The 57671-nt window shown below is 44.2% G+C and carries 45 protein-coding genes and 1 pseudogene (2 of these 46 running past the window's edge); 32 read left to right on the forward strand and 14 right to left on the reverse strand.

Annotated features, from left to right (window positions below; translation table 11 throughout):
- The 18 genes and pseudogenes from JCM16456_RS16255 to JCM16456_RS16330 all read left to right on the forward strand — a co-directional run.
- Positions 1–3567, forward strand: partial view of a non-ribosomal peptide synthetase gene (locus JCM16456_RS16255; RefSeq protein ID WP_162266548.1) — the 3' portion only. Its footprint begins 453 nt before the window's first position; the window shows 3567 of its 4020 coding nt (coding positions 454–4020); the start codon falls outside the window, past its left edge; the stop codon is at positions 3565–3567.
- Positions 3568–3583: 16 nt separating this feature from the next.
- The gene (locus JCM16456_RS16260; RefSeq protein WP_068716447.1) at positions 3584–4102 is read left to right on the forward strand and encodes a sterol desaturase family protein; all 519 of its coding nucleotides are present in this window, start codon (positions 3584–3586) and stop codon (positions 4100–4102) included.
- 27 nt (positions 4103–4129) lie between these two features.
- Complete coding sequence (locus tag JCM16456_RS16265; RefSeq protein ID WP_068716449.1) at positions 4130–5338, forward strand: MupA/Atu3671 family FMN-dependent luciferase-like monooxygenase; 1209 nt, start codon at positions 4130–4132, stop codon at positions 5336–5338.
- Positions 5339–5442: 104 nt separating this feature from the next.
- The gene (locus tag JCM16456_RS16270; protein WP_068716450.1) at positions 5443–6603 is read left to right on the forward strand and encodes an MFS transporter; all 1161 of its coding nucleotides are present in this window, start codon (positions 5443–5445) and stop codon (positions 6601–6603) included.
- Between the two features lie 98 nt (positions 6604–6701).
- Positions 6702–16205: a non-ribosomal peptide synthetase gene (locus JCM16456_RS16275; RefSeq protein WP_068716452.1), complete on the forward strand. Its 9504-nt coding sequence runs from the start codon at positions 6702–6704 to the stop codon at positions 16203–16205.
- A gap of 19 nt (positions 16206–16224) precedes the next feature.
- On the forward strand, positions 16225–17088 hold the full coding sequence (locus tag JCM16456_RS16280; protein ID WP_068716454.1) for an alpha/beta hydrolase: 864 nt from the start codon (positions 16225–16227) through the stop codon (positions 17086–17088).
- Position 17089: 1 nt separating this feature from the next.
- A complete protein-coding gene (locus tag JCM16456_RS16285) occupies positions 17090–17854 on the forward strand; it encodes a thioesterase II family protein (RefSeq protein WP_068716456.1) in 765 nt (254 codons plus the stop codon).
- 10 nt (positions 17855–17864) lie between these two features.
- On the forward strand, positions 17865–18404 hold the full coding sequence (locus JCM16456_RS16290) for a GNAT family N-acetyltransferase (RefSeq protein WP_068716458.1): 540 nt from the start codon (positions 17865–17867) through the stop codon (positions 18402–18404).
- 130 nt (positions 18405–18534) lie between these two features.
- Complete coding sequence (locus JCM16456_RS16295) at positions 18535–19248, forward strand: 4'-phosphopantetheinyl transferase family protein (protein ID WP_068716461.1); 714 nt, start codon at positions 18535–18537, stop codon at positions 19246–19248.
- Positions 19249–19256: 8 nt separating this feature from the next.
- A complete protein-coding gene (locus JCM16456_RS23790) occupies positions 19257–19433 on the forward strand; it encodes an aminotransferase class I/II-fold pyridoxal phosphate-dependent enzyme (RefSeq protein WP_162266549.1) in 177 nt (58 codons plus the stop codon).
- A gap of 76 nt (positions 19434–19509) precedes the next feature.
- Positions 19510–19830, forward strand: a complete 321-nt coding sequence (gene tnpA / locus JCM16456_RS16300) for an IS66 family insertion sequence element accessory protein TnpA (protein WP_068716463.1) — start codon at positions 19510–19512, stop codon at positions 19828–19830.
- Positions 19827–20180: an IS66 family insertion sequence element accessory protein TnpB gene (tnpB, locus tag JCM16456_RS16305; protein WP_068716465.1), complete on the forward strand. Its 354-nt coding sequence runs from the start codon at positions 19827–19829 to the stop codon at positions 20178–20180. The genes tnpA and tnpB overlap by 4 nt, the downstream gene beginning before the upstream one ends.
- Positions 20181–20239: 59 nt before the next feature.
- Entirely contained in the window at positions 20240–20395 is a 156-nt protein-coding gene (locus JCM16456_RS23370) for a hypothetical protein (RefSeq protein ID WP_156430574.1), read from the forward strand.
- 33 nt (positions 20396–20428) lie between these two features.
- Positions 20429–21962, forward strand: a pseudogene (locus JCM16456_RS16315) (IS3 family transposase).
- 11 nt (positions 21963–21973) lie between these two features.
- A complete protein-coding gene (locus JCM16456_RS16320; protein WP_068716467.1) occupies positions 21974–22516 on the forward strand; it encodes a response regulator in 543 nt (180 codons plus the stop codon).
- The gene (locus JCM16456_RS24495) at positions 22476–22643 is read left to right on the forward strand and encodes a hypothetical protein (protein WP_408068391.1); all 168 of its coding nucleotides are present in this window, start codon (positions 22476–22478) and stop codon (positions 22641–22643) included. Before JCM16456_RS16320 ends, JCM16456_RS24495 begins: the two co-directional genes overlap by 41 nt.
- A 259-nt stretch (positions 22644–22902) precedes the next feature.
- The gene (locus JCM16456_RS16325; RefSeq protein ID WP_068716469.1) at positions 22903–23127 is read left to right on the forward strand and encodes a hypothetical protein; all 225 of its coding nucleotides are present in this window, start codon (positions 22903–22905) and stop codon (positions 23125–23127) included.
- A 178-nt stretch (positions 23128–23305) separates the two neighbouring features.
- Positions 23306–23716 (forward strand): hypothetical protein, encoded by a 411-nt coding sequence (locus JCM16456_RS16330; RefSeq protein ID WP_156430575.1) that lies wholly within the window; start codon positions 23306–23308, stop codon positions 23714–23716.
- Between the two features lie 68 nt (positions 23717–23784).
- Here the strand turns inward: JCM16456_RS16330 and JCM16456_RS16335 are convergent, their stop codons facing one another.
- Positions 23785–25878: a TonB-dependent siderophore receptor gene (locus tag JCM16456_RS16335; protein WP_068716473.1), complete on the reverse strand. Its 2094-nt coding sequence runs from the start codon at positions 25876–25878 to the stop codon at positions 23785–23787.
- A 227-nt stretch (positions 25879–26105) separates the two neighbouring features.
- On the opposite strand from JCM16456_RS16335, the gene JCM16456_RS16340 reads away from it, so the two are divergent.
- Positions 26106–26828, forward strand: coding sequence for an AraC family transcriptional regulator (locus JCM16456_RS16340; protein ID WP_331710540.1), 723 nt, complete (start codon positions 26106–26108; stop codon positions 26826–26828).
- Positions 26829–26861: 33 nt separating this feature from the next.
- Here the strand turns inward: JCM16456_RS16340 and JCM16456_RS16345 are convergent, their stop codons facing one another.
- Entirely contained in the window at positions 26862–28385 is a 1524-nt protein-coding gene (locus tag JCM16456_RS16345) for an alpha/beta hydrolase-fold protein (protein WP_068716477.1), read from the reverse strand.
- 133 nt (positions 28386–28518) lie between these two features.
- Here JCM16456_RS16345 and JCM16456_RS16350 point away from each other — a divergent pair, with 133 nt between their 5' ends.
- A complete protein-coding gene (locus JCM16456_RS16350) occupies positions 28519–29805 on the forward strand; it encodes an iron-containing alcohol dehydrogenase family protein (protein ID WP_197655233.1) in 1287 nt (428 codons plus the stop codon).
- 130 nt (positions 29806–29935) lie between these two features.
- On the opposite strand, the gene JCM16456_RS16355 is transcribed toward JCM16456_RS16350, so the two are convergent.
- Both JCM16456_RS16355 and JCM16456_RS16360 read right to left on the reverse strand, forming a co-directional pair.
- The gene (locus JCM16456_RS16355; RefSeq protein ID WP_082712344.1) at positions 29936–30556 is read right to left on the reverse strand and encodes a HutD/Ves family protein; all 621 of its coding nucleotides are present in this window, start codon (positions 30554–30556) and stop codon (positions 29936–29938) included.
- Entirely contained in the window at positions 30546–31967 is a 1422-nt protein-coding gene (locus JCM16456_RS16360; RefSeq protein WP_068716483.1) for a formimidoylglutamate deiminase, read from the reverse strand. The genes JCM16456_RS16355 and JCM16456_RS16360 overlap by 11 nt, the downstream gene beginning before the upstream one ends.
- A 157-nt stretch (positions 31968–32124) precedes the next feature.
- Between JCM16456_RS16360 and hutC the strand changes: the two genes are divergently transcribed.
- The 5 genes from hutC to JCM16456_RS16385 all read left to right on the forward strand — a co-directional run bounded on the left by hutC (position 32125) and on the right by JCM16456_RS16385 (position 38857).
- The gene (hutC, locus tag JCM16456_RS16365) at positions 32125–32880 is read left to right on the forward strand and encodes a histidine utilization repressor (RefSeq protein ID WP_068716486.1); all 756 of its coding nucleotides are present in this window, start codon (positions 32125–32127) and stop codon (positions 32878–32880) included.
- A gap of 345 nt (positions 32881–33225) precedes the next feature.
- Positions 33226–34758, forward strand: coding sequence for a histidine ammonia-lyase (hutH, locus tag JCM16456_RS16370; RefSeq protein WP_068716488.1), 1533 nt, complete (start codon positions 33226–33228; stop codon positions 34756–34758).
- Between the two features lie 12 nt (positions 34759–34770).
- On the forward strand, positions 34771–35997 hold the full coding sequence (gene hutI, locus JCM16456_RS16375; protein ID WP_068716491.1) for an imidazolonepropionase: 1227 nt from the start codon (positions 34771–34773) through the stop codon (positions 35995–35997).
- Positions 35987–36811, forward strand: coding sequence for an N-formylglutamate deformylase (gene hutG, locus JCM16456_RS16380; protein ID WP_068716493.1), 825 nt, complete (start codon positions 35987–35989; stop codon positions 36809–36811). The genes hutI and hutG overlap by 11 nt, the downstream gene beginning before the upstream one ends.
- 48 nt (positions 36812–36859) lie before the next feature.
- Positions 36860–38857, forward strand: a complete 1998-nt coding sequence (locus JCM16456_RS16385) for a urocanate hydratase (protein WP_068716495.1) — start codon at positions 36860–36862, stop codon at positions 38855–38857.
- Positions 38858–38944: 87 nt separating this feature from the next.
- On the opposite strand, the gene JCM16456_RS16390 is transcribed toward JCM16456_RS16385, so the two are convergent.
- The 3 genes from JCM16456_RS16390 to JCM16456_RS23795 all read right to left on the reverse strand — a co-directional run bounded on the left by JCM16456_RS16390 (position 38945) and on the right by JCM16456_RS23795 (position 42503).
- Positions 38945–40114 carry an MBL fold metallo-hydrolase gene (locus tag JCM16456_RS16390; RefSeq protein ID WP_082712345.1) on the reverse strand — a complete coding sequence of 390 codons (1170 nt, stop codon included), beginning with the start codon at positions 40112–40114 and terminating at the stop codon, positions 38945–38947.
- A 401-nt stretch (positions 40115–40515) separates the two neighbouring features.
- The gene (locus JCM16456_RS16395) at positions 40516–41919 is read right to left on the reverse strand and encodes an MFS transporter (protein WP_162266550.1); all 1404 of its coding nucleotides are present in this window, start codon (positions 41917–41919) and stop codon (positions 40516–40518) included.
- A 416-nt stretch (positions 41920–42335) separates the two neighbouring features.
- Positions 42336–42503, reverse strand: coding sequence for a hypothetical protein (locus JCM16456_RS23795; protein ID WP_156430428.1), 168 nt, complete (start codon positions 42501–42503; stop codon positions 42336–42338).
- Positions 42504–42567: 64 nt separating this feature from the next.
- On the opposite strand from JCM16456_RS23795, the gene JCM16456_RS16400 reads away from it, so the two are divergent.
- On the forward strand, positions 42568–43461 hold the full coding sequence (locus JCM16456_RS16400; RefSeq protein ID WP_068716497.1) for a LysR family transcriptional regulator: 894 nt from the start codon (positions 42568–42570) through the stop codon (positions 43459–43461).
- Between the two features lie 72 nt (positions 43462–43533).
- Here JCM16456_RS16400 and JCM16456_RS16405 read toward each other — a convergent pair whose 3' ends face one another.
- The 4 genes from JCM16456_RS16405 to JCM16456_RS16420 all read right to left on the reverse strand — a co-directional run bounded on the left by JCM16456_RS16405 (position 43534) and on the right by JCM16456_RS16420 (position 48719).
- The gene (locus tag JCM16456_RS16405) at positions 43534–44568 is read right to left on the reverse strand and encodes an ABC transporter ATP-binding protein (RefSeq protein WP_068716499.1); all 1035 of its coding nucleotides are present in this window, start codon (positions 44566–44568) and stop codon (positions 43534–43536) included.
- Positions 44568–46193 (reverse strand): ABC transporter permease, encoded by a 1626-nt coding sequence (locus tag JCM16456_RS16410; protein ID WP_068716501.1) that lies wholly within the window; start codon positions 46191–46193, stop codon positions 44568–44570. The genes JCM16456_RS16405 and JCM16456_RS16410 overlap by 1 nt, the downstream gene beginning before the upstream one ends.
- Positions 46194–46232: 39 nt before the next feature.
- Positions 46233–47246 (reverse strand): Fe(3+) ABC transporter substrate-binding protein, encoded by a 1014-nt coding sequence (locus JCM16456_RS16415; protein WP_068716503.1) that lies wholly within the window; start codon positions 47244–47246, stop codon positions 46233–46235.
- Between the two features lie 273 nt (positions 47247–47519).
- Complete coding sequence (locus JCM16456_RS16420; RefSeq protein WP_068716505.1) at positions 47520–48719, reverse strand: MFS transporter; 1200 nt, start codon at positions 48717–48719, stop codon at positions 47520–47522.
- Positions 48720–48817: 98 nt separating this feature from the next.
- On the opposite strand from JCM16456_RS16420, the gene JCM16456_RS16425 reads away from it, so the two are divergent.
- Complete coding sequence (locus JCM16456_RS16425) at positions 48818–49627, forward strand: AraC family transcriptional regulator (RefSeq protein ID WP_068716507.1); 810 nt, start codon at positions 48818–48820, stop codon at positions 49625–49627.
- 7 nt (positions 49628–49634) lie between these two features.
- Here JCM16456_RS16425 and JCM16456_RS16430 read toward each other — a convergent pair whose 3' ends face one another.
- Together JCM16456_RS16430 and JCM16456_RS16435 are read right to left on the reverse strand one after the other, a co-directional pair.
- On the reverse strand, positions 49635–50843 hold the full coding sequence (locus tag JCM16456_RS16430) for an MFS transporter (protein WP_068716509.1): 1209 nt from the start codon (positions 50841–50843) through the stop codon (positions 49635–49637).
- Positions 50844–50917: 74 nt separating this feature from the next.
- Positions 50918–51100, reverse strand: a complete 183-nt coding sequence (locus JCM16456_RS16435) for a hypothetical protein (RefSeq protein WP_068716511.1) — start codon at positions 51098–51100, stop codon at positions 50918–50920.
- 132 nt (positions 51101–51232) lie between these two features.
- Between JCM16456_RS16435 and soxR the strand changes: the two genes are divergently transcribed.
- Both soxR and JCM16456_RS16445 read left to right on the forward strand, forming a co-directional pair.
- Positions 51233–51673 (forward strand): redox-sensitive transcriptional activator SoxR, encoded by a 441-nt coding sequence (soxR, locus tag JCM16456_RS16440; protein ID WP_068716513.1) that lies wholly within the window; start codon positions 51233–51235, stop codon positions 51671–51673.
- 160 nt (positions 51674–51833) lie between these two features.
- Complete coding sequence (locus JCM16456_RS16445) at positions 51834–52496, forward strand: tetratricopeptide repeat protein (RefSeq protein WP_162266551.1); 663 nt, start codon at positions 51834–51836, stop codon at positions 52494–52496.
- A 78-nt stretch (positions 52497–52574) separates the two neighbouring features.
- Here the strand turns inward: JCM16456_RS16445 and JCM16456_RS16450 are convergent, their stop codons facing one another.
- A complete protein-coding gene (locus JCM16456_RS16450; protein ID WP_068716517.1) occupies positions 52575–54608 on the reverse strand; it encodes a bifunctional metallophosphatase/5'-nucleotidase in 2034 nt (677 codons plus the stop codon).
- A 599-nt stretch (positions 54609–55207) separates the two neighbouring features.
- Here JCM16456_RS16450 and JCM16456_RS16455 point away from each other — a divergent pair.
- From JCM16456_RS16455 to JCM16456_RS16465, 3 genes are all read left to right on the forward strand, one after another.
- Positions 55208–56002, forward strand: a complete 795-nt coding sequence (locus JCM16456_RS16455) for an NPP1 family protein (RefSeq protein ID WP_068716519.1) — start codon at positions 55208–55210, stop codon at positions 56000–56002.
- Between the two features lie 173 nt (positions 56003–56175).
- Positions 56176–57147 carry an aldo/keto reductase gene (locus JCM16456_RS16460; RefSeq protein ID WP_068716521.1) on the forward strand — a complete coding sequence of 324 codons (972 nt, stop codon included), beginning with the start codon at positions 56176–56178 and terminating at the stop codon, positions 57145–57147.
- Positions 57148–57334: 187 nt separating this feature from the next.
- On the forward strand, positions 57335–57671 hold the start of the coding sequence (locus tag JCM16456_RS16465) for a methyl-accepting chemotaxis protein (RefSeq protein WP_068716523.1). Its footprint extends 1625 nt past the window's final position; only the first 337 of its 1962 coding nucleotides appear in the window; the start codon lies at positions 57335–57337; its stop codon lies beyond the right edge, outside the window.

Below are 57671 nucleotides of genomic sequence, written 5' to 3' on the forward strand. Positions count from 1 at the left end.
CATCATATTATTGCTGACTTTGATTCTCTGAAGCTCCTTTTAAAAGAGCTATTTCATTGTTACAGAGTTAGAGTTAAAGGTGATGTAGAGCCTTTGATGCCTCTAACTGTGCAGTATTCTGACTATGCTTTTTGGCAAAATGAAAGGTTACGCAGTGGAAAGCTTGATGGGCAACTGAAGTATTGGCAGGAAGAGTTATCAGGTGAACTGCCTGTCCTGCGAATGCCAATGGATCGCCCTCGTGGAGTAATGGCTACCAATAATGGTGCGACAAAGCGTATAACTTTTAGTCAAACGTTAACAGATAAGTTAACAGAATTGAGTAAACAGAATTCTGTCACGTTGTTTATTACACTTATTTCGGCGTATCAAGTACTGCTGCATAAATACACGAAACAAGAAGACATTAACATTGGTACACCAATCACAACCCGTAACCAGGAAGAACTAAAAGATTTAGTTGGTTTGTTTATTAACACCCTAGTATTGAAGTCTGATCTTACAGGTGACCCCAGTTTTCTCGAGCTGTTACAGCGAAACCGGAAAATAGCGTTCAGTGCGTTTTCTCGTCAAGATATTCCTTATGAAAAGTTGGTATCCGAGCTTAATCCTGATCGTAACCTAAATTACAACCTATTTTTTCAAACCATGGTGATGTTTCTCGAGCCGGATAATCACGATATGGAGATGGTTCCTGGTGTGTCTGTATCGCCGTTTGAAATAGACAAAAAGACGACAACTTTTGAACTTACTCTGTCTTTCTCATATGTCGGTACGGCTTTGACACTGTTGGTTGACTACAACACAGACCTTTACAATGAATCGACAATTGCTTACCTGTTGACTCGCTTTGAATACTTGCTCGATGAGCTGACGAATTCGCCAAGTAAACCTATCAAATCTGTCAATTTACTTAAGCCGAGCGAAAGAGAAGAAATGCTTGCAGCCTATTCTGGGACTCAAACAGAACGGCTTGGGTGCGAAACGTTTAATACTATCTGGGCGAAGCGTGTAGAAGATACACCCGACTTAGTTGCAATTGTTGAGGGTAATACATCACTGACATATCGTCAGGTCGATGACAAGGTTTCTTTGCTGGCGAGAAAACTTGTGGGGCAGGGAGTGAGCGCAGGTTCTCTGATTCCCGTTGTAGCCAATAGAAACATTGATATGGTTGTCGCGTTTTTGGCTGTTCTCAAGTGCGGTGCTGCTTACGTTCCTTTGAATCCTTCTCACCCAGTTGAGAGACTTGCCAATATTGTTGCTCAAACCAAATCCAGACTTGTGATCTTGACGCAAGAGAATAGTGAGATTACGTCAGCAGTAGCGTGTCCTACAGTAAGTGTGAAAACACTCATGGAAGCGCCGATGGGTACGGCTGAAGTTGTGGATTCGATTCAGCATCCTCTTGATTTAGCTTATGTAATTTTTACCTCGGGTTCTACTGGTAGCCCTAAAGGGGTAATGGTCAGCCATGATAGTATAGTTAACCATTGTGAAAACATGGTGGAACGATTTGAATTAAACTCCTTTGACAGAGTGCTCCAATTTACTGCACCAAGTTTCGATGTATCTGTTCAAGAAATTTTTCCAACTCTCATGCAGGGTGCGGCGCTTGTTCTATGGGATCAGGACGGTATTGAAGGTACAGAGACCTTCTTTAGCTGGCTGGAAGACAAAAAAGTAAGTGTTCTTAATTTAACTACTGCACATTGGCATAACCTAGTCGCAGATGCCACCCATGACAATTTGAATTTTCCTGAATCGCTCAAGCTTGTCATCGTTGGCGGTGAAAAAGCTTCCGTTGCAACGTTGCGAGATTGGTCGTCAATGGTGGAAGGTAAAATTCGTTGGATTAATGACTATGGTCTGACCGAAACAACAGTTACAGCAACCATGTATGAGCATTCAAATTCGACGTTTGAAGCGGATTCAGTGCCTATTGGTACCCCGCTTAACAACGTATCTATCTACGTACTGGATGAGCAAATGAATCCTGTCCCAAGAGGAATTTACGGTGATATATACATTGGAGGGCGTGGTGTTGCGATGGGTTATTATGGTAATCCTGAGCTTACTAAAGAGAAATTTACAAAAAATCCATTTTCAAGCGGGCGCATCTTCAATACAGGCGATGTAGGTCGCATTAATTTGGATGGTTCACTGGAATTCGATAGTCGTAATGATCTTCAAGTCAAAATTCGAGGGAATAGAGTAGAACTAGAAGAGATTGAGAAGCACCTAATGATGTTAGACAACGTCAAAAAGGTTTTCCTTCGAGTATGTAGCGCGAAAAATAATGGGCAGAAATCAATTGCAGCCTACCTAGTGCTAAGTACGCAAACTGTTGGAGCTTCTGAAATCAAGGAGAGATTGAGTCAAATCTTACCTGATTATATGGTGCCTTCTAGTTTTGTGGTGATGGACGACTTTCCACTAACCTCACATGGTAAAGTTGACCAAAAACAGCTACCAGAGCCGAATATGTTGGAGGTTCGTACTACTGAGCAATATATAGCCCCTGTAACCGAAACAGAGCAAAAAATCGCTTTGTTATGGGCTGATCTATTAGGTAGAGAACAGATCGGTAGAGCTTCATCCTTTTTTGATATCGGTGGTGATTCTCTGATTGCTACAACATTGATCAGTCGATTGAAATCAGAGTGCGGCATTAATATTCCACTTCGGCTGCTATTTGAGCATCCCAAGCTTCAAGATTTAGCAGGCTATTTAGACCAACATACTCTCCCTACTAATAGTGAAAAGCAGAACTTAATCAAGCTTCAAACAGCTGGAGAAGGAACGCCTTTATTTTATGTTCATCCGGTTGGGGGCACCGTGAGTTGTTACTTCGGGCTTAGTCGTCGTTTAGGTCAGTCTCACCCATTCTATGCTTTGCAGGCACATGCAATGACCTATGAGGATTATAGCTTTAAAACCGTTGAGCATATGGCCGAACTGTACCTAGAGGAGATTCGTGCTGTTCAGCCTCATGGTCCTTACCGGTTAGGTGGATGGTCAATGGGTGGTTTTATTGCCTATGAGATTGCTTGCTTATTAAAGGCTCAGGGAGAAGAAGTTATTGAGCTATCAATGATTGACACTTACTTAACTAAAACGCGTGTCGCTGATGAAAAAATAGTGATGTTCAACTTTGTTCTCCAGTTGGCCGCATTGCCGGGCAAATCGGTCAGTGAAGAATACTTACTTAGCTGGCAAGACAAAACGTTCGAATTTGAAGACGTTTGTACAGAGCTACGCAAGCTCAACCTAATTCCGGAAGAGACTCCAGATGATTACATTCTTCATCTATTTAATGTGTATATGGCCACCGTTGAAGCATTCAAGAAGTACGATCCTAACCCAGAAGCGCCAATTGACGTTAATCAAGCCGTACTGTTTAGGGCGCATGATTCTCATGAGGAGCAAGGGATCTGGCCCAAGCTAGTCAACAATGTAGAACTACATCATATTAATGCTGACCACTTTGGAATTGTTCATCACCCTGAGGTTTCAGAGGTTATTAGCAGAATTAGTCGTGTATCAAATATGGAAGTTACAAAATAAATCCACGGAGTAACAAATGGAAATTGTATTAAAAGTAATAGGGTATTTTTTTCTATGGACCTTATATTCATATATATGTCACGTGATAGCTCATGTCCGTTTCAAATATAACTTCTTACAGTATTTTCACATGAAGCATCACGCTTACAATTATGACGATACATTTTGGCCACCTTGGCATGACTATTTTTTTTGGTTCGGTGATTTTCGTTCATCTATGGATGTATATTTTACCTTCACTTTGCCATTAATTGTACTGACATTCTTTGATCCAGTCCCAGGAGCAATCCTTTTGGCATTTCACTATGTTTATGAAGTATTCCTCAGCCGAACGGTATTAGATCATAATCCTAAAATTACTGGAAAAATAACGCGCTTTATACCTATTGGTTCATTTCACTTGAAGCACCATACCAATGTTCGTTGTAATTTTTCTTTCTACATAACGTTGTGGGACTACTTATTTAAAACGGATGAAAAGGCAGTAAAGGTGAAACGTCAGAACCGTCGCCTGAAAGCATCACAAGCATCGTAATGGAAATCAATATTGTAGAGAAATAAAATGCCAAGTATACAAGACAAACTGAATAGCCTAACGCCTGAACAGCGCGAAAAGTTACTACAAAAAGCAAGAAACAAAAGGGCATCAGAGCAAGCTGAAGACAAAGCACAGCCCACGATAAATGCCTGTGATATGGACTTTTCGCTTATTTTCTTTTCCGGGAACGGTTCAAGTAATGAACCCAACAAATATGAGCTGTTAATTAAAGCAGCAAAATTTGCCGATGTTAATGGTTTTAGTGCTGTTATTACACCGGAGCGTCATTTACAGCCTGTAGGTGGGTTATTTCCAAACCCTTCTGTATTGAGCTCAGCACTAGCAATGGTCACCGAACGAATACAGTTGCGTGCAGGTAGTGTAATTATTCCATTACATAACCCTATCAGAGTAGCCGAAGAGTGGTCTTTGGTTGATAATTTGTCTAATGGACGTGCCGCGATCTCTTTGGCGACTGGCTGGCACCCGGCAGATTACATTCTGGCCCCTGAATTATACGAAGATCGACGCCAGGTAACATTTGACAATGTGGATCTCATTCGTCGCCTATGGGAAGGAGAGAAAGTCTCAACTAAGGACATTACTGGGAATACCGTAGAGGTTCAAACCTTGCCACGTCCTATTCAGCCAACACTACCTATGTTCTTAACGTCCAGTGGTAACCCTGAAACTTGGAAAAAAGCTGGCGAAATGGGCATGAACGTACTGTGTTCATTGACTAACCATTCTTTTGAAAGCTTACAGGAAAATATCACCTTATATCGTGAAGCACGAGAGCAGAGTGGTCATGATCCTCAAACGGGTATTGTCTCAACAATGGTGCATACATTTGTGGGTAAAACGAATGAAGAAGTGAAAGGCAAAGTAAAAGAACCTCTTCGTGGATTTTTGAACGACTATATAAACCAAAACGATACGTTGAACCCATTTAAGGATAAGAACCAGGCTGTTAGAGATGTTATTGATAATGAGCGTGAGGCATTGATTAGTTACGCATTTGAAAAACATTTTTCGCAAACATCCATGATGGGTTCCAAGCAGAAATGCATTTCCATGGTTGAAAAGCTCCATGCATTAGGCGTTAACGAAATTGCGTGTTTGATCGATTTCGGTCTAGGTCAGGAAGATATTATGCAAGGGTTAGTTGAGTTAGCAGACATGAAGTCTGTATTTGCACCTGTTCAGGCCAGTTTGAGCGCTGAAATAGCATAAGTAAAGTAGTAGGAGAAGTGCCTACCATCAAAAGGGAAATTGTAGGAGATTCACCCGTGTTAAACAATCACCGTTTTATATACTTCGGAATAATGACAGCAACGATGTTGGATTCATTTGCTGTAGGAATCCTTTTGCCAGTATTGCCATTTATAGTATTGGACTTGGGGGAAAATGCTTTTTGGGTTGGTGCACTATTTAGTATTCAGTTTATTGGTGGAGCGCTAGGCTCACCAATTCTAGGTAAGCTGTCAGATAGCATCCCTCGGGTTGCGTTGTTGATATTGAGCTTAGCTTGTATCGCCTTGGGAAATTGGGCACTACTTTGGGCTTCCTCCGTGTTTGTGTTATTTGCTGTTCGAGCTGTTGTAGGATTTATGAGCTCGAATTTGGTGATTTTTGAGTCAATAATTTCAGAAATTTCATCTGATGATGACAGAAGTGCTGGATTAGCCAGACTACGTATCGGTTCTACAATTGGCCTTATCCTCGGGCCAGCATTTGCTGTAGTGGTAGGCCAAATGAGCTTCGTCGATCCTCATACGGATATGATTATTGTTGCTTCGGCAGTTAGTTCAGTTATTCCTTTTATTATCGCTCTTACTTTCAAAGGTGAAATAACCAAGCTTCACGCATCGCACAGTAGCCGTCTACCTTATTCTAAGGTGTTTAAAACTTTCCGCAGTAATGCACAAGTTCGAGATTTCTCGTTAATTAAAATGCTCGTAGCGGTCTGTTTTGGGTTGATTATGGCTGTTGTCCCCGTATGGTCAGAACAAGTTCTGGGATGGACGTCGACAGAAGTATCAAATTTGATGCTTACATTTGGTTTATCCCTATTGTCAGTGCAAATCTTTATCGCGTTTGGCAAAGCAAAATGGTTGAACAGTATGGCTGCATTGGTTATTGCATGTTTTATTGTAATTCCGGGGCTAGCATTGGCTATATTTTGGTCGAGCGGCTGGTCTTTAATCATTCTAAGTAGTGTGACTGGTCTTAGTTCAGCGGTGGTTAATATCACTGTACCTGCCACGATTAGCCGACTGAGTTACGGCAATGTTGGAGTCATGTTAGGCCTTATGTCTACAGTTGTGTTGATTGGTAGTACTGCAGGGCCAATGATATTTGGTTTGGTTTATGACTACTTTGGCTACGGATGGAGCCTGTTCTGTGGCCTGATTTCAGCAGCTTATGCTACTTGCCTTGCTATAAAGCATTCTCGCAGAGTTGAAGTCGCTCCAACTTTGTCGCAAGAGCAAGCTTAAATCGTTATAGGCTGGAGGCGTTCTTGCCTCCAGTCCCTCTTCTTATATTGGGTGAGCCTCTACATCACCCAACACCACCTAGTTGTGAGAAATGTGATATGAATGAACTTTCGACTCTGTCACCTATACAAAAAGATATTTACCTTGATGAAAAATCCGGTTCTAAGCAAAATTATAGCGTTGGTTTACATTGCCGGATTGATAAAGAATTCACACCTGAAGGAATCAATCAGGCTTTAGAAAAACTTGAATCAATTCTTGCGAGTTATTTTGAGCCTGTGTGGTGTGCAGAAAAACAAGACAAACCGCCTTTCCCTTGTTATGAGTATTTCATTCACACTGCTGACAGTGACAACTTTATTGATTCGTTGACAGAACCTCCTTTTGATTTTTCACAGCAGTTACTTCGCGTGTATTTCATCCATCAGCGAGACCATAATGAGTTAGTCGTGCTTAGTCACCATATCGTTATGGATGGTGAATCTATAGCTACATTGTGCGCTGAGATACTACGAATTGCAAAATCTCCTCAGACAGAAGCAAGCTCTATTACTTTGCATGAAAGTAGCGAAAGTGACTTGCTTTGTTCAGGTTTCGACAATCCAAAAGTGATTGATTATTGGAAAGAGAATGTTTGCGTATCTGAATCGATAGTTGATGAGCTTGATCATTCAAACGCATCTGACACTCAGTTGATTCGTTCTTCAATCCGTTCTGAACAGCAGGTATCTGCTCTTTGTCGTCAACTAAGAGTGACTGAACCATTTCTATTTAAATGTTTATTTGGTTTGGCTCTTTCGGAGCTTTACAGTATCGAAGGAAGCCTATTAATCAATGAAGTAGTTAACTATCGAACAAGCTCTATGAGGGGGAAGTTGGGTTGTTATTCAGGTATCACTCCTTTTATTTTGCCTCCTCCGATTCAAACACATTTGGCACTTGAATGGTTTAATCAGGCAAAGGATAGTCAGCGAAACCGAAAAGGAATGGAGAAAATATCCCAGTTTCAATCGTCACGCATAGGGCTCAACCAAAATGGCATTAGAGCGATATACAATTTCCATAGTTATTCCCAGCAGATCCTGTCTGGCGATGTTGCATTAATTGATTCGGTCACAAGTGAGAATCCTCGAGCAATTCAGTTTTACCTATATCATGACAACTCAACTCGTTATGTGTTGTGTTCCCACCCACAAGGGAAGGCGTTTGCCAAAAGTATAATTGAAACGGTGAACGTCTTATTGGAGCAACTGATTCATGATGTTAATCAGCCTCTTTGTAAGCTTAACATCATTGGTGCCCCTGATTGTCACACCCTAGATGCGCTAAACGAAACAGACAAAGATTTCGATGAAGTAAGCACGCTAACTCAGCTGTTTGATCTACAGGTTAAGAAAACACCACATTCAGTTGCTGTGGCTGATCATAATGCAGAATTTACTTTTACCGAGCTGAAACAACGTGTCGATGCTTTTGCCAGCTATCTGGTTCGTCAGGGTGTAAGGCCTGGCGACCGAGTGGGAATCTTTTTGGATCGCTCGGTGCATATGTTAATTGGCGTTTTGGGTATCGTTAAGAGCGGTGCGGCTTATGTACCACTAGACACAGATTATCCAGACTCTCGACTGACTTACATTATTGAAGATGCCGCGATTAGCAATCTTGTTGTTGATAAAAAGAACTGCGATACGGCCAAGTCGTGGGGTGCAGTATCTGACGATAAGCTGTTCATTATTGATGATGAAAGTATGCTTAAAGTTCTCGAAGAAGAGTTGGTACAAACTGAAGCATTGGATAGTCGTCAGGACTCAGATAACACAGCTTATGTTATCTACACCTCAGGTTCAACGGGTAACCCGAAAGGTGTAATGCTAGCACACAAGGGTGTTGTCAACCGATTAGCATGGATGCAGGATTATTTTAAACTCGATCCAAATGATACGATTTTACAAAAAACACCTTTTGGCTTTGATGTCTCTGTGTGGGAGCTATTCTGGGGTCCGATAGTAGGCGTTCGAACATTTTTCGCTAAATCGGGTGGTCATAAAGATCCTAACTATTTGGCTGAGGTGGTCGAACAGGAACAGGTGACAACGATACATTTTGTCCCCTCTATGCTGCAGTTGTTCTTACAGTGTGAAAACATCACAAGGTCTCATAGTTTACGTCATATCATATGTAGTGGTGAAGCTTTGGGGGCTGATACTTATAACCAAGCCATTCAACTTATCCCTCAGGCTAACGTCATTAACTTGTATGGCCCGACCGAAGCATCCATTGATGTTACGTGTTGGCAAGGAGAACCAGGTAAAGAATATACACGTATTCCCATTGGTCGAGCGATAGATAACACTCAATGCCATGTTCTCAGCCGGTACAAGAAGCGTCTGCCTTATGGATTTGCAGGCGAGCTCTATCTCGGAGGTGTGCAACTGGCCCAAGGTTACCTCGGGAAGCCCGATCTGACCGCTGACAAGTTTGTGTCTGATTTTATAAGGTGTGAGGGTGAGAATCGCCTTTACCGCACTGGCGACCTGGTGCGCTATGGTCTGGATGGAAATATTGACTACCTGGGTCGAATAGACGATCAAGTCAAAATTCGTGGTTTGCGAATCGAGTTAGGGGAAATTGAGCAACAGATAATTGGGCACTCAGATGTAAGTAATGCAGTCGTTGTTGCTAAGGATGATCATCATGGTCAAAAAATCTTGTTGGCCTATTTCACATCAAAAAATGACACGGATGAGGTTACGATTGTTAATGACGTCAAAGCTCATCTAAAACGGGTATTGCCCGATTATATGCTACCGTCCGGATATCTAAATGTTCCGGCCATTCCGTTGTCCCCAAATGGAAAGGTTAACCGTAGAGCTTTGCCAGATTTCGATCTAGCGTATGTTGAGGGGGAGTACCAATCACCCCAAACTGAAACTGAGACTGCACTGTGTGAGATCTGGGCTAGTTTGCTCGGTTTAGAACCTCAACAAGTTGGTCGAAATGCCAACTTCTTTGAGCTAGGTGGCCACTCATTATTGTTAATGCAGGTGCAAAATGAAGTACGCTCTCGATTAAATGCTGAACTTAGTATCATCGATGTCTTTAAGCATTCGACGTTGTCCGTGCTTGCCAAAAGGATCGACGAAAATACAAAGGCCGATAGTCAGCCTGTTATCACTTCTCGTTATAGCAATAAGGACGCCTATTCTTGTAAGGCTTCTTTTTCGCAAACTCGTTTATGGTTTTTAGATCAACTTGAGGGGAGTAATTCGCATTACAACATACCAGCGACATTAAAGGTTAAGGGTCGCTTCGATTTACTCCTAGCTCAGCAGATATTACAGCAATTGATTCACAGGCATGCCCCATTGCGAACAACTTTCTTCCTACGTGATGATGAAGTTTACCAGCAAGTAAATGCTTCCGCGGAAATTGAAATCCACACGGAAGATTTACGGAGTTTGTCTGCTGATGCACAAATGGATAGGCTGTCTGAACATATCGAAAGTGACGCGAAGGCCTCATTTAACTTGGCGAATGCGCCAATGCTGCGAGCTGCATTCTACCAGCACTCCAGTGACGAAGGGTGGTTATTGATTAATGTCCACCATATCGCTTCAGACGGTTGGTCTATGGGAATCTTACTTCGAGAGTTCATTGCTCTGTACGATTCAATGAACGAGCCTTTACCTCCTCTTCCTCTTTGTTACGGCGACTATGCTAATTGGCAGCACGATTGGGTAAACTCATCAGAGTTTGATTCTCAGGTGGATTATTGGACAAAGCAGTTAGAGGGAGCGCCACAGGTTCATCAATTGCCACTTGATTTCGAGCGGCCTGAAGCCCAAACATTTTCCGGGGCGGATGAGGTGTTCAGTATAGACCGGGCCTTGGTCGAAAGTTTGAGAGCGATTGGTAAACAGCATCAGGCCACGTTGTATATGGTGCTGCATGCCGCTTTTGTTTCTTTGTTAGAGCGTTACAGTGGTCAAGGTGACATTGTTGTGGGTACGCCCGTTGCTAACCGCACACAAAAAGAGTTAGAGCAATTAGTAGGATTTTTTGTCAATAGCTTGGCATTGCGTGTTAAGTGCAATAACAATGGTAACTTTGTTGACTTGCTTGCTCAAGTTCGCCAGGTCAATGTTGAAGCTCAGTCAAACAAAGACGTGCCATTTGAGCTACTGGTTAATCGTCTGAATCCGACTCGTTCGGCTCAGTACACGCCAGTCTTCCAAATTATGTTTAGTATGGATACCGAGGCATTTGAGGTTCAGTCCTCTTCTCAAACTGACTTTGAGCTGGTTAAGCAACCGAGTGTCTCGGCGAAATTTGACCTTCTTCTTAATGCGGTCGAAAAAGAAGACGGAATAACGTTTACCTTTGAATATAACCGCGACATTTTTAAGCAAGATACAGTAAGACTCATGAGTGAGTGCTTTACGCTTTTACTCGAGGAAGTTGCGGACAACCCATATCGTGCTTTGGGTAACATTGATTGCTTACCGAAACATGAAAAAAAGAGACAGATCGAGAGCTTAAACCAAACTGCGTCTACTGTTGAATTGAACAGTATCTATGGTGAAATTCTAAATCGCGTTGAGCGTTCGGGTGACAAGGTTGCAGTGGTTTGTGGTAGTCAGTCACTGACTTATCGCGAACTGGAAAGCCAAACAAATCGAATCGCAAGATTGATGTTGTCATTGGGTGTGAGATCTGGCGAATTAGTTGGGATTTGTTTGCCTCCCTCAGTACATCTGGCGTCAGGAATGTTAGCGACGATTAAATCTCTAGCTGGCTACGTTCCAATTGACCCAAATTATCCATCGGAGCGTATTGAATACATGCTGCGTGATAGTAAAGTTCGTACATTGATTGGCGATGAAAGTACCGTACCACTGCTTGCTGAACATGTTGATGAACTTGGGCTTAAACTGATCAACCTTTCCGATATGGATCAATTATTGGACTATGCCGAAGATAGTCTTGATTTTCCAAAGGAAGAGCAAAAGGATAGTGTTCTGTATACTATCTATACATCAGGTTCTACAGGCAGACCTAAGGCCGCCCAAGTCAACCACAAGGGAGCGCTAAATCTCCTTGAATGGTACATATCTCAATACGATAGGGATGAAAATAACTGTACTTTAGTTATGAGTTCAATTGCGTTCGACCTGACGCAAAAGAACATATGGTCAACATTAATGATGGGTGGCCGCCTGGTATTTAATGACCACAAACACTATGACGTGGGTGTATTGCAAACTATCATTGCGACCCAAAACGTTACGAGAGTGAACTGTGCACCAAGTGCCTTTTATCCACTGATTGACGAGCCGGAAACGTTTGGTCTACTTAACAGTCTGAAGCAGGTATACCTGGGAGGAGAGAGCGTTGTAGTGAAAAGGCTGAAGCCTTGGATGACGCAAACTGACTGTCAGGTCATAAACTCATACGGCCCCACAGAGTGTACAGATGTTGTATCAAGTAGTGTTATTCATCCTGAAGAGTTAAGCGCTCCGATTGGCCGTCCGATCCCCAATACGCAATTGTATATCTTGAGCCCGAACGGTCAGTTACTTCCGCCAGGATGTTTGGGAGAGCTTTACATTGGTGGGGTGGGTGTTGGTCCTGGTTATTTAGGTAACCCAGAACTGACAGAACAAAAGTTTGTCGATGATATTTTCTCTGCCGAACAAGGAAGGAAACTGTATCGAACAGGAGATTTGGTCCGATACCAGAATGATGGTCAAATTCAATATGTAGGTCGAACGGATGACCAAGTAAAAGTAAGGGGCTTCCGTGTGGAGCTAGGAGAAATTGAGCAGCAGCTTACCAGCCTTGATGATATAGAGTCTGCTGCGGTAATAGCTCGATATGATAATGAACACATTCAGCTGAGTGCTTACTTTACAACGAAGAAGCCATTGAAGTGCATGCAAACGTTCATCGTCAAGATTCAATCACACCTTAAAGGGGTGTTGCCAGAATATATGGTGCCGAGTTCATTCCTTGTGATGGAACAGTTGCCACTATCACCTAACGGTAAAATTGACAGAAAAGCGTTACAGGAGATAATGCCGGTCTTAAGTACTCCCGTCAGAAATCTACTTCCGGCAAGCGATACAGAAAAGCAGTTAGCCACTATCTGGTCTGAATTATTAGGCGTTGAGGTTCAGGCGATTGGCCAAAACTCTCAGTTCTTTGAGCTTGGAGGTAACTCGATTCTCATGACTCAACTTTTGGCGCGGATTCGTAAGCAATGGGGGGATGTTACGTGTTTATCTGAGTTGTTTGAACACTCTACACTGTCTGATATGGCAACATTGCTTGAAAGGTCTAGTTCACCAATCTCAGATAGTTCCTCGTTAGTGATACCTAAAAGAAGTGATACTAAAAGTTATCCTTTGACCGACGTACAGAAAAGAATTTGGTTTCTCTCTCAGTTAAATACAACCGATCCGTCTTTCAATATTTTTGGGAGTTATCGTATTGAGGGAAGCGTGGATAAAGTGCGGTTAGAGCGAGCTATTCGAACCGTCGTGAATAGCCATCCAGTGTTAACTACAAGGTTCATTGCTGGCGATGAACCCCAGCAGTATTTCAGCGAAAGTAGCTCCATTTCATTGAAATCCATCAAACTTCAGCCAGAAAATATTGATGCCTATAAAGCCAATGAGGCAAATCATCTGTTCAATTTAACGCAAGAGCCTCTAGTTCGCATTAGCTTGTTGAGCACGCCCAATGACGTGAGTTACTTGCTGGTCAACATACACCATATAATCAGTGATGGTTGGACGTTAAGGCTGTTTATTGACCAGCTTCGTAAGGCTTATGAAGGTGAAGCAGATGCTAGACAAGTTCGATTCGAAGACATTGATTATTGTGATTTTGCAGATTGGCAGTCTCAAAGGCTCAGTGGCGAGTACTACCAACAACTTGAAAATGCATGGCGAACAAGGTTTGACGTTCCTGTTACACCACTACATTTGCCTGCTTCTAAATTGGGACAAATTCAGAGCTCGACCAGTGAAGAGTTAACCTATCTGTTACCAGCTGAGAAATTTAAACAGTTGACTGACTTCGCTTCATCGCAGTCAGTAACACCATTCATCGCTATGCTAAGCGCTTATGCGACTTTACTTCATCGTCACTCAGCTCAGGATGATCTAGTCATCGGTATGCCTGTAGCTGGTCGTCAATATCAGCAAACAGAACAGATGATGGGTTGTTTCATTAATGTATTACCAATTAGGCTTAAATTTAAGGAAAATCAGTCATTTGATGAATTTTTGCAAGAAGTGAAAACGGTGTGTCTCGACGCTTTGGAACATCAAGATATGCCATTTGAGCGGATTGTTGAATTGGCCAACCCTGAGCGTCAGCTTCATCGTAGTCCTCTATTCGATGTTATGTTGAATTGGAATGAAGCCATTGAAGAAGAAATTCATGTCGGTGAAATGACGCTTAAGGAAGACAAAGTCCAGGTGGCGTCCGCTAAATACCCAATGACACTGTATGTTGATGAACTTAAAGATGCAGCAAACCTGCGTTGGCACTTTCAATCAGATGTCATACCTTCTGGGTATGTTACCGAGATGACCCATCAACTGGTCTCTATTCTGGATCAGGTCGTTGTTGACCCAATGACATCTTTGCAGGCTCTGAGCCTTACTACGGCGGCTGACAATGGGTGCGAACGCATTGAGCAAGCACCACTGCTTATCGAACAGTTTACAGATATAGTCAGTCGTTTACCTGAATCCCCTGCCGTAATGACAGTAGAACAAACGTTTAGCTATAAAGAGCTGTTTGATAATGCGAAAGGAATGGCTGTCGCGCTAGAGGAGGCCGGTATTTCTCAAGGGGACGTAGTAGCTATTGCAGGTGAACGCAGTTTTGGGTTTATCTCTGCTATGCTATCGGTGGCCTTACGAGGAGGTGTGATGATGCCCCTTGACTCGAGTATGGCGCAAGAGCGATTAGAGAACAATCTCACAATGGCGCAACCTAAGCTTTGCGTATGGGTAGGGAGTGAGAGAGCACCGAAAGCACTGACTGCCGTGAAAGGTATCCAGGTTAGTGCCAATGAAATCGCTGCTGAGAATAAAACACTAGGTCAACAACCTGGCCTGAATGTTCAGTTTGATGATAGTGCCTACATTTTCTTTACGTCAGGTACAACTGGACGGCCAAAAGGTATATTGGGTCGTCAGGGAAGTTTGGCAAATTTCCTTCGTTGGCAGAGAACCCAATTTAACGTTATGCCAGGTTCAAGGGCTGCACATTTAACTGGATATGGATTTGATGTCGTTCTTCGCGATATCTTTTTACCTCTGACAAGTGGGGGGGTGGTGTGTATTCCACCATCAGAAGTATTGTTGTCAGCGGAACCACTGTTTAAATGGATGCGTCAACAGAAAGTTGAATATTTTCATACGGTGCCTAGTATCGCTAAATACTGGCTGAGCCGTCAGAATACTGACCTCAACCTCCCTTCTTTACAAAGGGTTTTCTTTGCAGGGGAGCCTTTGACGGTGAAATTAATCGAGAGATGGCAGCAATGTGTTCACCCATCGGCCTCGATTACAAACCTATATGGCCCTACAGAAACGACGATGGCTAAATTCTCGTTTGATTATGTCAGTAAGCCGATGCATCCATCGATACTTCCTGTGGGTAAGCCTATTCCAGGAACGTCATATAAGATAGTGAATACAGCGGGGACACTCTGTGGCATTGGTGAAGTCGGTGAAGTTCAGATTGAGACTCCTGATGCATCTAAGGGCTATATTGGACAAGGCTACAGTCATCCGTTTGTTGATAAAACACCAGTGTTCGGAGAGAGGTGGATTCAATATAATACGGGCGATCTTGGTTACGTTGATTTTGATGGTCAGCTTAACTTGGTGGGGCGGAAAGATGATCAAATCAAGATACGCGGAGTTAGAATTGAGCTAGCTGAGGTGCAGAAAGTAATAGCTGAGTACCCTGAAGTTAGCGATGCTGTAGTGCTACCGTATGCAAACGGCAGTGAGGGAAAAGAACTTGTTGCTTATGTAGCTATCGCAGCAGGTCGAATGGATGCTACTTCAGTTCAAGAAAATATCCTTAATCATGCTCGATTAAAACTCGATCCAGCGATGCTACCGACCCAGGTTGTCCCTCTTACATCTCTTCCGTTAACGAGTAACGGAAAGGTCGATCGTAAAGCACTACCAGATCCATCTAAGTTTAAGCCAAAGACTACGCAACAGAGGTTAGTTCCACCAAAGCAAGGTATTGAAACTGAGCTTAAAAAAATCTGGGCAAAAGCATTAGGGCACGGAGAGTTTGGTAGGGAAGATCGCTTCTTTGATATTGGAGGACACTCTTTATTGCTAATGGAAGTAAAAAGTGATGTTGGAAGTACTCTGGGGTGCACTTTACCTTTGGTTGATTACTTCAAATACCCAACGATCGCGACTTTAGCTCAGATCATTGAAAAGGAAAGAGATCAGAGCAAGCGGTCAACCGATGAGAAAGTGTCAACAACTGCATCTTCAAGAGCTGAGCTTAGAAAGCTGATGATGAGAAGAAGGCGTCAGCCTGACCAGGCGATATAAATATAAGGATATACATAGGATGAGGGTACTGCACTTAAAGAAGTGGTTGTATGTTTTGGGCGCAACTATTGTAATTTTATTGGGTTTAAAAGTGGCGTTTTACGAACTTGTTAACCAAACGTTGTTACAGAATTCGCGTCAGGTCTCAACCACGCCTTTAGATAAGGGGCTTGAGTTCGAGTCGGGCTATGCGGTTGGTACTTCAGGAAATCGCGTCCACTATTGGTGGGTTCCAGCGCAGAATGATGGAGCGAGCAGCCAATCTAGTGTTTTGATTTTTCATGGACAAGGAGAAACAATTGATAATTGGCTTGGTACCATTGATGAGCTTGTCAAAAATCAGTTTAATGTGATGATTTTTGATTACTCGGGTTATGGAATGAGTGACCCTACCGATGACATTCGTTCATGGCCAACAGATGTGGCTGCAATTGCCAAAGAGTTCTCAAATAGAGCGCAAGGTTCACAGTTTGTTATTGGCTTTTCCTTGGGAGGAGCCGTTCTGCTGGATAACCTTAAGGTAATGCCGCCAAAGGTATGTTCGATGGCCATTGTGTCAACGTTTGCTTCATTGAAGAAAATGGTTATTGAAAAGTACGCTGTGTTGGAATATTTGAGTTTTTTATTGCCGGATGATTACTACTCTGTGGGAAAGGTTGGGGAACTTAACGTTCCGACCATGTTGTTACAAGTGTCTGGCGATGAAGTCGTGAGTGAACAGCATTATCATGCTCTGTCCGCAGCCGGCCAAAACTTACTTCATCCAGTTCTTCTAAAAGGCACGTTTAAACACAATGATTTTTGGCGATCACCAAAATCAGCTCCACTTCAAGAAGTGATTGGCTGGTTTTCTGAAAACCGTTGTAATGATATGAGGACATGAAATGGAAGTATTGAAAAGTAGCGCTGTTTGCTATGTTCGAAAAAACCCATCGGCAACGTTTCGCTTGATATGTTTTAGTTATGCAGGCGGAAGCGCTGGGGTTTACCAGCAATACCATAACCTGCTTCATCCATGTCTGGAAATTGTTGCTATTCAGTTGCCAGGGCGTGCTTCGCGATTGCGTGAGAAATTACTGGAAGACTGGTCTGAGATGAGAGCTCTTATTCAAAAAGAGTTGGCCTCATTGTCTAACATGCCTTACATCTTGTTTGGTCATAGTTTTGGCACTCGGTTGGTGGCTGAGTACGCAAAACATCAGTCAGAGCTGGGGAATCCTCCCCAGCATATTTTTTGTTCAGGTGCCAGAGCATTGCATATAAGAAACGGTTTACCTCCAATTCACCAGCTTTGTGATGATGAGTTTTTAGAAAAGCTGGTACAAATGGGGGGGACACCGCGTGAAGTGGTAGAAAACAAGCAACTTATGTCTTTATTGATTCCAATGCTTCGAGCTGATTTCGGTTTGTCACATTCACATAGCTTTCCTATAGCTAGTCACTTTGACTGCCCTGCGACAATTATTTATGGCGATAAGGACGAACGAACTACATATAAAACAGTTCAGGCTTGGCAGACGTACTTTTCCAAAGACATTAAAACTCAGTGTATAGAAGGAGAGCACTTTTACATAAACGAGAACAAGGAAGCAGTTGCCAGAGAAATAAATCAAGTTGTCGAAGGCTTGTTAATGGAAATAACAGAATAGAGAGAAAGTCATGATTGATATAAAAACGATTACAGCATCTGAAATAGACTCACGCTTTGGTGATTTATGCACCTTACTCATTGATTGTGTCGAGGATGGTGCATCTATAGGTTTTTTACCACCGTTATTGGAAAGTGATGCGAAGCAATATTGGAAAAAAGTTAAAGAGTGTGTGAAAAATAACACGGCCCATTTACATATTGCTCTTTTCAATGGTCAATTAGTTGGTTGTGTTTTACTGAGTTGTTCAGGGAAGGCAAATGGTCTTCATAGAGCAGAAATCGAAAAAATGATGGTGTCACCAACTGCAAGAAGGCGTGGTATAGCCTCAAGTTTACTGGATCAAGCTGAATCTTTGGCCTTAAATCTAGGCTTAAAACTTTTAGTGCTTGATACAAGAGAGAATGACGTCTCTGAAGCGTTGTATCAAAAGCATGCTTTTGTAAAGGTAGGCGTTATTCCTCAGTTTGCTTTGAGCTCACAAGGAGATCTTGCGGGTACAAGTATTTATTATAAGTTGATAGAAGCTCGCTCTTTATTTGTAGATTGATTATAGCTTACAGATGTAACTTGCTGTAAATATACACACAAGCCGAAGTATTGTTAGATATTTCTGTTAACAATGCTGATTAGCAGTGCTAAATCAATTAATAATTTCTTTGTGGATATTGGTATACAAAATGTTAAAAGTCAAAAATCGACCTTCTTGTCTTTTTTTGCCAATAAAATTTAAAAATATATATGGCTATGAGATGGACTTTGACTCATCCATAATAGATATGGAGGATATGTCAATAAAGTCAGTGTTATCAATTGGGGCTTCTTCTATGGGGAAGAAGCGTAAAACTGAATATATATCAGGTAGGGTGTGTGCTCAAAAATCTCTAGAAAGGTTAGGCGTATATGACGAATTTGTAGGCGTTAATTGTGATAGGAGTCCTTGTTGGCCAGAAAATGTTGTTGGTTCTATTACGCATAGTAACTCACGAGCAATTGCAATAGTTGCATCGAATTCTAATTATAGAAATCTAGGTGTTGATGTGGAAAATACTATTACAGAAGAGGTCAGTGATTTGATTTCTATAAATGTAATAGATGATGAAGAACACGATGTTATGGGGTCGCCAGCTATTAGCCAACTGACAAAAGAAGAATTTGTAACATTAGTTTTCTCAGCCAAGGAATCTATTTTTAAAGCGTTATATTGTGATGTGGGATATTTCTTCGGATTTGAAGTTGTAAAGTTGATCCAAGCTTCTAAGAATACTTTGACATTTGAGTTAAGGAGCAGTTTATGTGAAAAATGGGTTTTTGGTACGTGTGTTGAGGTGTATTTTCGTATTAATGATAAAGTGATTTTTACGATGGTTGCTATTTCAACTAATACTGCATAAGTACGATTGTGGCTGGCTGCGTCACCCAATACGACAAAGTGATCAGTTGTCGCACCTTGTCCAAAGCGTTCGGCCTCGCGTCTATTCGTTTCGGTTACAGTATCTGCCATCCCAGCCTAAATGACGTTCTTGCCTTAGTCCGGAATACAACGATGTTTGCTCAGGTTTCTGCGATTGCAGCGTAAGCGCACCATAAACACCACATTCTAATCAGGCTTTGCCCACTCTATGATCACATCTCCAATCCAAAGGAGATGTGATATGTACAAACGACGCACCGACCAAGAATGGCTTTCTCTGATTGAGCAATGCCAAGCCAGTTCGCTCACACAACAAGCTTTTTGCCAAAAGCACGACATTAGCGTATCGACATTTTACGCCAAGCGGCAAAAGCTGAGTGTTAACCATTCCGGGAATCAGAGTGGTTTCGTTAAGGCCGAAATTATTGAAAAGACTACGTGCCGCAAGGTGACCCAGACGTCGTTGGCGAACATGACTTTGATAGCAAATAACGTCGAATCGAGTATTCCTCAAGGCACGCCACCACACTATCTTGCTGAGTTGATTGGAGCCTTGTCATGAAACGCATGATGACCGCGCCAGTGGTGTATTTATACCGCGAGTTTGTCGATTTCAGAAAATCTATCAATGGTCTGGCGCTGTTGATTGAATCCGAAACCGATCTCGAATTGGGCTCAGGGGCTTTGTTCCTCTTCACCAATAAACAACGAGATAAAATCAAAGTTCTGTATTGGGAGCAAACGGGTTATGCGCTCTGGTATAAACTCCTCGAAAAAGCCAAGTTTAAGTGGCCAACACAAGAGAAAAACACGGTGTTTACCTTAACGCAATTTGACCTCGACAGGCTGCTTTCTGGCTTCACAATAATTGGCCATAAACCAATAAAAATCGACAGTTTTACAATGGGTTAATGGTAATAAAAGTCAGATAAACCAAGCCTTTTTTATCGGTATTAAGTACAATGAATACCATGGAAAAGACGACCCCCGACATCAATCCAGACAGCCAAAACATCGCGGAACTTCAAGCGATGGTGAAGGCGTTGATGTCTGAGCAAGAAGCTTGGCAGCAAAAAGAATCACAGTGGCAACAAGACCCCCTCTGGCAGGATAGTTGTCACTGTTAAAATTTAACCAGTTTGGGCGTTAAAGAGTGTATTTTGTCTCGTATTTCTGTTGAAAGAAAAGAAGCCATATTAAAAAAGTTACTGCCACCTTATTCCATGTCTGTCAGCCAATTGGCAAAAGAGGAAGGCATTAGCACGGCAACCCTGTATTATTGGCGTCAACAACTCAGAGAATCAGGAGCCGCCGTGCCTAATAGCCATACATCATCAGAGCAGTGGTCTGCCCAAACCAAGCTTGCTATCGTTGCTGAAACGTACTCGATGACAGAAAATGAACTTAGCAACTACTGTCGAGAAAAAGGGCTTTACCCCGAACAAGTCGAAGCTTGGCGCAGCGAGTGCATGCACGGTTTTATGTCGAATAAAGAACGTGAAGCGGACATTAAAAAACAAGCTAAAGCCGACAAAAATGAAATCAAAGCACTAAAGAAAGAACTACGAATCAAAGAGAAAGCCTTGGCCGAAACCGCTGCCTTATTGGTTCTTCGAAAAAAGCTGAGAGCCTTTTACGGGGAAGAGCCAGAGGACGATTGACCTCAACCGAAGAAAGGCAATGTCTAATCGAGCTCATTCATGAAGCGCAGAAAATGGTAGTCATTTAGTCCCGGCCTGCCATGAAGCTCTTATTGATTTACGGACGTATCGTCGTTGGTATCAACAAGGCGAGGTTCAATCCGACAAAAGGAAAACCTGCGCTCGACCACGGCCCGCTAATCAATTATCGCAGCAAGAACATGAAGCGATTATTGATGTTTGTAATCGCCCTGAGTATGCGAGTTTACCGCCGACTCAAATTGTTCCGAGCTTGCTGGATAAGGGCGAATATATTGCTTCAGAGTCGAGTTTTTATCGAGTTCTCAGCGCCCATGACCAACTGCATCACCGAGGTCGTCAGCGAAGAAGGCAGCCGCATGCTAAGCCTAGAAGCTATAAAGCAACAGGTCCAAATCAAGTGTATATATGGGACATTACCTATTTACCGTCAAAGGTAAAAGGACAGCATTATTATTTGTATGTTATCGAAGACATCTACAGTCGAAAAATCGTCGGTTACGACGTGTACGAGCGAGAGTGTGGTGAATTAGCGTCACAGCTATTACAAAGAACTCTGATACGAGAGCAGTGCTTTAATCAGCCTATCGTTCTTCACTCAGACAATGGGGCACCGATGAAGTCACTGACCTTCAAAGCCAAAATGGAGGAGCTAGGCATTATATCATCGTATAGTCGCCCAAGGGTCAGTGACGATAATCCCTACATTGAGTCCCTGTTTAGAACGGTGAAATACGTACCGACATGGCCAACAAAGGGCTTTGAGCATCTGAAGTCGAGTCGCAGTTGGGTTGAAACGTTCGTGAGTTGGTACAACACCGAGCACAAACACAGTCAATTAAATTACGTGACACCTTCGCTGCGACACAATGGGAAGGATAAAGCTATCTTAGCGCACAGGGCTGAAGTGTTACTTGCTGCAAAACAGCGGCATCCAGAGCGTTGGTCGCGAGATATTAGGAACTGTAAACCCGTTGGAGAGGTTTACTTAAATCCAGAAAAAGAAGCAGCTTAATAAATAAGCAAATGATGACAACTATCTTGAAAAACACCGCTTGTGACGGATTTATGGCTCTTAACACTCTTAGTACGCAAGAGTTTGATGTCGTATTACTGGATGTTCAGCTTCCTGGGATGAGTGGTATTGAAGTCGCCCGTGAATTGAAAGAAAGCGGAGGGGTAAACCAGAATACACCTTTAATTGCATTAACGGCCAACGTCCAGCCATCAAATATAAATGAGTATCATCATGCAGGAATCCGCGCGGTTGTCTCGAAGCCACTGAAGATCAACAAATTATATCAGGCCATCGTTGAAGCTGTTAATTGTGATACAGACGAAACCTCATCACAAAACATTTCGATGATTGATAGGGCAGTGTTCGACAGCCATGAGAAACTTTTGGGTAAAAACAGAGCCACAAATCTCGGCATCATCTTTGCAAAAAGTATCGATAAAATTATCCCCAAAATTTTCACAGGGAATTCGAGGTCGCGATTATTACGAGATAAATCAGCAAGCTCACCGGTTGGCTGGGGACGCAGAATCTATCGGAGCTATACAGCTTAGTAAAGCATTAAGAGATATTGAGTTATTAGCATATAATCGTAACGACTGGTCAGCAATGGACACTAAACTTGAAGACATTAAAACTCTGGCTGAGCTTACAATCAATGAATTAGGGATAACAGTTTAGTTTCTGAATATACAACCCCCCTCGTTTATCAAGGGGGATAGTGAAATTGTAATCACCCCCTAAAATAGTGGCATACCATTTTAGAGTTCTTCTGCATAAACTGATCTAATCAGAGAGAACTCGCGATGAAGAAATCACGCTATACCGACACTGAACATTGTTAAACTGTGATCTTTTGCTATTCATATACCCGAATCCCTTGTTTTTTTTAACTGATTTTTAATATAAGGCCGACAAACGCATAAAAATAAGGCTTAAAATGAAAGGCGATTATTGTGGGTTAAATCAATTCAAACCCAATCAAAGAACGCTAGATGCAATCAATGATATGAATGGTATAACAGACATGTCAAAAGTATTAAGAGGTGTTTTGGTTACTGTTCCAGCATTTCAAATTTTTGTAGGTAAAGAAAGCTATTCTTGGTTTTCGCTTGCTAGAACAGCAAAAGATATCTACTCCTATGATTGGGAGCAGTTTCACTAAGCAATGAAAGCGGTAGATAAAGTAGAACGCGAGCAGTTGAATCGAATTGCAACAACAACAGCCATGTTTTCAAAAGGCGATGACTACAAGTATTGGAAGTGTGTAAAAAATGCATTGTAAGAGATTATTCATTACCAGTATTTGTTTGATAAGCACGAGTGTTTTTGCCAACACTTGGGTGGACGAGTTAAAGCATCAGGTCGAATTAACGCATCAGCAGTTCAACGGCGCGATTGAACGATGTAACAATCTAAGATTGTCATCACCTAAAAAGATAGAATCACCGTGGTTCGATACGCTTTCTTGGGAGAAAAAGTTTGCGGCCATTACGTATCTTTCATACATGGCCGATGAAAACTGTTATTCGCCAGAGCTAAATGCTTACAGCGCGGCACTCGTTAATTACGTTGCGGAAACTGGTGAGCGAGATCCGTTGGATAAACTCATTAAAGCAAGGCGAGTCTATCAGCCGACTGGGACTAAGCACTATTTTGATTCTATCGACATGTCGCAGTTGAAAACATTGGCTGAAAATTCAGAGCTAAGCAGGCCTTTTGACCCTGTCGCACTGTCTGATCTTTATCGCTAATGATGAAATAAAAACAAGCCCCAAGACAATCCATCTTGGGGCTTATTTTTTACACACTTCTCTTTGGTTTAGAAGCTGTAATTCAACGACACTTTCGCATTAAACGGTGCGCCGTAACGGACGGTGTTGGATGAGTTTAAATAGCTGTAATAGCTTTTATCAAACACGTTTTCCATGTTGACGCGCATCTTCAGATCTTTGGTTATTTGGTAACTTGCCATTAAATCCACGATGGAATAGGCAGATTGGCTAATGTCGTCTGTGGCATGGATTTCACTTTGCCAACGCACATCGGCACCGATAGTTAACTCTGGTAGCCAGTTCACTAACTGATAGTTGCTCGAAAGCTTCACTTGTTTACGGGCGTAGTTGGTGTTGACGTCCGCGCCATCACTGTCTTCGGCGGTAAATTGAGTCAGACCAAGGTTAATGTCCATGCCATCGACAGGTTTAGCGGCAATCTGAATTTCGATCCCTTTACTCACGGTTCCTTTCACTGCTTTTTGTGCGGTGTTGGTGGTATTGGGAATGGTGTAACCTGTGTCATCTTGGGCCAAGTTATCTTGCTCAATACGGAACAATGCACCCGATACGGTCACTTGCGAATTGAGATTTGATTTAACCCCAATTTCATAGGTTTCACCTTCCAACGGGTCAAGGAAATCGCCATTACGGTCTTGCTCGTTTTGTGGCTCATAAATGGTCGCATAGCTTACATACACACGGCTTTGCTCGGTGAAATCGTACAATAGACCGGCGTATGGCGTGATGATGCCGTTATCACCATAGTTTTGGTCGCCGTAGTTGTATCCTCTACGTTGCCAGTTGGCGATACGCGCCCCTAAAATCGCCTTGGTGTTGTCAGTTAAGCTCAAGCGTGTCGCGGTATAAAATGCCAACTGTTTAGTGGTGAAATCGTACTCTGTGGTCTTACTCTCTTGCCATTGCGGTTCTGCTGAATGGCCATTCCAAGTAAAGAAGTTATCAATCGAGCCGTAGGCAATTGGATTTAACGCATAGTATTGGTTGAAATCTTTAAGGTGGTTGTAGCTCACACCGAGCATCAACTCGTGTTGTCTATCTAACAGGGTATAGCCGCCGCTTAAATTGACGTTAAAGCTGTCTTGGGTGCTTTCACCTTCGTTGTTGTACGACCAAGTCGACAGCCCTGAACCATCTTTGGCTAGCGATCCAATATTGATATTGGTGAGCTTCGCTCTTTGACTGTATTGAGTATGGTTGTAGCTGGATTTGAGCTGCCAACCGTTGGAAAACTCATATTCATAATCCGCGAAAAGACTTAGGTGCTCGGTATTCCAATAGTTCCAATCCGCGGCTGCAGACGTTGAGCGAGAAAAATTCGTGGCTGACCCATCGGAATAGACGCCCGGTAAACCACCCCATGCCGCACCATCGCGGTCATCGGCTTGGTAGCTTGCGCCTAAGCGCACTAAGCTGCTGGCGGTAAGATCTTTTTCAACCACGGTGTAAATTACTTTGCGGTTGCTAGAATAACGGTCAACAAAAGAGTCGCCTTCAGCGTATTTCGCGACCACGCGTCCGCGCAAACTGCCGTCGTCATTCAAGGCATTACTGACATCCGCCGTTACGCCGCGTTGATCCCAACTGCCCGCCGAGACTTGTACATTACCAGTCAGCGTGGTGCTGTCGGCATGTTTTCTAACCAGGTTTATTGATGCAGAAGGGTTACCGACACCCGTGGTTAATCCGGTTGATCCGCGAACGACTTCAACACGCTCATAAATAGAGGTATCAATTTGTGTTTGGCCACTAAAACCTGCGGTATCACCCCAGCTGTAAGGCATGCCATCAACTTGATAGCTGGTAATGGCGAATCCGCGAGATTGGAACTGATTGCGCACGTCATCGGTTTTCAGTGAGCTAATCCCAATCACGTGGTCAAGCACATCATCTACCGAGGAGAGATCACGCTCTTCGAGAAAATTGGCGTCCAATACGGTGACTGATTGCGGCGTTTCCTCTGGGGCTAGCGCTAAGCCTGTCGAACTACTGACTTTCTGGGCCGCTGCTTGGCTACCCACAACAGTCATTGTTTCGACACTTTCTTGGGGATTCGCTTGGCTTAACATCGGTATGAAGGGCAGACTCAGCATAATTGGAGAGTAAGCGAAAAGTTTCACAATCAGTTTCCTTGTTTCATCAACGGGTTGGTTAGCAATGAATTCAGCTTGATTTCAAAAACTAGTGTGTTTAATCAGCGAGAAATCGCTCATGAGTCGATAACAGCTAACTAGATGCATATCGTTCTCATTATCGTTTTCAATGAAAAGCAATGTACATGATTATTGAGTGATATTATTATCCGCAAATTGACATTTAATACGGGTAATCGGCCATCATTATTAAAATTCACTCCCTCAATCGAGATCAGACCAAAGAAGGCCCGTGGCATGAACACGACTGGGGGCAGCTATATTGGGTAACCAACGGCATTATTAATGTCGAAACCAGTAAAGCTCAATGGGCGATTACGCCAGGTTCGGTGGGATGGACGCCTAAACATTGTGTCCATAAGGTGAAAATCTTCGCCGGGGTACAAGTGTATGTGTTGGATTTAGATTACTCGGATGCCGATGGTTTCCTGAATGAGCCGGGCGTGTTCGGTATGAGCGCTTTTCTTAACTCGTTGCTCGAGAAAGCGAGCGAGCTTGATGATGTCAGTTATCCCCCTGGCTATATCCAGCATTTCGCCGCTTTACTGAGTTATGAAATAGCGCGCTTGGAAGAACTGCCACTTGGTTTGCCATTACCTTCAGATCGCCGCGCGCGTAACATCGCCGACCAACTGATGAATAGTCCTGCCAGTGAACTTACTCAAGAACAACTAGCCAGTCATTGGGGCGTGAGCGTGCGAACATTAAGTCGCATTTTCACTAAACAAACAGGGCTTACTTTCAGTCAATGGCGGCAGCAATCTAAAGTTGTGAACTCTCTAAAATGGATTCAGGAAGGCCTGCCCATCAACGATGTTGCCGAGCGAAGTGGTTATACCAATGTGAGTGCTTTTATTGAAGCATTTCGCCAAAGGTTTGGTGAAACACCAGGTAAGTTTCAATCCAAAATTCTTTAAGGTTATTTCTCACTACCTGCGCTGACCAATGACTTAGCGACAGAAAAGTGCGGCCAGGCCATGAGCTAAAGTTACGCGCCAGTTAAAATAGTCGTGGCCACTGGCGACTTCTTCAAACGTGACGTGATAGCCTCGTTGTCTTAGCGTGTCGACTAAGGTTCGGTTGGTGTTGAGAATCTCGTAAGCTTTAGGCGTTATCTCAAATAGCCCGGCGTTCATATAGATCTCAATGGCGTGTTTTGGCATCTCTTTTACCAAATCGACAAACCAATGCTCAGACGGGTTCTGCGCGTGCGCATTGCTTTGCGGCGCCCACCAAAATGATCCCGATTGACACAGCACTTTGCCAAAGTGGTCGGGATGGGAAAACGCAATAAACATTGAGGCTAAACCGCCATAGCTAGAGCCCGATAGAATAGTGTCGCGCGCACTGGGGGCTATGCCTAATTTATTACATAACCAAGGTTTGAATTCGGTCGCCAAAAAATCAGTGTAAGCTTGATTGGGCGTGAGTTCTTGCGCACGCAAATCTGGGCTCGGTGTATCGATAAACACGGCTCGCATTGGCGGTATGGATCCTTCTGCGATGAGGTTATCTAAGATGGTTGGAATGGGAACTTTGGTTAAGTAATCACTGCCATCAAACAACATCAGTAATGGTGAGGTTGGGGTAAGGGCATAGCTACTGTGCGGTGTATAGACGCGAATCAGCCGCGAGTTACCCAATAATGAGCTTACATAGTCAAACTCTGCGATCTCGCCTTTCGGCACGTCCTTCTCATGTGCTATCTCATCGTTTGGCGCATCGGGTAGGCTCACTGTCGAAGCGCAGCCAAAGATGGATTCAGGATCGCCAAATATAGGCCGGCGATTAAGTGGATCCGTCGTCACCGATGAGAAGCATGCTAAGTACTGTTCGCTCCCATTTTCTTCGGTCAATTGCGCAACATTCACAGCTAAACGATAAGAAAAAAGGCTGCTGGTCGGCAAAATATAGCTCCTAAACCAAATCTGACTGCGAGGCATAGGCGTCAAATATGCCTGTCCATCATAAGGTGCTCCGAGCAGCAAAACGTTGGCAGTGGAAGTATTCCCCTGATAGACAAATGTTACCACAGTCTCTCCAGTATCATTTTGCTCTACCAGTGGTGAGCCTTGCTGACGCACTTTCTGCCAAAAATCAGCTTCAGCATTGGCATCGTTTTGTGCGATACGGTCGATCGTTTCTAAAAGTAACGGGCTAATAATCTCTTGCTGCGGACAAATGCGCTGGTCTGGTTTTAATTCCAGTAAGCGATAGTCGAATTCAATTTTGGTTGGCGTATCTTGCTGAGGAACAAAATGAAAATGGTAGTGATCAGGTTTGTCGGCAAACCAATACAGTTCAGCCTTGTTACTTTTAGTTTTCAGCAGATGACGAACAATGTTGCCTTGGCTATCGGTAATGTAAATGGCTTGCACATCCTTATCACAGCGAATAGAACCACGTAAATAACTGGGTTTATCGATGATTTCCGCCCATGTCGCAGGGGCTGTGATAGTGAGATTTTTCTGCATTGATACCGCCGAATGATCGTGAAAAAGGTGCAAGTCGGTGCGAGCTGTATTGCGCTGCTTAATCGGCGATTATCAGGAAAATGAGAATTGATGTCACGAATAAACTATGCAGCACGATGCCTGATTGTTTACTGTGACGAATAGAAAGCTCAATATTAATGAGTTTTGTCTACATGACTTTGTCGGTACAGAACTATTTTTCTATTTGACCTCTGCGCAGTCAGAGGTCGATGATAGTATGGTCCATCAAGGTAAAATCAAACGGATTTTGAAAAAAGAGAACAACATGAATTACAAATACCATATGCCAACCAAAGTGTTTTCTGGCAAAAATTGCATTGTTGCGAATAGCGATGTGTTTAAAACGTTCGGCTCCAAAGCGATGTTGGTCACTGGGCGCTCTTCCGCAAAGAAAAATGGCTCACAACACGATGTGATCACTGCTTTAGAACAACAAGGTATTGATTACGTTGTCTTTGATAAAGTAATGGCTAATCCAACGATTGAGTGTGCTTACGAAGGTGCTGAGTTTGCCAAAGCGAATCAGGTCGATTTAATTGTGGCGATTGGTGGTGGTTCGCCCATGGATGCCGCCAAAGCAATGGCTTTGTTGGCGAAGCAAGATATTCAGCCAGAAGACCTGTTTAATGGTCAATACGCAGAGGATGTATTGCCGATCATTGCCGTGCCGACGACGGCGGGGACAGGCTCAGAGGTCACCCAGTATTCGATTTTGACTAATAATCTGTTGGAAACCAAAACCAGCATTGCTGCCGACATCCTATTCCCCAAAGTAGCGTTTGTGGATGCGAAATACATGTTGGGATTGCCAGTTACCACAACCATTAATACGGCGGTTGATGCGCTATCTCACTCAGTGGAAGGAATGCTGAGTATTCGTTCCTCGCTGGTGTCGGATGCGTTAGCTAAAGAGAGTATTCGATATTTTGTGAAAGCCGCTCCAGCAATGTGTGATGCTGTTGGTTCAGGCGATGTGAGCCTGCTCAATGAAACGGTTAGACAGGATTTGATGCAGTGCGCCATGCTGGCGGGCATGGTGATCGCTCAGACAGGGACAACAGCGGTGCATGCGATGGGCTATTCCTTAACCTATTTCAAAGATATTGACCATGGTCGTGCGAATGGCTTGTTGCTTGCAGAGTACATGGCCGTGGTTCAAGAAAGTGAACCTCAGTTGGTGGCGGAGATTCTTGCAGCTCTTGGCATGAGTGAGTTGAGTGAATTTAAAGCGTTGTTGAGCAAACTGTTGGGTGAAGTGGAAGTGCTGACCAAAGACGACGTGGTTAAATTCAGTGCCAAAGCCGTTGCCGCCCCAGCAATCAAAGGTAACTGTAAAGTAAAACCCACAGAAGGCGAAGTAAATGCCATGTTTATGCAGGCTTTTAATTTGTCATTTTAGGTCGGCAGAGATTGGCGATTAATGTTTAGAGGCAAAAGATAAATGTTTGCCTCTATTTTTCTCTCTCAAATATTTTTTAAGTCCCCGCAATCGACAAATTAGCCTGTTTGGCAAGATAAATAGCAAAAAGTTAGTTGCTACATGATGAATAACAGCATTGTATTGCAACCCCTTGACCTTCTTGCAGTGACAATGTCACTGGCGTGGTTATCCGAACCGTTGACGTTGCTGTAACCTTAAGTGGGATTGGCTCTATCGTTGTGTTTAATGGGGTTATGAGTAACTTGCTCTCTTTTGTGGCGTAAAAACCATCAAATAACGTTTGGTCATTCTCGCTAAAATCCAGCGATAGCCCCGAGTTTAGCGCCTGAACATAGGAGATCACTTCCTCTTCTCTGACCATGATATTGAGATCTTGTATCTCGCCATGAGTGAGATGTGCTTCGGTTTTATCGGCGCCAGAAAAGCGCGCAATATCGAGTGAGTGGGATAAGTGATGACGGCTAATTTCACCCGACAATGAAGTATGAGTGAGCTGCATACCGTGGCCATTGATTAACACTAAGGTGCGGTGCATGCCACTAAAATCTGAGAACGCGCCATCTTCTACCACGGCAGCTTGGCTGAGACGAAACAGTACACCATTAGCATCTTCAATACGGGCGATTTCCAAGGTAACACCGAGGCCATTTTTCCATGGCATGCGAATGTATTGGTCTGGCGTGAGTAGCGTATAGGGACTATGCATCATAAATCACCTTCTTAATCACTTGGGTAAAGGCTGTGCGGCTCTCTGCATCGAGCGCGTGCTGGCCATTTTTTATCACCGCTTTTCCTGCAACATAGACATCTTTGACCATATTATCGTTACATGCAAATATCCACCGGTTGAACAGGTCTTGTGGTTGACTCGCATCAATAAACGGATGACTTTTATCTAGCACCATAAAATCGGCGCGGTTGCCGACCGCGATGCCCAATTTAACCGCACAGGATTGATTTCCGCCTTGTAAAGCCTGATTAAACAGATATTCGCCAACATTATTGGTGAGGTTTGGTGTTGCAGTAGAGGCAAAAGAGTTTTGCTTGGTGCGATAGAGACGGTTACGCTGCTGGTCGCGCAGACGCTGACCATATTCCAAGGTGCGCAGCTCATCAACAATCGATAAGCTCACATGGCTATCAGAACCGATCGCCCAGTGACCGTGATGCTTTTCATACTCAACGCCCGGGAAAATACCGTCTCCGAGATTAGCCTCGGTGGTGGGGCACAGGCCAGCAATCGCACCGCTGCTGGCAATGGCAGCGATCTCTTGTGGATTAAGATGTGTAGCATGGATAAGAGTCCAACGGTTATCAAGGCCGATGTGGTTATTGAGCCATTCGACAGGTCGTTCACCACTCCAGCTTAAACAGTCGTTAACCTCTTTTTGCTGCTCAGAAACATGAATGTGAATCGGGCGAGGTGCCTTGATGTGACCGAGTACCTCTTGAATTTGTTGTTCACTCACCGCACGCAACGAGTGAAAGCAAATTCCCAACCTATTCTTGGCGTCATCTTTAAAGTGAGCTTCTAACTGCTGGTGTAACCCAAGGTAAGAATCGGCGCTGTGAATAAAGCGAGCTTGCCCGCTATTGGCTGGCTGTGAGCCAAAACCAGAGTAGCTATAAAGCACGGGTAGCAGCGTTAACCCCATACCAGTGCGCTGCGCGGCATCAAGCAGTTGCAGAGACATTTCAGCAGGGTTGGCGTACGCCGCGCCGTTCGCTGCATGGTGCAAGTAATGAAATTCACCCACTTGAGTATAACCCGCTTTGAGCATCTCAATATAAAGCTGCGTGGCAATCACATTGGCTTGCTCTGGTGAGAGTTTACCAACGATCTTGTACATCAAGTCGCGCCAACTCCAAAAGCTGTCATCGGGACGCAGGCTGATTTCTGCCATACCTGCCATCACCCGTTGAAAGGCATGAGAGTGCACGTTGGCAAGCGTCGGTAGCAGCGGGCCTTTCACATGTAGCGCGTCGGCTGGTTTTGGGCTATTGGCTTGAACCGAGACAAACGTGCCTTGCTCAATCTCTAAAGTCACTTGTTGTTGCCAACGATCATCGATCCATGCGAGATCGGCAAAAACAGTGGTACGTGATTGATGAGCTGTCATTTTTCTTCCTTGCTAAAATGATTTCCTATTGACGTCAGCATAGCAGGGTCTAACATGTATAGACAAGTGGGTATGATGTCTATATCTGTTCCTGTTAAGGTGCTACGTTTTCCGTTATACTCAATTTTCTCTGATTTCTTTGGATACTCAATAACCTATGCCTGATTCAACTGCGAACATGATGGACCATTTATCAAAACTGATTGATGATTCACCTACGCCCATTTATGCCAAAGTGAAACAGGCTATTTGCCAGCAAATTGATAGTGGCGAGTGGCAACCTGATCAACGTGTTCCGTCGGAATTGGAAATGGTTAGAGCGTTAGGTGTTAGCCGTATGACGGTGAACCGCGCCCTGAGAGAATTAACGGCAGAAGGTGTGCTGATTCGCCAGCAAGGGGTAGGCACATTTGTTGCTCGTAAGAAAACCCATTCGGCCCTTTCTGAAGTCCATGCGATTGCTGATGAAATCGCCCAGCGTGGTCACATTCATAAAGCTAAGTTGATCGATATTTGTCAGGCTAAAGCATCGATGGAAGAGGCGATGGAGCTTGGTGTAAGAACAAATCATCGTATTTTCCGCGCAACGATTTTGCACTTTGAAAATGAGGCCCCAATTCAAATTGAATACCGCGTCGTCAATGCCGAATTAGCCCCTGACTATGATCAACAAGATTTCCAAAATAATGGGGCTTATACCTATTTAATGACCGTTGCTCCCATGACCGAAGGAGAGCATCTGGTGGAAGCGGTTAATGCCTCAGAAAAAGAGTGTGAGTTGCTGCAAATCTCAGCCTCTGAGCCGTGTTTGCAGATCAAACGTCGCACATGGTGTAAAGAGAACTTGGTGACCAATGCACGTCTGATTTCACCGGGTTCACGCTTCCAACTGTTTGGCCATTTTAAACAGTAAAGACATGCCGTTTATTGCCTATTTAACCCATTGATTGATCTTATTTTCCCCCTAAATCACCGTTCCTAATTATGCTCCAGTTTTACCCATCAGGCGGATGCTGATAAGCAGACCCTCTTTGCCAGGGATGGCAAAGAGGAGCCCCATGGATGGGTTTATGCGAGTCTGCGTTCAGCATTTGCCTGAATGACTTACATTTAAGAACGGTGATTTAGCATTTCGTAAAAGCACTTGAACTCTTCGCCCTTTGCTTATATTGTTTATTTAAGTTGTATATACATGTTAAGTCATTGCGGATGAAATGACTTCTCAATTTCGTGTTTGTGTTATGGAGAACGTAGGTCAATGCTCGAACTAACTCTAGTGCCTGGAGAATTGACGCTGGCGCAGTTGCGTCAGATCAGTCGTGGTAAAGTCAAATTGTCACTGGATCAACAAGCGATCGCAGGTATTCACGCCAGTACTCAAGTGGTGAACGACATCATCGCAGAAGATAAAGCGGTGTATGGTATCAACACCGGTTTTGGCCTTTTAGCCAATACTCGTATCGCTACTGAAGATTTGGATGAGTTGCAGCGTAGTATCGTGTTGTCACATGCTGCTGGCACTGGCGAACTGATGAATGATGCGACCGTGAAATTAGTGATGACACTCAAAGTCAACAGCTTGGCTCGCGGTTTCTCTGGTATTCGCCTCTCTGTTATTGAAGCGCTTATCACGCTGATCAATAAAGAAATCTACCCATGTATTCCGCAAAAAGGCTCAGTAGGTGCGTCTGGCGACTTAGCTCCGTTAGCGCACATGAGTGCGGTGTTACTGGGTGAAGGGAAAGCACGCTACAAGGGCGAAATTATCTCGGGTCAAGCCGCGCTAGCGATTGCGGGAATGGAGCCAATTAAACTCGCACCAAAAGAAGGCTTGGCACTATTGAACGGCACTCAAGCATCCACGGCGTTTGCGCTGGAAGGGTTGTTCCACGCGGAAGATTTATACGCTTCAGCGATTGTGTGTGGTTCTCTGTCTGTTGAAGCGGCGCTCGGTAGTCGCCGTCCATTCGATGCGCGCATTCATCAAGTTCGCGGCCATCAAGGTCAAATTGATGCGGCGAGCGCGTATCGTCATCTGTTGTCTGAGCACAGTGGCTTGGGCGATTCCCATATCAACTGTGAAAAAGTGCAAGACCCATACTCACTGCGCTGTCAGCCACAGGTGATGGGCGCTTGTTTGGATCAAATTCGTAATTCCGCCAGAACGTTACTGGTGGAATCCAACTCTGTTTCTGATAACCCATTGGTGTTTGCTGATGATGGCGACATCATCTCCGGTGGTAACTTCCATGCTGAGCCAGTGGCGTTTGCCGCAGACAACTTAGCCCTTGCGATTGCAGAAATTGGTAGCTTATCTGAACGCCGTATGGCGCTGCTGATCGACAGCAATTTAAGCAAGTTGCCGCCATTTTTGGTCAACAACGGTGGGGTGAACTCAGGCTTTATGATTGCTCAGGTCACTTCTGCCGCACTGGCAAGCGAAAACAAAACCTTTGCTCATCCGGCTTCTGTCGATAGTTTGCCTACCTCGGCCAACCAAGAAGACCATGTGTCGATGGCCACCTTTGCGGCGCGTCGTTTGAAAGACATGTCGGAAAATACCCGCGGTATTTTGGCGGTCGAGCTTCTGGCTGCCGTGCAAGGGATGGATTTTCGTACCGGATTGAAATCGTCGGAATTGCTTGAGCAAGCGCGCGCTGAGCTGCGTTCTCGCGTGCCTTTCTACGATAAAGACCGTTATTTTGCGGCGGATATCGAAAAGGCCACCGAGCTTCTTGCAGAAGCGGCGCATAACCGCTTGATGCCACTGGATCTACTGCCAAGTCTGTAAGGGAGAAAGACCATGAACCAAGAGATTCATTTTGATTCACTTTGGGTTGGCTTTCATCTTGCGACCATGGAAGACGGTCAATACAACACGGTCACTGATGCGGCCATTGGCGTTATTGGTGGCAAAATTGCATGGTTGGGCAAAGCGAACGCATTGCCCGTTCATACCTGCGATGCGAAACACGATTTACAAGGCGGGTGGGTCACACCCGGCTTGATCGACTGTCACACTCATTTGGTGTTTGGTGGTAACCGCGCTGGCGAATTTGAACAGCGTCTTAATGGCGTGAGTTATAAACAAATAGCCGAGCAGGGCGGCGGTATTGCAGCGTCAGTCAAAGCCACCCGTGAAGCGAGCGATGAACAACTGCTCGCATCTGCAGTGCGCCGTTTGCGTTCACTCCTCAAAGATGGTGTTACCACGGTAGAAGTGAAATCCGGCTACGGTTTATCGCTGGAACATGAACTCAAAATGTTAAAAGTGGCGCGTTCACTGGCTGAGCATTTTCCGGTTGATGTGCAAACCACTTGTCTTGCCGCGCACGCTTTACCTGCCGAATACCAAGGCCAAGCCGATGCGTATATTGACTATGTGTGTGCTGAAGTGCTGCCCGCGATTGCACAATCAGGCTTAGCCGATGCGGTTGATGCTTTTTGCGAAGGCATTGCGTTTACGCCAGCGCAAGTCGAACGTTATTTTCAAACCGCGCAAGGTTTGGGGCTGCCAGTTAAAATTCACTCTGAGCAGTTATCGTCGTTTGGTGGCACGCAGCTGGCTGCACAATATCACGCCTTATCGGCGGATCATCTTGAATACATGACCGAAGCCGACATTGCCGCCATGGCTAGCTCTGGCACGGTGGCGGTGCTTCTGCCCGGAGCCTATTTCACATTAAGAGAAACTCAGCAACCGCCGGTCAATTTACTGCGTGATTATCACGTACCGATGGCGATTGCGACGGACGCCAACCCCGGCACATCGCCTGTGCTATCGCTGCGTTTGATGATGAATATGGCGTGCACGCTATTCGGTTTCACTCCAGAAGAAGCGCTTGCTGGTGCCACGATTCATGCTGCGAAAGCGCTTGGTTTGGAACAAACGCACGGCTCGCTCAGTGTGGGTAAAACCGCCGATTTTATCTGTTGGGATGTCGAAAGTCCGGGAGAGCTTAGCTATTGGCTAGGTGGTGAGTTATTAAAAACGCGAGTTAAAGCAGGGGAGGTGGCGCATGTCGCTTAAGATCAACGACCCATTTTGTTTTACGGCCGGTGATAGTCCGCTGTTAGTGAGCATGCCCCATTGTGGTACGCAACTTTTACCGGGCATGGAAGAGACGCTGACCGATGCCGCGAAAAAATTGCCAGATACCGACTGGTACATGCCTGAGTTGTATGGTTTTTTACGCTCGCTCAATGTCAGTATCATCAGTGCTAACTATTCTCGTTTTGTGGTGGATTTAAATCGTCCCGTCGATGATAAGCCGCTCTACACCACTAAAACCACCGGATTATTTCCCGATATTTTGTTTGCTGATGCGCCGGTGTTTCTCGAAGGCAAAGAGCTAAGTGAGGCAACCAAAGAGCAGATCAAAGCGCAGATTTGGCATCCTTATCATCAGCAAATCGCCAGTGAATTAGAGCGCATTAAAGCTCGCTTTGGTTATGCGATTTTGTTTGATGCGCACAGCATTGCAGCGCAAGTGCCAATGCTGTTTGAAGGCACCTTGCCCGATTTCAATTTTGGCAATAATGGTGGACTTTCCTGTGCTGAGGCGCTGCTGAATAACGCCGCAGAGATCGTTAGCCAAAGCCCTTACACCCATGTCTGTAACGGACGCTTTAAAGGCGGCTACATTACGCGCCACTTTGGTCAGCCAGAGCAGCATGTTCATGCTCTGCAGCTTGAATTATCGCAAGCGACCTATTTGGCCGACTTTGCCAATACAGAAGGCCAACCCCATGACTATGTGCTCGATAGTGATAAACAGCAGCGCGTTGGCGCGGTGTTACAGAAGATCATCGCCTCGCTGCTCGCGGCAGACGATCTGGCCTAATTCACTATCGATAATCACACCTGAGTAACAAAGGATAAGGTAAGCAGTATGACTTTTAAGGAAATGATTTTAGAAGGGATCCCTGACGTTTTGCCACCGAAACGTGAGCGTAACGAGAATCTAAGCCATGCGCCAAAACGCAAAGAGATTTTAACCGCGGAAGAGAAAAAACTGGCGATTAAAAACGCCCTGCGTTACTTCGATAAAAAACATCATGAGCTATTGGCGCAAGAGTTTTATGCAGAGTTGGAAGCCTATGGCCGCATCTACATGTATCGTTTAATGCCTGACTACAAAATTACTGCACGTTCGATTGATGAGTTCCCTCATCAGTCTAAACAGGCGGCTGCGATCATGTTGATGTTAAGTAATAACTTAGATGAAGCGATTGCTCAGCACCCACAAGAGCTGATCACCTATGGTGGCAATGGCTCGGTATTCTCTAACTGGGCGCAATATCGTCTCACTATGAAATACCTCGCGGAAATGACCGATGAACAGACGCTGGTGCTCTATTCCGGTCATCCAATGGGGCTTTATCCTTCCCATCCTAATGCGCCGCGTGTGGTAGTGACTAACGGGATGATGATTCCGAACTACTCCAAACCGGATGATTGGGAGCGTTTTAATGCCCTTGGCGTGACTCAGTATGGACAGATGACCGCTGGTTCGTTTATGTACATCGGCCCACAAGGCATTGTGCATGGCACTACCATTACTGTACTGAATGCGGTTCGCATGAAAAAAGACCGTGATGCCAATAAGTTACCTATTTTTGTCACCTCTGGTCTTGGCGGTATGAGTGGCGCACAACCCAAAGCCGCCGTGATTGCCAAAACCATCGGTGTGGTGGCAGAAGTGAATCCGAAAGCAGCGTACAAACGTCATGAACAAGGTTGGGTGGATGAAGTGCATCCTGATTTGGATGAGCTGATTACTCGTATTCACCGTGCGGTGGAAGAGAATAAACCGGTGTCACTGGCCTACTTAGGTAATATCGTTGATTTGTGGGAGCGCCTTGTTGATGAAGATCTAACGGTTGACCTAGGCTCTGATCAAACCTCACTGCATAACCCATGGGCGGGTGGTTACTACCCAGTCGGTTACAGCTTTGAAGAATCAAACGACTTGATGGCAAACGATCCTGCGGCATTTAAAGCTGCAGTGCAAGCAACCTTGCAGCGTCATGTGGCGGCCATCAATAAATTGACTGCCAAAGGAATGTACTTCTTCGATTACGGTAATGCGTTCTTGCTCGAATCGAGTCGCGCAGGCGCGGACATCATGCAAGCGGATGGCACCTTTAAATATCCGTCGTACGTGCAAGATATCATGGGCCCGATGTGTTTTGATTACGGCTTTGGTCCGTTCCGTTGGGTGTGCGCATCGTCCGACCCTAAAGATTTGGATACCACTGACCAAATCGCCGCTCAGGTGCTAGAAGAGATGCTGGAACACGCGCCGGAAGAGATTCGTCAGCAAATCTCCGATAACCTGTTGTGGATTAAACAAGCCAAAGCCAACAAGCTGGTGGTCGGTTCGCAAGCGCGTATTCTTTATGCCGACGCTGAAGGGCGCATCAAAATCGCGGCTGCCTTTAATAAAGCAGTCAAAGAGGGCGTGTTGTCTGGCCCAGTCGTTTTAGGCCGCGATCACCATGATGTATCGGGTACCGATTCACCTTATCGCGAAACCTCAAACATCTATGATGGTTCAAAATTCACTGCCGATATGGCGATTCAAAACGTGATTGGCGACTCTTTCCGCGGCGCAACGTGGGTAAGTATCCACAACGGTGGCGGTGTGGGTTGGGGCGAAGTGACCAACGGTGGTTTTGGTATGGTGCTAGACGGCTCTGCTGAGTGCGATACTCGCTTGACCTCCATGCTGCATTGGGATGTGAACAACGGCATTTCCCGCCGCAGCTGGGCAAGAAACGATGGCGCGATGTTCGCCATCAAACGGGCGATGGAAATCGAACCTCGTTTAAAAGTGACTATCCCCGAAATTGCCGATGATGAGTTGTTGGATTCGGTGGTGAAGTAGCACGTTCAATAATCTTAGTTAACTCAAATAAATAGAGCCGCATGATGCGGCTCTATTTGTTGTTACGCTCCGATGCTGAGCATGAATTTAAGCGCCTTCTTCCCCTTTCCACCACTGGCTAAACTCTTGGTGTGGTTGATCTACTAAAATGGTTTCACCAATCATCGGGGTCATGAGGCGGTATGGACGCTCGCGACTGGCTTGGGTGATGCGATCGAGCGGGTCGTACCAAGTGTGATGGGCCAGTTTAAATTTGCTGTTATGAGCTGGAATCAATGCGCGAGCATTAAGGTCAACCGCTGCTTGTGCGGTTTGTTCTGGGGTCATATGGATATCGGGCCAATCTTTGTTGTATTGCCCATCTTCAAGTACGGCGATATCAAATGAACCAAATTTAGTCGCAATCTCTTTAAAGTGACTTGCATAACCGCTGTCACCACCAAAATAGAGTTTATGTTGTGCCGTTTCGATACCAAATGATCCCCAAAGCGTTTGATTACGTTTGAGCATGCGACCTGAAAAATGGTGTGACGGCAAAATGTGTATGTTTACACCGTCGGCTTTGAATGTATCGTACCAATCCCCTTCGAAGATGTATTGATCATCAAATCCCCATTGACGAAAATAAGAACCGACCCCAATAGGTGTGACAACCTGATGAATCTTAGAGGTTAGTGCATGAATGGTTGGGTAATCTAAGTGATCCCAGTGATCATGGGTGATCAGCAGGTAATCAATCTCAGGAATATCAGCCGCACTATAGACATTACTTCCCTTAAACGCGACATTGGTTTCTGGTACAGGAGAGGCGTTTTTGCTAAAGACCGGGTCAATCAAAAAGCGCTTGCCTTCCAGCTGGACGTAATAAGAAGAGTGCCCCATCCAAACGATAACATTTTGTGCCCTATCCAATGCCATTAGGTCGGTTTTTGTTGAAGGAATATCGGTCAGTGGTTTTGCATCCACATCTTTTTCAAACAAAAATCGATACATGATGCCCAGTGAGCTGCCTTTTACTGTCGGCGCTTCACTGATTGTTGGGTTGTGAAAGGCTCCGTCATAATATTTGCCTTGATAATCTTGTTTCACGACTTTGGGAGAAACGTATTGTGGCTGCTGCAAGTATCCCCAAATTCCGGCAAAAAGAGCGGATAAGGAGTAGAGGGTATACTTCACTTTCTTGCGAGAATGCTTAGGTTTTTCCTCTTGTTTATGAGCAGGGGGGTCTTGTACTAATGTCGATTTGTTGTCTTGCATATTTGAACCATTTCACCCTAATTAAGAAAGCGTTAGTACAATAGACGAGCGATGCAATGACCGCTTCGAGGCTGATGAGTGATTACCGTACAGACCCTGCCTAAGTTATTTACCACTGTGTTGACTGTTCAATGTTGATGTCAATTGATATGGCGCTGTACAGCGCATTTTTCAATGTTGGTGGCGATGTTTTATTCGCCATATTTAGCGCCAGCGTATCACTATGTGTGATGAGCTAGCGATACAGTGTAAGGGAATAGACCGGGTGAATTAATGGGGAAATTTTAATTATACTTATGAGCCAATTTAATGAATTCGCTCTGAGCTTCATCTAAGCTGCCCCTCTTTGCCAAGGATGGCAAAGAGGGGAACCATGGGCTTTACCCATGTTCTGGAAGATTTTACGACTCTTGGCTAACCACGATTCGTTTTTGGCGAAACGATTGCAGTGCGGTCGCAACCATGGCAAAACCAATCATTACCATACAACCGTAAAAGCCAACTTCGATTTGATAAGCGAGCAGTGATGTGCCTTGAAGGTGTGGTTCGTTTGCTGAAGCGTAAAGCACAGCCAATAAACTTAGACCGAACGTGCCGCCGATTTGATGGGCAACGTTGACTAAGCCAGAAGCGGCTCCGGCGTCTTTTGCGGCGACACCCGAAACACCGGCTATGGTCAAAGGACCGAGTGCTGCACCGTTACCAAAACCAACCACCATCATGGCGAATAGCATTTCATGCCAGTAATCACTTTGAGATGACATGTTAGCCAGCATCCAAAAACCAACCATGCAGCAGGCAAATGCGACTAAAGTGACACCATGGTTGCCTAATTTTCGAGTGAGTTTAGGTACGAATATCGAGGCAATAAAGGTAAAGCCTGTCATTGGTACAAAGCCTAAACCTGCCTCTACTGGTGTTAGCATCAATACACGCTGCATGTATTGCGTAGAGAAAAAGAAGAAGCTAACCATGGCACCTAAAAATAGAAAACGGGATAGATAAGCAATAGACCGCTCACTACTTTGAAATAATCTTAGTGGTAATAACGGTTGACGACTGTGCGCTTCTGTCAGCAAAAATATGCCCATCATTAGCAAACCACCCACAACAAATGTCAGTGTGGTAAAGTCGCCCCAACCTGCGTTGGATGAGTGAATGATGCCGTAGATGATGGCAGACATACCGATAGTTGACGTTACCGTACCAACAATATCGAACTTGCCTGTGTGACGTTCTGTTTCTGCCAGTAATTTATTGGTGGCAATAAACAATACAATTCCTGTTGGGACATTAACAAGAAAACCGACTCGCCAAGAAAGAAGTCCCGCAAAAAGGCCGCCTAAGACTAATCCGGCTGTCGCGCCGATACCTGCAGTCGCGGCATAGTAAGAGAGGGCTTTTACTCGTTCTTCTCCCTCTTTAAAGTAGGTCGAGAGTAAGGCTAATGTCGTTGGAGCCAATATTGCAGCACTGCCACCTTGTATAATACGAGCGACGATCATAGTGCTTGCTGATGGTGCTAAACCAATCACAAACGATGAAATGGTAAACACCAAAATGCCGAAACGAAATACTCTTTTTCGTCCCAAGATGTCACCTGCGCGAGCCCCAAGCATTAACAGGCTCCCAAAGGTCAGTGTATAAGCATTTTGAACCCAAGATAGACCAACTTGGGTAAATCCTAAAGATTCTTGGATTTGTGGTAATCCGGTAATAACAACGGATGTATCCAAGAGGATCAGCAGATACGTTGCTAAGATGATGATCAATGCATTGTTCTGCGATTTACTAAATTCAGCCATAAAAGTTGCCCTCATTGAAAGTGGCGCTAGTTTACTTGCGTCGCTTTGATGCATTAAGTGGGTAAATCCAAATAGACTTATTAGAAAAATTAATTAATCAAGTTGAAGGTATGCGCACCCCACCTCTCAATCTTACTTTCTATCTTGTCTATGTATTTATGAGTCAAACTAATAAGGTCTTTATCTTTTAGCTGGATTATTAATGAATCTGTTTTTTTTATAATCCATCAAGGAAAGTGGCGTTTTGATGTGGGTTGGGCGAAACACAACGGCTCTCTTTTGGTGAGGTGTATTTCGCAAACCTTACGTTTTACTTTGTTATACCCAAGTAACCTCAAGATGCGGTTTCAGCGAGAATGTATTCGCTCATAGGCAAGGCACTGATTTGAATACATAGTTATTCTTTGAATACATAGTTATTCTACGTAGAAAATCGGTAACGCAGCATAGGAGCGAATACAACTCGCCCGTTGGGAGCTCATCAACAAGCCCATTTCTGCGCCCAATGACGTTGAAAGGGAATGACCATTCCTGCCGTCATTGAGCTTGACCTGTGCTCGTTGATGAAGCTCTGAAGTCTGCATCTTGAGGTCATTTGGGTATATTTGGGTATATATTTAAATCAAATTCTAAAAAGTTAATGAACCTATGAATAAAAACTACAACGATTTGCTCGCCTTTGTCACTGTGGCACGAGAGGGCAGCTTTACTAAAGCTGCTGGACAGTTAGGCGTTTCTCAATCTGCTTTAAGCCATACCGTTAAAGGGTTGGAAGAGCGGTTGGATGTGCGTCTTTTGCATCGTACAACGCGCAGCGTCTCTCCGACAGAAGCGGGAGAACGATTGTTACAGTCTGTTGGTCCTAAATTAGCGGACATTGACCGCGAATTAGAAATGGTCAATGAGTTTAAATTGCGTCCGGCAGGAACTATTCGTATTACCGCTGCTGAACACGCTTTAAAAACCATACTGTGGCCGAAGATAAAGCAGGTTCTTAAAGAATACCCTGATATCACAGTTGAGATCAGTATGAACTATGGTTTTGTCGATATCGTCGCAGAGCGATTTGATGCCGGAGTGAGGCTTGGAGAGAGTTTGGAGCAAGATATGATTGCTATCCCTATTTCTCCTCGTTTGCGCATGGCGGTAGTTGCAACGCCTGAGTACTGGGCAAATCATGGTAAACCCGTCACACCTCATGAATTGGTTAATCACCGCTGTATTAATATTCGTTTGCCCACTTTAGGCGGGGTTTATGCGTGGGAATTTGAGAAAGACGGCAAAGTGATTAACGTTAATGTTAAAGGACAGATAGTGATTGAAAGTTCCGTTAACAGGCTGGATGCGGCTCTTTCGGGTCTCGGTATTACTTATGTTCCGGAAGATATGGTGATGGAATCCTTAGCTGATGGGAGTTTAGTGCGCGTATTAGAGGAATGGTGTCCTGAGTTTGATGGGTATTACTTGTATTATCCAAACCGCCAGTTATCTTCTCCAGCCTTTAAAATTTTGGTAGATGCACTACGCTATTCATCGCGTTGATGTTGTCAAAGGCAGAGCTTTCTTTCACAGAAAGCTCTTTGATTACGTGATTGACAAACTTCTGCCAAACCATCAGCTTGGGAAGGCATAAACCCCTTTAGAACATATGTTGATGGCAACATGATCCCCCACTGATAGGGGTTCTAATGAGGTTGCTATTAATCGATTCCCGTCAACATTGACTATGTAATGGCATTGATCGCCTTTAAATTGCTGTTCTTCAACTTGCGTTTCTGCGCCGCTATCTGACTGCAAAATAATACTGTAGGGTCGCATCAACAATACACATTGTTGTTCAATAGTGAGCGCCGATGGTGAATCCGCCTGTACGGTTCCTAGTGACGTTAGGTAGTCATTGTCTCTGGATTTGGTTGCGGGTAGATAGCTGCCTCCGCCTAAAAAGTCTGCGACAAATTTGCAAGAAGGGTGATGATACAACTCACTGGCGGTGCCGAACTGCTCTATTCTGCCTTTGTTCATCACCGCCATTTTATCTGCAAAAGCGAAGGCTTCTTCACGACTATGGGTAACGAAGATCGCCGTGACGCCTTGGCGTTTAAAAATATCGCGAATTTCTCTTATCAGCTCGTGTCGTACTTGGGTGTCGATATTGGAAAAAGGCTCATCAAGCAGCAATAAATCCGGTTGGTACGCCAGTGAGCGAGCAATGGCAACACGTTGTTGTTGTCCACCTGATAGCTGGTGGGGATAGCGGTCGGTATAGCCATCGAGTTGTACCAATGTCAGCATTTGTTCGATACGCTGTTTTTTCTCTTGAGCCGTGACCTTTCGCAAACCAAAGGCAATATTTTCGCCAACAGTGAGATGAGGAAACAAAGCATAGTCCTGAAAAATCATGCCAATATTGCGTTGCTCTGGAGCTACTTGGGTGCACCCATCATCAAGGAGATGATGATTGAGTTTGATGGAGCCAGATTTAATGGGTAATAGCCCTGCAATCGCTTTGAGTAATGTGGTTTTGCCACAGCCACTGGAACCGAGTAAGCAAATGATTTCTCCCTTGTTAACCGTTAGGGATAAACAATCGAGCACGGTTTGATGTTCGTACTGACAGCTTAAATTTGAAATGGATAGAGTGTGATTCATTAGTGAGCCCTCTCCAATGAACGATTAACAATGAGCAGTGGGATTAAGCCAACTAGAACCAGAAGTACGGCGGGCAGTGCCGCCAGTTCTAATTGTTCATCAGAAGCAAAGTTATACACATAGGTTGCGAGTGTTTCAAAATTAAATGGCCTCAGGAGCAAAGCAGCATTAAGCTCTTTCATCGATTCAATAAACACCAACAAAATGGCGACAAGAATCCCTCTTCTGATCATGGGGAAATGTACACGCCTTAGCATCTGTGTTTCATTACACCCCATGGTACGACTGGCCATATCCATAGAAAGAGATACTTTACTTAAGTTGCTTTCTACGCTCCCGATAGCAACAGCGGAAAACCGGACTACCATGGCAAATACGATAGCAAACATAGAGCCAGACAGCACAAGTCCAGGTTGTTCGAAGTGCATCATTTGTGCAATGTCATTGATCCAGTGATCCATTTTTAAAATCGGTGATAATACGCCAATAGCCAGTACTGTGCCTGGGACCGCATAGCCTAACGAAGCTGCGCGCATAAAAAATAGGCTGTGTTGTGAGTTGTGTAATCGATTTGTGAAGTTCACCACGATAGCGACAAATGTCGCCAAAAAAGCCGCGATAACAGAGATCTTTAAACTACTCAAAGCGTAAGTCTTGAATTCTGATGTCCAACTTTGAGTAAAGTAATCGTAGGCATAACTTGCTAGCTGCAGAAGAGGAAGGATAAAGGCGACTGACACGAGTCCCCAACACCAAAGTATGGCTCCGATTTTTTGCCAGCCACGCAATTCATAGCGCACATCCTCACGGCTGGTATAACTGGTTTGAAACAATTTTTGTTTGCGTCGGCTATACCGCTCACCACTGAGGAAGAGAACGATCACGACGAGCATAATTGCGGATATTTTTGCCGCAGCTCCCAAGTTTGAATAACCTAGCCAAGTATCGTAGACCGCAGTCGTGAGTGTATTTACCGCAAAATAGCTGACGGTGCCAAAATCGCCCAATGTTTCCATGGCGACTAAGGACAAACCAACGGCAACAGCAGGACGGACTAGAGGTAGAGAAACGCGGCGAAAACTTTCAAAAGAAGAACAACCAAGAAGCCGTGCTGATTGAAGTAAGCTGACATTTTGCTCCATAAACGCGGAGCGAGACATCAGATAGATATAAGGATAGAGCACTAAGGCTAGAACATATGTGGCACCGAAAAGGGTGCGGATATCAGGAAACCAATAGTCAGATGCTGTCCACCCTGTAATACCTCTAAGCCACTGTTGGATGGGGCCTGAATAATCAAACCAATCGGTATAGATATAACCCACAATATACCCAGGCATCGCGAGGGGGAGAACTAAAGCCCATTGGAGCCATTTTTCTCCGGGCACCCGACACATTGCCATGAGCCAGGCGGATGGGACTCCAAAAAACAGTGAAAGCCCCATCACACCAATCACCAGTAATAACGTATTAAGGGTGTAAGTTGGGAGTACGGTAGCAAAAAGGTGAGAGAACAGATCTCCTGCCTCTTCTGTCGAAAGATAGAAGAGCGATACAATCGGTAGAATGAGCAGCAGGGCAAACATTCCGCTACCACATAGCCAAAAATAGCGTTTGAACATCATGTTTATGGCTCTCTCACGTGCGCATTAAAACTCGCTTTTTTACAAATCAAACTTCACTTCATCAAGAAGTTTAACTGCTGTGCTGTGATACTTAGCTATCTCTTCTAAAGGTATCGTATCCGCTTTAAACTCACCCCAAGATTGCACGAGTTCTGAGCGTTGTACACCTGGCTTTACCGGGTATTCATAGTTGACTTCAGCGTACATTTTTTGTGCTTTTGAATCAGTTAGGAACTCCATCAGCTTCTTGGCGTTGTCATGGTTTGGCGAGTACTTTGCCATTACCATGCCACTGATATTAACGTGGGTTCCAGTTGAGTTTTGATTGGGGAAATTAATGTAAACCGCGTCTGCCCATGCTTTTTGTTTCTCGTCATTGAGCATTTTTCCAAGGTAATAACTGTTACCTAAAGACACGTCACACAGCCCTTCTTTAATGGCTTTGACTTGGGCTCTATCGTTTCCTTGAGGCTTACGAGCAAGATTGGTTTTTACGCCCTCCAGCCATGCTTTAGCGGCGGCTTCTCCTTGATGTGCAATGATGGATGAAACCAGAGATATATTGTAAGGATGCTTGCCAGAACGAGTACAGATCTTTCCTTTGTATTCAGGTTTAGCAAGGTCGCTGTAGTTGAAATCGCTGCCTAATTTACCTAGACGATCGCGAGAGGAATAGACACTGCGTGTGCGCACCGTAAGGGCAAACCATTCATCAGAACTGTCGCGGTATTGTGCTGGTACATTGCTTTTAATTATGTTGCTGTTTAACGGCTGGACTAAATCTTTATCGACTAACTCGGTCAATAGGCTGATGTCTGTCGCCAACACTACATCGGCAGGGCTGTATTTGCCTTCCTGCTTCATTTTCTCTGCCAGTCCTTTTTTGGCAAATTTAACATTCACTTTAATACCCGTTTCCTTGGTGAATTCATCAAACATAGGCTTTACAAGAAAAGGCTGGCGGTATGAGTAAACGTTAACTTCGTTGGCTGCAATGACTGAAGGACTAATCAGCGTTGCAGATATCACTGAAAGAGTGAGCAGTTTTTTCATTGATGAATCCCCTAATGCATATACGTTTATTAGTAATGATAATAGTTATCTATAATGTTAATACATAATTACGATAACGATTCGCATTGAGAGGGATAATGCGCTCTTTTTGTAAAATTCCCTCTAAAGTGTTGCTGTCGCGGTATTTATGACAATCTAAGTAGCCATTAGAAAGTTTTTGATTTTACTCGCTTTTTAATAGTTAATGATAAAAAGAAACAAGCAAAGGGATCGCTTTGCTTGTTTCTTGTCATTACGCGAAAAAGAATGCAGTTATGCCGGTGCGACGTCTAAATGAATGGTGCGCGTACGTCCGGCTAATGCGCCATTAAGCAGCATGGCGAGTGACAACAAAGTGGCGGTGAGCAACATGGCACTCCAAGAATGGGTGAGGTTATGCAGCGTGCCCACAAGCGTTGGTCCTAACGCTGCCAGCAAGTAACCAACACCTTGCGCCATTCCCGAAAGCTGTGTGGCTTGCAAAGTGCTCGTGGTGCGAAAGCCAATAAACATAAACGCTAATAGTATGACGCCACCTGACCCTGCGCCAAAGCAAGAGACCCAAATAGCGGCTTCTTTAGGTGCGATCCAAAGACCGATTAAACCAACGCTGATCAGTGCGCTCATGATAATTGCGACGATGACTTGGTTCTTCATCCTGCTCACTATTGGGCCAAGAAAAAGCCCAGGTAGAGCCGATGCCATCTGCATCAAACCATGTACTGAACCTGCTTCCAAAGTTGAAAAGCCTGCGTCTGCCAAGATGGAAGGTAACCAAGCAATTAATATGTAATAAAGTAAAGAGTTGATGCCCATAAATAGAGTGATTTGCCACGCCAGTGGTGACTGCCAAATGGGCTTATTGTCCTCCGTCGACATTGCTGGTTTAGCGTGGGAGGTTTGCGCATTTAGTTGAGTGCACCAAACAAGCGTTGCCAATATGGGTAAGATCATGGTGGAACCTAGTGCTACTTGCCAGCCGCTCCAAAGCTCGAGCGGCACGATGGTAGCTGAAGCAACACCTGCGGATACGCCCATAAACAGACCACACAGACCCGTGGTGTTTGCCACTTTATGCGGGAAATTTTGTTTCACCAGACTCGGAAGTAGTGTATTCCCCACAGCGATACCCACCCCGGTCAGTAATGTGCCCAAATACAAACTAGAAACCCAACCTAACGATCGAATTACGATACCCACTGTAATGATGGCCAATGCGGTTAACAGAGTGGTGTTAAGACCCAGCTTCTTCTCTAACTTGGCTACGAAGGGTGAAATAACGGCAAAGCATAACAGTGGTAGAGTCGTCAGCAGCCCAGCTTGATACGCCGAGAGGGAAAAAATAGATTGAATGGTATCGAGTACGGGCGCAATGCCGGTAAAGGGGGCGCGCAGATTGCAGGCAATCAGCAGTAAGCCAATGATCAAAAACAGTGATGACAAGGCCTTCTTGTCAGTCGCTTGATGGTTCATTTAAGGGACTCTTGGTCGAAGTAACTGTTGTCACCTTATCATTTGTCGCATGGTGATAATTTTTATATTATGACAAAAAATCGCTAAATTATGACAATATGTTCAACGACAAATCTTCTTTACTCGAAACCATCAATCAGTTTGATCATGGGCATCATGGTTCGCCCGTGATTGCACTGCGCGAAAACGTAAAAGACAAGCAGAGTGAAGTGCCTATTCATCAGCATACGATGGGACAGCTTGTGTTCGCGTTAAAGGGCGGAGTGACCTGTCAGCTACCGCAATCCACAGTGATCGTGCCACCACAATGTGCGGTGTGGATTCCCAAAGGCGTATTACACCGAGTTAATGCCACTGCCAATGCGCAAATTTGCTATCTGTTTGTCCGTCCAGACATGGCGTCACTGCCTCAATCCGGTTGCACCTTGTCTATTTCGCCGCTGGTTCGTGAACTGATTTTGGATATGAGTGAACAGCCTCATGATTACAGTGACGACCTGAGTGTGGTTCGTAAGGCATTGGTGTTACTCGAAGAGCTGGGCAAAATGCCGATCGAGCATCTATCTCTGCCCAATCCCGATGATCCTCGCTTGAAAAGGATCGCCAAAGAGCTGTTTGATAATCCTGCCGACCGCCGCACTTTAGCCGAATGGGGAATGGCCGTGGCGATGAGTGAGCGTTCGCTAGCACGACTTTTTAAGCAAGAAACTGGCATTACTTTTGGTCGTTGGCGTCAGCAGTTGCACCTGATTATCGCGATGCACCAGCTGTCAGAAGACTACCCAGTGCAGCGCGTGGCTGACTATCTGGGTTATCAGTCGGTGACTGCCTTTATCACTATGTTTAAAAAATCGGTCGGCAAACCACCCGCGCAATATTTTGCCAAACTGAAACAGTCGGAATCTTAGCTCTTTATTAGGCTTGCGCCGGGCTGATATTGAACTCAGGATTTTTGAGTAAACGCATCATGACGATCACTGCCGTTGCCATCACCGCCGCAGCAAGGTAAAAGCCAAGTTGTGTGATGCCAAAATGGCTTAAATAAGCTATCGCCACATAACTGATGCTTTGCGCGAGTGTGCTGAACATTTGCAGCATGCCATCGGCTCGTCCGCGCTGTTGGATATCTATCACATGGTGCATCCAATTGGTGCGAGCAATCCGATTTAGTGCGTTGAAAGTGCCAAAGAAAAAGGTGAACGCCAGTAGTATTTGTGGGTAAGGGGAAAGGCTCATGCCCAGTAACATAACACTGGCTATGCTCATCGCGCCAATCATGATTTTTGGGTGTGAGCTTAAGCCGAGTAATCTTCCGACGAGAAGTCCAGTGACTAGCGACCCCAAAGCAAAGGCGATGTTGTATCCCGCGAACCAACTGCCTGATACGCCTGTTTCTGCAAACCAAATAGGCACCAATTTACTTAGGAAAGTGAGAATGGGATAGCTCAATGCCGACAGCATCACAAAGGCAAAAAAGCGCGGTTTGCGGGCAATAATGGTTCGACTTTCTTTGATTTGAGTGACAAAAGAGCTGGCAATGGACTGGCTAAGTCGGCGCCGGTAAGGGGTGACGATGTAGCTGATACTGGCGATAGTTGAAGCTAGCGCGGCAAGACATGAAAACTCAAACATTCCCCACATTTCTAAAAGCATCACGCCCAAAGCGCCCGAGCCAAGGGTGGTGGTTTGCATGATGATCTCTTGTTTTCCTGATAGCGCAGCGTATTCGTAAGGTTCAAAGTTTTCTTGGGTAAAGGCGCCATTGCTTGACCAGCCTAGGTTATTTGAAACCCAAAAAATCAGTTGTGCCGCTGCCAATATCCATTGAGATTCAATCCCTAATCCATAGGACGCCGCCACCAAGGCTGCGGTGGTGGCTTGTACTACTTGTACCCAAATCAACAACTGTTTTCTCGAAAAGCGGTCAATAAAAGTAGCGAAAACAGGTGTAAGGAGAAACGATAAAACCGTGCAGGTGAGCGCCACCATGGCCACAAACGAGCCCATGTTAGGTTTTGATAGCATCATCCAAGGCACTGCCATCATAAACATGCCGGAGGATATGCCATCAAAGAACAGACCTGTGAGATAAGGCCGAGTACGCGAAGTGAAGGTAATGTCCATAGTGTGATTCCGTTGAGAGTGACCAAAGTCGTTGATAAGTAATGAGATGCGAGGTTAAACATTTATTTATGTTGCTATGGCTGCATCAAAGCGTGAACACACCCCCATAAGAACGAGATAACACCGAGCAAAACGGCCAGTTTCCCTATACGCGAAATCATTTGCGCCACTGGGCCTTGCTCCTTTACGGCAATGAGCACCAGGCCCTGCTCGTTTTTGTTGAGTAGTGCTTTCACCAAGTCAAAATACATAGTCATGTTTGATCCCTAGCCTTACGCTGCTTCCATATGTTGAATCTTTACAGCGAGTTAATGTTGAGGTTATGGTGGAAGCCTAATTCCTCAAGTTAACTTGAGGTCAAGGGATAAATGGCAAAATGGAGAGAGTAAATGGAAATGAGTGTGGGCCAAGTGGCGAAGCGTTCAGGCGTAAGTGTCGCGACATTGCATTTTTATGAGTCAAAGGAATTGATATTTAGCCATCGCACAGCAGCAAATCAGCGGCGCTATAGCCAACATATCCTGAGACGTATCGCGTTTATTAAGGCTGCGCAGAATGTGGGGTTAACGCTTAATGAGATTGCCGATGCGCTAGAACAACTACCTAAACACCAAGCACCAAGTAAGGATGAGTGGGAACAGTTAGCGCGATCGTGGAATGAGCTTCTCGAGATGCGGATTCAAAGTTTAAAGGCACTACAAACCCAATTAGGGAGCTGTATCCATTGCGGTTGTTTATCTTTGGAGCGTTGCGCACTTTATAACCCTAATGACACAAAAGGTGTATTCCATAGTGGGGCAGCATTGGTTAATGTTAAACATATCGATTAAGCCGACTACCTCACTGGCTTGAGTCGATTTAATCGGAAAGTCCCATCGATATATTAGGGTTGTCATTGCGCCGTCATAGGCTGTTTTTATTATCGTATTCACGATGCAGTGGATCAGGTCAGTTATGAAATTGAATTTTCTAAGCTTTGGGGAAAAGTTGATGCAGCGGAATGTAAACTACTCTCCGAGAGTATGTCGGCTTATTGTGGCGTTAAGTATTGTATCCGCTACACCTTCTTTTGCGGCAAGCAGTTCTACCCAAGCTATTGATACTTACCCTTATGAGGTTCAATGGTCTCAATGCCAGTACAAAATAGAGAAAGAGCAACAGCCTCAGTGTTTCACTAAGTTAGTTGAAGATCTACACCAATTGCATAATCAATATCCAGACAATGCAGATATTCAGGCGCTATGGGGAATTAACATTGCTTCTTTGGCTGGGGTGTCGGGATTATCTAAGGCGTTAAAGTTAATCAGGCAATCAAAAGAGGTGATAGAACAAGCGCTTGAAATGGACCCAGACGCGTTGAACGGTGCACCTTATGTCACTTTGGGGGCGATGTACTATCGTGCACCCGGTTGGCCTTTGAGCTTTGGTGATGATGAGCAAGCTAAGCTACTTTTAGAGAAGAGCGTTGAGCGTAATCCTAATAACAGTTCAACATTGTACTTTTATGCCGATTATCTTGCGTCCCAAGGGGAGAAGAAAAAGGCCGTTGAGATATTGCAACGTGCTTTAAGTTTGCCAATCAATACTAAATATAAAATCGGCGATATAGGAAGGCGAGAGGACATCAAAGAATTGTTAGCGTCATTGCAGTGAGTCGATAAAACCGGACTGTTTGAGCAAGATGATATTAATAGAAAAACGGGATCAACTGATCCCGTTTTTTGCGAGTCATTACAGGCTATCTTGACGAACGATGCGCTCATCTGTTGCTGTTGAATCCGCTATTGTGTCGCTAATGGTGTAAGGCGTGTCGGCATCTGGATAATTTGTCGCAAGGTATTCAGCGAAAGCATCCTGCTCGGTGCCTTCTGAAGCAAAATTAGCGAGGCCAGGATCCGAACCGTTCATATTATCTTTTAGGTACGTAGCGTTTGAGCATTGGCTATCAACCATCGTACAGGTAAATGGATAGCTATCACCCCCTTCAACCAAATAGCTGAGTGTCACCATTTTAAAAGTGCGTGACGAGTCACCTTGCAAGCTACCATTGCTTATCACAGTGTCATCGTAGCTACCGTCTCCATCTGTATCGACAGCCAGTGTTTGTACTCGAGATCCTGCGCTGAGTGTAGCATCAAACTCAAACTGCATACCGGCAATTTGTGGGAACTTACCGCCACCATAACCGCTGGCATCATCAGGATCGATCTCAGATACACTGTGTTCTATGAGCGTTTGCAATTCCGTTGCTGTGACGTCGACGATAGAGAGAGCGTTATTAAATGCGAGAGCCGATTGCAGGTCATACTGCGAAATATCTCCCGAAAGCTTGTTGGCTGCTGGGTAGGCTTGAGTTGGGTAATATTGAACGTCTGAAGCGCTCGTTGATCCCGCAGGAATTTCAGAATAACCGATTGCGGCCCGGATACCACCGCCATTTTTAAGTGAAATGACGACATTAGAATCAACTTGCTTGGCATACCATAAGTTTGCATCAGCAGTTAGGTTGCCTAAGTTCGTTTCTTCTGAGCGGACTTGAGATTTTATCCCATTTAAATACACACTCGAATGACCAAGGATGTTACTTTCTGCGGCAAGTACCACATCATTGACTGCACTGACTATGGCATCAACGTCATCATTATTGGACCCATTAAGGTTGGCAACCATATCATCATCACTAATATAAGTGCCACTTTCAGTAGGATTAATCGTGCTCGCTAATAAATCGCCTTCCTCATTAAATCCAACCACAAGGCGGCCTAAATATTTGTAATCGCCATCTACGTTTACAATAGCGATATCGTTATTGCCATCAGCACTTTTGTACATTAAGGGATAGGTATCTGCAGCGCTATCACCGTCCCATAGTCGATCATTTTCATCTGCTAATAGAGTATTTGAACCGCCGGCAACAATGATATCCACATCATTTAATAGTCCAGCAAGCTGTTTTTCAAACTTAATATTTTGCATATGCGCAAGTAAGATGACTTTATTAATTCCTGTTGCGGTCAGTGCGTCTACTTCTGTTTGGATAATCGCAGCAAGTTCTGTGGTTGAATCGTTTTCTGGTAATACCGTTGCATCATCAGTTGACGTAATATCATCGTTAGTTGGTGTAGTTGCACCAACAATTCCAATGCGTTCACCATTGACGACGATAATAGTGCTTGAGGTTAGGCTATTTGGGATGGTATTGGCATATTGGCCAGAGGAAACAACCAGCGGTGCACTATTACTGTCATTAGAGAACACCATATTACTGCTTAAATAAGGAAATTGTGCGCCAGGGTAGTCGTTATAATAACTTCCTGTTGCTGTGGCGGAATTTATGATTGAAACAAATTCGGCAATGCCGCCATCAAGATCGTGGTTACCAACTGCGGATGCTTGTAACCCCATTGCATTGAGTATAGCTATATCGGCACGTCCAACGCCCGGAACACCTATACCACTGACGTTAGCCATTGATTCATCTGCGGCAGCTTCGTAGCGAGAGCCTTGAATATAGTTATCTCCAGAGCTTAGAAACAAAGTATTTTCTGGATATTGTGCTGTGAGTGATAAAACATTGCTCGCTAAGTTGCCAGCATTAGCAAGTGCTGTCGCATTAGAGCCATCCATGTCTGCTAGGTGAAGTAGTTGAAGTGTAAAAGCACTCTCATCATCATTATCTTGACAAGCGGTTAACGGCATAATAATTACGCCCGCGATGATCAATGATGTAATTTTGTTTTTATTAAATCTCTTTACCAGTTCCATTGCTTTCCTCATTGCTTTCATGCGAAATAGTAGGTAATAGAGCATGCCGACGTTACGTGACTATTTTTTTACAGAATGGTGATCAGATTAAATTAATGTAAATTTCCTTTTTATTTCTTTGTGAATGCTTCACTTTTATTATTGGTATTTATCTAAAATGTAACTAATTGTTTCATTTTGTATTGTCAAATACCAAACCTTTTGGAAAGCAGGTCGCATATTTTTTATAGATTTCTTAATACGAACAGTAAATTTCAGGTCCGTTTAAGGGATGGGTTTATGTTAGTCATAGGTTATGATTTTTCTAATTGATTCAAATTTATGAGCAGTATTTCAATATCGTAACTGAAAATAGAATTTGAGAATGGAGTAGATATTAATTAAATAGTACTTCGTTCTAATTAATTATATTTATATTTCACTATTGATTTATTTAATAGTAACTATTTATGTAACTTGGTGGTTGGTTCAAGTTATATTATTTATTTTCATTAAAGTGTCATGTGAGTGCTTTTAACTAATTCGATATCAAATACATGTTGTAATACTTTTTAAATTTATGCTTCGGCTCATTCACGATGTTTCACGTAGGAGAAAACATGAAATTAAGTACTACTGGTCTACTTTGCTCTTTGGCATTATCTGGACTTTCATTACCTGTTTATGCCCATAATTTTGCCAAACTTGATCAAGCGTTACCTAATAATGTCGATGCTTCTTCAATCGCCCCTGTCTTCGATTTTGATACTGATGGATGTTTGCCTAGTGCGGGAATTAGCCGTTCTGGAGCAAGAAACGGTGGGCTAAAACCTACGGGTTCAATTACAGGTGGTTGTCGTAGCTCCAATTTTCTTGACCTTTCTAATACCTACCACCGTTATGCTTGTATTAACCAAGGTGGTGACCAATATTGTGCGCATTTCTACGCGCTCTACTTCCTGAAAGACCAAATCTTAGATGGCATTAAAAGTGGTCACCGTCACGATTGGGAAAATGTTGCAATTTGGACCAAAAATGGTTCCGTTACGCACGGAAGCTATAGTGCTCATGGTTCGTTAACCACTAAAACATTCTCTGAATTAGATAAAGAGGGTAATCACATTAAATTTGTTTACCATAAAGATGGTGTATTGACTCATGCAATGCGCTTTGCGAAAAGCGGAGAAGGGGCAGAAAATAATTATGGTCGATTTGTAACGCCAGATATTGTTAGCTGGTACACCATGTATGGCGATGGTGTATCTAATAGCGATTTACGTTATAAGCTCAATACCTACGATTATGGTAAGGCGAATGTGCCAATGAAAGACAGTAACTTCCTCACAAATATTAATGAGGGTAAACCAAACAATTACCCTACATTCACCGATAGCAGTATCACTTCTTCAAATTGATTTTGTGTAGCTAATGATACTTATTGTAATGGGGCATAGAGATATGCCCTTTTTTATTGAGTCATTCTATTGATTAATTCCATTGCTAAGTGCATTGATATTTTGTTTATTATCATCAGAAATAAGGCGCTTTATAGTGGTGATAATCTTTACGCAATGGAGAAAGTATCATCATGAAAATGAGAACATTAGGTATCAACGGCCCACAAGTGTCTGGTATGGGGTTAGGCTGTATGCGCATGAGTTTCGCTGATAAGCCAGCCGACAAAAACGAGATGATTAACGTATTGCACCAAGCGGTTGATATGGGGATTACCTTTTTTGATACAGCCGAAGTGTACGGCCCATTTACCAATGAATTGCTACTAGGTGAAGCGTTTGCTGGCCTGGATAAAAACAAACTGTTTATTGCAACTAAATTTGGTTTTGCGCACAGTCCGCAAGGGACAGGTCCTGCACCATCTATGGGGTTTGATAGTCGGCCAGAACAAATCAAGCGTGTGGCTGAAGCGTCATTAAAACGGTTAAATGTGGAGTGCTTAGATCTTTTCTATCAACATCGTGTGGACCCTAACGTGCCAATGGAAGATGTGGCTGGTGCCGTGCAAGATTTGATAAAAGAGGGCAAGGTGAAGCACTTTGGTTTATCAGAAGCGAATGCGGACCAAATTCGCCGTGCCCATGCTGTTCAACCGGTTACTGCGCTGCAAAGTGAATATTCGATTTGGTGGCGTAATATCGAGGAAGATATTTTGCCCACATGCGAAGAGTTAGGTATTGGCGTCGTACCGTACAGCCCTTTGGGACGTGGTTTTTTAACGGGGACTATCGATAAAACAACAACCTATGATAAGAGTGATTTACGTAGTCGTAACCCAAGGTTCACACCTGAAGCGATTGACGCCAATCAAGTGGTTGTTGATTTGCTGGCGCGAATTGGTGAGCATTATCAAGCAACACCAGCCCAAATTGCGCTGGCTTGGTTATTGGCTCAGAAACCGTGGATAGTACCAATTCCGGGGTGTCGCAGTCATGCTCGATTGCAGGAAAACTTCTCTGCACTTGATATTGAATTAAGCACTAGCGATTTACGAGATATAGACGGTGCAATGGCTAATATCCAAGTCATGGGTAACCGTTATTAATCATAACGAGACTTATTACTCACTGAGTGTCATATTCATCTATTTGAGAGTCGTCATACGCGACTCTTTTTTATTGTTCAATATTTTACTTTCGTCTGCACAAAAGTGGTAATTTTACGCTGAGCCTGACGCCCTTGATAAAAACGTCTATAAATAATAGTGATTGTTCTTTGAGGGTATTGCCGTCATGAAAATTCGGACAAAATTGATCCTAACGTTTACGGTGGCTGTTTTAGCACCTGTCGCTATTTTAGCTGCTTATTCAATAAATGAAGTGAGTAATACAGCTATAGAGCAATTTCAAAAATCCAGTGCGAAAGAAATCGTTCAAGTAGACAAAGCATTTAATATATTTTTTGGTGATGCCAAGAAAAACATCGATTATTTGTCGTCAATGCCTATTGCTCAAAATCCCTCAGGGGCCCCCAGTTTTGTCACTCAAGCGGATGTCGACCGCTTTTCAGGTTGGAATAGTGTAACAGGTACGGCTGGAGAGCTTTGGGCGAGTTTTGATCGGTTTGCTA

This window comes from Vibrio tritonius, from assembly GCF_001547935.1.
Classification (GTDB): Bacteria; Pseudomonadota; Gammaproteobacteria; order Enterobacterales; family Vibrionaceae; genus Vibrio; species Vibrio tritonius.

Bases quoted from the DNA above. Each gene is read 5' to 3' on its own strand.
- JCM16456_RS16260 (WP_068716447.1), top strand. From the start codon at position 3,584: ATGGAAATTGTATTAAAAGTAATAGGGTATTTTTTTCTATGGACCTTA.
- JCM16456_RS16265 (WP_068716449.1), top strand. From the start codon at position 4,130: ATGCCAAGTATACAAGACAAACTGAATAGCCTAACGCCTGAACAGCGC.
- JCM16456_RS16270 (WP_068716450.1), top strand. From the start codon at position 5,443: ATGTTGGATTCATTTGCTGTAGGAATCCTTTTGCCAGTATTGCCATTT.
- JCM16456_RS16275 (WP_068716452.1), top strand. From the start codon at position 6,702: ATGAATGAACTTTCGACTCTGTCACCTATACAAAAAGATATTTACCTT.
- JCM16456_RS16280 (WP_068716454.1), top strand. From the start codon at position 16,225: ATGAGGGTACTGCACTTAAAGAAGTGGTTGTATGTTTTGGGCGCAACT.
- JCM16456_RS16285 (WP_068716456.1), top strand. From the start codon at position 17,090: ATGGAAGTATTGAAAAGTAGCGCTGTTTGCTATGTTCGAAAAAACCCA.
- JCM16456_RS16290 (WP_068716458.1), top strand. From the start codon at position 17,865: ATGATTGATATAAAAACGATTACAGCATCTGAAATAGACTCACGCTTT.
- JCM16456_RS16295 (WP_068716461.1), top strand. From the start codon at position 18,535: ATGTTAAAAGTCAAAAATCGACCTTCTTGTCTTTTTTTGCCAATAAAA.
- tnpA (WP_068716463.1), top strand. From the start codon at position 19,510: ATGTACAAACGACGCACCGACCAAGAATGGCTTTCTCTGATTGAGCAA.
- tnpB (WP_068716465.1), top strand. From the start codon at position 19,827: ATGAAACGCATGATGACCGCGCCAGTGGTGTATTTATACCGCGAGTTT.
- JCM16456_RS23370 (WP_156430574.1), top strand. From the start codon at position 20,240: ATGGAAAAGACGACCCCCGACATCAATCCAGACAGCCAAAACATCGCG.
- JCM16456_RS16320 (WP_068716467.1), top strand. From the start codon at position 21,974: ATGATGACAACTATCTTGAAAAACACCGCTTGTGACGGATTTATGGCT.
- JCM16456_RS16325 (WP_068716469.1), top strand. From the start codon at position 22,903: ATGAAAGGCGATTATTGTGGGTTAAATCAATTCAAACCCAATCAAAGA.
- JCM16456_RS16345 (WP_068716477.1), bottom strand. From the start codon at position 28,385: ATGCAGAAAAATCTCACTATCACAGCCCCTGCGACATGGGCGGAAATC.
- JCM16456_RS16355 (WP_082712344.1), bottom strand. From the start codon at position 30,556: ATGATGCATAGTCCCTATACGCTACTCACGCCAGACCAATACATTCGC.
- JCM16456_RS16360 (WP_068716483.1), bottom strand. From the start codon at position 31,967: ATGACAGCTCATCAATCACGTACCACTGTTTTTGCCGATCTCGCATGG.
- hutC (WP_068716486.1), top strand. From the start codon at position 32,125: ATGCCTGATTCAACTGCGAACATGATGGACCATTTATCAAAACTGATT.
- hutH (WP_068716488.1), top strand. From the start codon at position 33,226: ATGCTCGAACTAACTCTAGTGCCTGGAGAATTGACGCTGGCGCAGTTG.
- hutI (WP_068716491.1), top strand. From the start codon at position 34,771: ATGAACCAAGAGATTCATTTTGATTCACTTTGGGTTGGCTTTCATCTT.
- hutG (WP_068716493.1), top strand. From the start codon at position 35,987: ATGTCGCTTAAGATCAACGACCCATTTTGTTTTACGGCCGGTGATAGT.
- JCM16456_RS16385 (WP_068716495.1), top strand. From the start codon at position 36,860: ATGACTTTTAAGGAAATGATTTTAGAAGGGATCCCTGACGTTTTGCCA.
- JCM16456_RS16390 (WP_082712345.1), bottom strand. From the start codon at position 40,114: ATGCAAGACAACAAATCGACATTAGTACAAGACCCCCCTGCTCATAAA.
- JCM16456_RS16395 (WP_162266550.1), bottom strand. From the start codon at position 41,919: ATGGCTGAATTTAGTAAATCGCAGAACAATGCATTGATCATCATCTTA.
- JCM16456_RS23795 (WP_156430428.1), bottom strand. From the start codon at position 42,503: ATGCAGACTTCAGAGCTTCATCAACGAGCACAGGTCAAGCTCAATGAC.
- JCM16456_RS16400 (WP_068716497.1), top strand. From the start codon at position 42,568: ATGAATAAAAACTACAACGATTTGCTCGCCTTTGTCACTGTGGCACGA.
- JCM16456_RS16405 (WP_068716499.1), bottom strand. From the start codon at position 44,568: ATGAATCACACTCTATCCATTTCAAATTTAAGCTGTCAGTACGAACAT.
- JCM16456_RS16410 (WP_068716501.1), bottom strand. From the start codon at position 46,193: ATGATGTTCAAACGCTATTTTTGGCTATGTGGTAGCGGAATGTTTGCC.
- JCM16456_RS16415 (WP_068716503.1), bottom strand. From the start codon at position 47,246: ATGAAAAAACTGCTCACTCTTTCAGTGATATCTGCAACGCTGATTAGT.
- JCM16456_RS16420 (WP_068716505.1), bottom strand. From the start codon at position 48,719: ATGAACCATCAAGCGACTGACAAGAAGGCCTTGTCATCACTGTTTTTG.
- JCM16456_RS16425 (WP_068716507.1), top strand. From the start codon at position 48,818: ATGTTCAACGACAAATCTTCTTTACTCGAAACCATCAATCAGTTTGAT.
- JCM16456_RS16430 (WP_068716509.1), bottom strand. From the start codon at position 50,843: ATGGACATTACCTTCACTTCGCGTACTCGGCCTTATCTCACAGGTCTG.
- JCM16456_RS16435 (WP_068716511.1), bottom strand. From the start codon at position 51,100: ATGACTATGTATTTTGACTTGGTGAAAGCACTACTCAACAAAAACGAG.
- soxR (WP_068716513.1), top strand. From the start codon at position 51,233: ATGGAAATGAGTGTGGGCCAAGTGGCGAAGCGTTCAGGCGTAAGTGTC.
- JCM16456_RS16445 (WP_162266551.1), top strand. From the start codon at position 51,834: ATGCAGCGGAATGTAAACTACTCTCCGAGAGTATGTCGGCTTATTGTG.
- JCM16456_RS16450 (WP_068716517.1), bottom strand. From the start codon at position 54,608: ATGGAACTGGTAAAGAGATTTAATAAAAACAAAATTACATCATTGATC.
- JCM16456_RS16455 (WP_068716519.1), top strand. From the start codon at position 55,208: ATGAAATTAAGTACTACTGGTCTACTTTGCTCTTTGGCATTATCTGGA.
- JCM16456_RS16460 (WP_068716521.1), top strand. From the start codon at position 56,176: ATGAAAATGAGAACATTAGGTATCAACGGCCCACAAGTGTCTGGTATG.